The following is a 55,253-nucleotide window of genomic DNA, read 5'->3' on the forward strand; positions in this document are numbered from 1 at the left end:
TCATGACGTCGCGCGCAGCGTCCGTCAAGGATGGCCGTCGCTCGCTCGAACCTCACGTGGTCTGTTGCCAGGCCACGCCTTGACGGACGCGAGCACGGCGTCATCATGGCAGGCGCAGACCATCCGGGCGGAGCAAAAAACTGCCGCCACTTAATGGTTGCTACGAGACTGAAGTCATTCCGGGGCTCGCGAAGCGAGAACTACGGTGCGCAGTTGCGCACCTGAGAATCTCGAGATTCCGGGTTCGGCGCTGACGCGCCGCCTCGGAATGACAATAAAGACTCAGTCGAACAGGCTCGACACCGACTCTTCGGCGGCCGTGCGCGCGATCGCGTCGGAGATCAGGCTGGCGATCGGCAGCGTGCGGATGTTCGGCGCCTTGGTCACCGCCTCGGTCGGCAGGATCGAGTCGGTGATCACCAACTCCTTCAGCCTGGAGCCGGAGATGCGGGCGGCCGCGCCGCCGGAGAGCACGCCGTGGGTGATGTAGGCGTAGACGTCCTTGGCGCCCTTGGCGATCAGCGCGTCGGCCGCATTCACCAGCGTGCCGCCGGAATCGACGATGTCGTCGACCAAGATACAGGTGTGGCCGGCGACGTCGCCGATCACGTTCATGACCTCGGACTCGCCCGGACGCTCGCGGCGCTTGTCGACGATCGCGAGCGGGGTGTTGATGCGCTTGGCGAGGCCGCGCGCGCGGGCCACGCCGCCGACGTCGGGCGAGATCACCATCACCTTGGAGAGATCGAACTTCTCCTTGATGTCGCGCACCATCAGCGGCGCCGCGTAAAGGTTGTCTGTCGGGATGTCGAAGAAGCCCTGAATCTGGCCGGCATGCAGGTCGAGCGTCATGACGCGGTCGACGCCCGCCTGCGTAATCAGATTGGCCACGAGCTTGGCCGAGATCGGCGTGCGCGAACCCGATTTGCGGTCCTGCCGGGCGTAGCCGAAATAGGGCAGCACCGCGGTGATGCGGCGCGCCGAGGAGCGGCGCAGCGCGTCGGTGATGATCAGGAGCTCCATCAGATGGTCGTTCGCTGGGAACGAGGTCGACTGGATGACGAAGGCATCCGAGCCGCGGACGTTCTCCTGGATCTCGACGAAGATCTCCATGTCGGCGAAGCGCCGCACCACCGCCTTGGTCAGCGGCAGGTCGAGGCCCTGCGCAATGGCCTGCGCCAGAGCCGGATTGGAGTTGCCGGCGACGAGCTTGATGGAGCCGTTTTTGGCCGACATGGACGCTTCCTCCCGCGCTTTGCTGGATACGACCTTCAACATCCTACGAATACCCATTGGAAGCACGGTTACGACGGGCGAGGAAATATCAGGCCGGGGGCTCGAATGGCAACCCGGGACGCTACGTTTTCCCTTCGAAAATCCTGAGTCGGGCCAACGGTTTGGCCGTAACTTGGGCCCGTGGTTTAGCGGGGGTTATGGCTCGGCATAGCCGAGCGCCGTGGCCGCCATGTCCGGCGCGGGCGCGACCGGAATGATGGTCGCCACGGCCGGTCCCCGCAGGCCTGGAGCTGCGCTTGGGGCGTCCTGCGTCCCGTTGATCATGTTGGAAAGTCCGCTGAATCCGGCCTGGGCGATCTTTCGCAGCACCAGGTCGTCGGCAGCGCCCCAGGGGTCGCGACCGGCCTTGGCGGACGTGGGTTCCTCGCCGGAGAGGCGCAGCGCCCGCTGCTGGTTGGCGTCGTAGACGTCCCAGACCCATGCAATCATGGTCTTGCCGCGCACGATTTGAGCCGAGAGATAGCTGCGCACGCGATAGGCCGCCGTGCCCTCGCGGGATACGACGGACAGGCTGCGCAGCTTGGATTCGCTGTCGAGCACACCGACCATGCGGTCGAACACCTGCGGCGGCGGCCCGTCGATCGATTCGAAGGCGACCGTTGCGCCGGAGCCACCGTTCGGCGCCATCGCATAGGAATTGCTCGGCGCGTTCCCGCCGGCGCAGCCGGCAAGCATGGTCGCAACCGCCAGCAGCATGACCGCCAGCACGCGCGAGCCCGCGCGACGCAGAAAAGATGACGCTTCCCTCATTATGGAGGGCAGCGATATCGTTAAAATCGATTAAGGTCTAGGGCAGGCTACCCACAAACAGCGCCGTCATTCCCGGGATAACAGCGTGTTGCTCTTGTGTTCACGCTTCGAGCGCGATGGCGTGAATGTGGCGGCCGTAGTCCGGCTCCTTGCGATGCACCGAGCGGCGGTAGCTGAAGAAGCGCTCATCGGCATAGGTGTCGAGACCGAGATCGTCGACCATCAGGATGCCGGCGGCTTCCAGCCGCGTCCGGATGAAGCCGGCGAGATCGAACATCGCGTGGCCCTCGCGTGCCGACGGGATGAAGAACATCGCATTGTCCGCATCCGCCTCGATAAAACGCGCCACGAACTCGTTGCCGACTTCGTAGCTCTCCTGCCGGATCAAGGGGCCGATCGCCGCGATGATGCCGTCGCGCGTGGCGCCGAGTTTCTCCATCGCCGAGATCGTTGCTTCCAGCACGCCTGATAGCGCGCCCTTCCAGCCGGCATGCGCACCGCCGATCACGCGCGCATTGGGGTCGACGAATAGCACCGGCCCGCAATCGGCGGTGGAGATGCCGAGCGCAATCCCGGGTGTCTTGGTGACAAGCGCATCGCCCTTCGGCCGCGGCCCGTTTGGCCACGCGCGATCTACGACGAGCACATCGGGCGAATGGATCTGGTGCAGGCTGAGAAAACGTTCCGGTGCGACGCCGACATGCTCGGCCATGCGACGGCGGTTTTCGGCGACGTGGGCCTGATCGTCGTTGGAGCCGAGCCCGCCGTTCAGCGCGGAATAGATGCCGCTGGAGACGCCGCCCTCGCGGGTGAAGAAGGCATGACGCAGGCCGGGCACGGCTGACAGCAGCGACGAGGCGAGCGTCATGAGGCTTCTCCGGCGCGTTCGAGATCGCTGAGACCGGCAAGACCGGTCAAACCTGGCTCGGAGATGCCGAGCACCTTGAACATCGAGCCCATGCCGCCGCGCCCCGTATCGGTCAGGCGCTTGAGCGCCACCGAAATGTCGGTTGCGACGTCGGGCGTAGCCTTCTGCATCAGCGCCGCCGCGCGGGTCTCAATGCCGATGCGCTTGAGGAAGTCGCCCTGCGTCACCGGCCCGTGCACGCGGGCCCCGACATCCTCGGCCGCACGCGCCAGCGCCTGGAAGTCGACGTGGGCGGTGACGTCGGCTTGGCCCGGGGCCTTCAAGGGATCGGTGAAGCTGTGGCGCGCGATCGCCTGAAACGTATCGCCGGCATCGCTGCGCAAATGGCCGTAGTCGATGATCAGCGCCGCGCCGTCCTGGTCGCGCACGCGCGTGGCGAGCTTCATGATCTCGCTGTCGGGCCGCCATTCGAACACGGCGCCGACCGGCGCGGCGCGCACCAAGGGCGGCAGCAGCACGTTGAAGCGCGGCGTCGGCTCGGGCGCGGCGCCGAACTGAAGTTTTCCATTGGGATCGATCTCGATCACGCGCTCGTGCCAGCCGTTCTCGTAGCGGACCATCTGATGGATCGGCAGCACGTCGAAATATTCGTTGGCGAGGATGATGCTGGGGCCTTCCGGCACCTCGTCGATGCTGTCGTGCCAGGCGATGTTGCGCACGTTCGCCAGCGTCGCACTCTGCCGCTCGCGCAGCACCGGATTGACCTCGATCATGTGGATGTGGAGCGCCTGGTAGAGCGGCGGTAGCACGCGCAATGCGCGCAGCGCGTCCGCCATCATGGTGCCGCGGCCGGGGCCGAGCTCGATCAGCCGCAAAAATTGCGGCGAGCCCATCTGCTTCCACACCGAGGCGGCCCACAGTCCCAAGAGCTCGCCGAACATCTGGCTGACCTCGGGGGCGGTGGTGAAATCGCCCTCACGCCCGAGCGGATCGCGCGAGACGTAATAGCCGTAGCGCGGATGCATCAGGCACAATTCCATGTAGCGCCAGACCGGCATCGGGCCTGAGGATTTGATCAGCGCCTTGATCTCGTTGAGTAGCGGCGAGTCGGTCACGATCCATGTTCTCGGAATGAATTAACGAATGGCCTCGATGGGCTTCGGCGCGCCGCGCCTGACTGCCCATACAATAAGTATGGTGCCGACGATAAGCATCGGGATCGACAACAGCATGCCCATGGTTAACCCGCCCCAGAGGAAGCCGAGCTGGGCGTCCGGCTCGCGAAAATGTTCGCCGGCGATCCGGGTCAGACCATAGATCAGGATAAAGGCGCCGAGGATCATGCCGGGCCGCTTCAGGGCACCGAAGCGGATCATGATCGCGAGCACCGCGAACAACAGGATGCCTTCCACGCCGGCCTCGTAGAGCTGGCTCGGATGGCGCGGCAGCTGTGTGGGATCGTTGGGGAAGATCATCGCCCAAGGCAGGCTCGCATCCGTAGCGCGGCCCCACAATTCGCCATTGATGAAATTGGCGATGCGTCCGAGCAGCAGCCCGACCGGGGCGACCGCGGTGGTGATGTCCCCGAGCGACAGGATCGAGATGCCGTTGCGATAAGCAAACAACATGACCGCGACGACGCAGCCGAGGAAGCCGCCATGGAAGGACATGCCGCCCTCCCACAATTTGAAGATCGCGGCGGGATGGTCGATGAAGAAGGGCAGATTATAGAACAGCACGTAGCCGGTGCGGCCGCCCAGGATGATGCCGAGCGTGACCCAGAGGATGAAATCGTCGATCTGGAGTAGCGAGATCGGTGCGGGTCCGCCCCACAGACGCTGGTTTTTGAGGAGCGACCTCGCATAGAGCCAGCCGAACACGATGCCGCAGATATAGGCCAGCGCATACCAGCGGATCGCGAACGGACCGATCTCGAGGGCGATCGGCTTGAAGGCGGGAAAGTCGATGAGCAGAAAGGGCATCGCGCCTTCTATGGCTGAACGAGATTGCGGCGATCGAGCGCCAGCAGACGCCCAGTGATTCTTGTTATGCAGGGACGTTGAATACGATTGCAAGGAAACCGGGGCATGACAAGGATGCCCCCGCTCGGCCCTTGAACCGGCCCCATCGGATTGCCATTGTGTTTCGCAGAGTTCGCGCCAAGTTCATCGGAGGCAGCCATGACCCAGACCAGCAACCGGTTTTTCGACGAGATCGGCCGCCTGATGAATGACGCTGCCGGTGCCGCCCAGGGCGTCAAGCGCGAGTTCGACACGGTGGTGCGCACCCAGGCGGAAAAATTCCTGCGCGACATGGATCTGGTCAAGCGCGAGGAGTTCGAGGCGGTCAAGGAGATGGCCCGCCTCGCCCGCGAGGAGAACGAAGCGCTGAAGGCTAGGATCGCGGCGCTGGAGGCCAAGTTCGGCGGAACGCCGACGTAAGGCACGCGCTCTTACCCTCCCCTCCAGGGAGGATGGCACCCCATTCTCCTTGTCATTTCCGCATCTTCCGGGTAAAAGCCCGCCACGTCTGCAGCCCCCGCACCCCTGGAGGCTTGCTGCGGATGCTGCCATGGGCCGCGCTGCGGCCCATTAACTTTTGCAAAAACAAGGACTTAATGACATGGCGACGACCGTCAAGGAATTGAAGGCGACCGCACGTCCGAAGAGCGGCAAGGGGGCCGCCCGGGCTGAGCGTCGCGCCGGCAGAGTGCCCGGAGTGATCTACGGCAACAACCAGCCCCCGGTGACGATCTCGATCGAAGATCGCGAATTGCGTCAGCGCATCCTCGCGGGCCGGTTCCTGACCACGCTGGTCGACATCGACCTCGAGGGCAAGAAGCACCGCGTGATTCCGCGCGACTATCACCTCGACCCGGTCAAGGACTTCCCGGTCCATGTCGATTTCATGCGGCTGGGCGAAGGCGCCACCATCCGCATCAGCGTTCCGCTGCACGTGGTGAAGGCAGAAGGCTCGCCCGGCGTGAAGCGCGGCGGCACCGTCAACATCGTCGCCCATGCGATCGAGCTCGAATGCGGTGTCGAGAGCATCCCGCAATATATCGAGGCTGACGTCGGTTCGCTTGAAATCGGTCACTCGCTGCATCTGTCGGACGTCAAGCTGCCGGCCGGCGTGAAGGCGCTGACCCGCGAGGACGCGACCCTCGTCACCATCGTGCCGCCGTCGGGCTACGCCGAAGAGCAGAAGGCGGCAGCTGCGGCTGCGGCGGGTGGTGCGGCTCCGGCCGCGGGTGCTGCTGCTCCGGCGGCGGCTGCGCCGGCTGCGGGTGCTCCTGCTCCGGCAGCGGCTGCCAAGGCTCCGGCCGGCGGCGACAAGAAGAAGTAATCTCTCAAAGCTGGCGCGCGGTCTTTGATCGCGCGCCGAGCGAGGGGCGCGCCGCGTCATGCGACTCTTTGTTGGGCTCGGCAATCCCGGCGCGAAATACGCACGTAACCGGCACAATATCGGCTTCATGGCCGTGGACGAGATCGCGCGGCGTCATGGCTTTGCGCCATGGCGCCGCCGCTTTCAGGGCGAGACCTCGGAAGGCACGCTCGGACCAGAGCGCGTGATCCTGCTCAAGCCCACGACCTACATGAACGATTCCGGCCGCAGCGTGCAGGAGGCGGCAGGCTTCTTCAAGATCGCGCTGCGCGACGTCACCGTGTTCCATGACGAGCTCGAATTGCCGCCGGGCAAGGTGCGGGTGAAGATCGGGGGCGGCATTGCCGGGCACAACGGCCTGCGTTCGATCTCGGCGCATATCGGCAACGAGTATCGCAGGGTGCGGCTCGGCATCGGACATCCCGGCGTCAAGGAGCTGGTGCACGGCCACGTGCTGTCGGACTTCGCCAAGAGCGACAACGAATGGGTGGCGACGCTCTGCGAAGCAGTCGCCGAGCACGCCCCGCTGCTTGCCGAGGGCACCGACGCGACCTTCGCCAACAGGGTGCACCTTGCCATGCAGGCAAAGGGATTTTTGACCAAGGACGACAACGGCAAGGAATAACGCTCGTGGGATTCAAATGCGGGATCGTCGGATTGCCGAATGTCGGCAAGTCGACCTTGTTCAATGCGCTGACCGAGACGGCCGCGGCGCAGGCCGCGAACTATCCGTTCTGCACCATCGAGCCGAATGTCGGCGAGGTTGCCGTGCCCGATCCGCGGCTTGAGAAGCTCGCCGCCATCGCCAAATCGGGTCAGATCATTCCGACCCGGCTGACCTTCGTCGACATCGCGGGCCTCGTGCGAGGCGCGTCTAAGGGCGAGGGCCTCGGCAACCAGTTCCTCGCCAACATCCGCGAGGTCGACGCCATCGCGCATGTGGTGCGCTGCTTTGAGGATTCCGACATCACCCACGTCGAGGGCAAGATCGCCCCGCTCGCCGACATCGAGACCATCGAGACCGAGCTGATGCTCGCCGACCTCGACAGCCTGGAGAAGCGTGTCGACAACCTCTCCAAGAAAGCCAAGGGCAACGACAAGGACGCCAAGGAGCAGCTCGACCTCGTCAACCGCACCCTGGTGCTGCTGCGCGACGGCAAGCCCGCCCGCCTCGTCGAGCGCAAGGCCGAGGAGGAGCGCGCCTTCTCCATGCTGGGGCTGCTCTCATCAAAGCCGGTGCTCTACGTCTGCAACGTCGAGGAAGGCTCGGCCGCAACGGGCAATTCGTTCTCCAAGGCAGTCGAGGAGCAGGCCGCCAAGGAGGGCGCCGTCGCCGTCGTCATTTCCGCCAAGATCGAGTCGGAGATCGCGACCATCTCGCGGGACGAACGCGCCGACTTCCTGGAGACGTTGGGTCTCGAAGAAGCCGGTCTCGACCGCCTGATCCGCGCCGGCTACCGGCTTCTCGACCTCATCACCTATTTCACCGTGGGGCCGAAGGAAGCGCGCGCCTGGACCATCCATCGCGGCACCAAGGCGCCGGCGGCGGCCGGCGTGATCCACACCGATTTCGAAAAGGGTTTCATTCGCGCCGAGACCATCGCGTATGAGGATTACGTCGCCCTCGGCGGCGAAGCCGGCGCGCGCGATGCCGGCAAGCTTCGGCTCGAAGGCAAGGAATACGTCGTCGCCGACGGCGACGTGATGCATTTCAGGTTTAATACGTAGGGCTTCGACGGTCTCGTAGGGCGGGCAAAGGCGCGACGCGCCGTGCTCACCATCTATCCAAGATCGCGATGGAAGTGGTGGGCACGCTTCGCTTTGCCCACCCTACGGCATCTTGCGCACGCCTCACCGCATCCCGCCGCCCTGGTCCCTGATCGCGCCGAGATGCTCGTTGATGCGGAAGACGATCAGGATCAGCTCGGCGAGGATGCGCGAGAACACCACGCCGACGACGACGCTCGCGATCGAGGACAGCAGCACCAGGAAGCCGCCGAACGGACTGATCGCCATCGCAGCCAAACCGGAGAAGACGCCGGAGAGGCCGAACAGGCAGATCAGCGCGATTACCAGCCAGTAGAAGGTCTTGATGATCGTCGGTGTGATGAAGCGGTCCCACTGAAACAGGTCGCTGAATGAAAACATCGCTCTCCCCAGGGCAACGCGGCTTTTGCTAGATCCGGCCTTGCTAAATGATCCTGACTTTCGGCTGATCCGACTCACGACCAACCCCGCTGCATCGAATGTAGCACGAGCCATGCGGGCCCGCGGGTTGAGATTGCCGCAAAGTGCGGCCACAATCTGTCATTTCCGCGAACCAGTCCCAAGATGACCCTGACCTTCGAAGATTTCCCGCCCGGGCGGTTCGGAACGTTCGGCCCGCGCCATGTCACTCGCGACGAGATTTTGGCCTTTGCTGCCGAGTTCGATCCGCAGCCGATGCACCTCGATGAGGAGGCCGCGGCGAGAAGCATGCTGCGCGGCCTGTCCGGTTCGGGCTGGCATCTCTGTTCGCTGATGATGCGGATGATGGCCGATGGTTTTATTACGCGCGCGGCTTCGCTCGGCTCGCCCGGCGTCGACGAGGTGCGCTGGTTGTCTCCGCTCCGGCCTGGCGACGACCTCATGCTCGACGTCGACGTCGTGGAGGCGCGCACCTCGAAAACTCGCCCGGAGCTCGGCATCGTCAAGTTCAAATGCACCGTGCGCAACGCGGCGGGGCAGGCGCTCGCCGAGATGACCTCGCCGATCCTGATCAAGCGGCGCGAGGGGACGGCGTGATGCGATTCTTCGAGGACATCGAGATCGGCCAGCGCCGCGAGATCGGCACCTATACGTTCACGGCGGAGTCCATCAAGAGCTTCGCCGCCAAGTTCGACCCGCAGCGCTTCCACCTCGACGAGGAGGAAGGCAAGAACTCGCTGTTCGGCGGGCTCGCCGCCTCCGGCTGGCATGTCGGCTCGGCCTGCATGAGCCTGCTGGTCGCCGACGGCCAGCGCTTGGCGCGGGAAGCCGCCTCGCGCGGCGAAGAAGTTGCGGTGTGGGGTCCGTCGCCGGGCTTTCGCGACCTGCGCTGGATCAGGCCGGTGCTTGCCGGCGACACGGTCGCCTACGTCACCGTCGTCATCGACAAGCGCACCTCCGCCTCGCGTCCCGGCTGGGGCATTCTGACGGCCCGCACCACCGGCACCAACCAGCGCGGCCAGGAGGTCTATTCCATCACCGCCTCGGCCTTTGTGCCGATGCGCGCGAACCGTGGCTAGATCTGTTCCAGGATGAACGGTCCAATTGAGTGCGCGAGTGTTGCCCGCGCGCTATGGACGCGATTCGGAGTGGCTGTCATAAGCCTCCGCAACATGGTTACCGTGAAGCAGTTTGGCGGAACCAGTGAGTTGCTAACTAATTATGAACCTGTCGCTGTCTATTTGAAACGAATGGGCAGAGGACAGGGGACGAGGACCATGGCAGATCGCGGCGCACTCAAGTTTGTCGGATTCATCTTCGCGACCGCGACGCTGGCCGTGATGCTGGTCGCCGGCATGGTGGTGAAGGGCTATGCCGATGGCGCCTACACCCTGGAAGCCTCGACCGTGGAAGCCGCTCGGTAAGAGTTCGTTAATTGTCGGGGCCGCCTCCGGCCCCGCGTCAGCGGCTGTAGACGAACGCCAGCACCGCGACCGCAACCACCAGCAATCCGACGAAACGCAGCATGATCGTGCCGAGCTGATTCGGTGCGGGCCGCAGCGATATAGGGTCCGTGTTATCGGGCCGAATGCTTTCCATGACATGTCCCCCCGCTAGGCCGTAAGACGGCCATCGACGCTTGGCATTGGTCGCTGGGGAAGGATCGAGGGTTCAAACACCTACGCTGTCACGCCCGTGCTGCCACATCCTCCCTGTCGTGCCCCGCGAAGGCGGGGCATCCAGTACGCCGCGGCCCCTACGTATCCTGGCACTGTCTCGGAGTACTGGATCGCCTGCCTTCGCGGGCGATGACACCTATCGTGTGGGCGCGTGTGCGCACCTATCACATGCCCCATGAACCAAAACCGCCGCGCTCCCTTCCGGGAACGCGGCGGCCGGTGAGGCCTAAGGCTAACTGGTCAGCTGTTGCGCAGGCCGTCGGCGGCGCGCTTCCACTGCGCGACGTTGTCGGCGATCATGCGGGTCGACTTCATCGCGGCCTGGCTGAGCTGGGCGTAGCCGGAGATCTCGCGCTGGACGCGTTGGCCTTCGGCATGGAGCAGGTCGCGCAGGCTCTCGAGCTCGGAGATCAGGTTCTCGATCTCGGCCAGCGAGGTGCCGGCGACGCGCTGGATCAGCGAGTTGACGTTGTTGACGGTGGCTTCGGCGCTCGGGTCGAGCGGCGGCGCGTCGGTGGTCGTCGATGCCGGACGGCGCAGATAGGCGATGTCGTTGCGGACGAAATCGCGGATGCCGGCCTCGACCTCGGTCACGGCGGCGAGGTTGGTGTCGACCGTCTCGGTCTCGGTGGTTTCGGTCTTTTCCGGACGCATGGCGTTCATCGTTATTCCCCTGTTCGCGTTGAGCGCGGCGCGAGTGTCCCCCGCACGACGACGTCTATTTTGGCGACTAGGGCGTCCGATTTTGACCGCATATTGGCCGAGACGCGGCAAGGGCGGACCATTCGGGGGTTTTGCCGTGGCGTATGGTTACGAGAGTGTGAATAGGGAACCGCGACGGCAGACCATCCCCTCATGGTGAGGAGCGCGCCCTTCGCGCGCGTCTCGAATCATGCAGGCCCCGCTGTAGCAGCGAGGCCTCGATCCTTCGAGACGCGCTCCTTCGGAGCGCCCTCAGGATGAGGGGGAGAGTGGAGGCTCGCCCTACCAGCTCTTCTTGAAACCGGCCGTCAGGCTCTTGTTGATCGCGCCTTGCGAGGTCTCGCCGACCGAGCCGGAGACGGTGACGTTGTCGAACAGCTTTTGCTCGGCGCCGAACTTGCGCAGCCATTTGTCGTCGGTGGTCGACAGCGTCTGGCCGGCGGTAATGCTGGTGCCCGTGTCGGTGAGGGTGATCTTCGCGGTCTGATCGGTCTCGTAATTTCGCGTAACGTGGCCGCCGATGCCGGGGACGGCGGTTGTGCCCTGCTGGTTGACGCTGTAGCCGTTCTGGAGCGTCAGCGAGGTGTCGCCCGACAGCGGCATCGACTTGGTCAACGAGGCCCCGATCTTGCTGTGTTCGCTGCCGGGATCGACCCGGGCTTCCACCGCGGTCTTGTCCCAGATCGAGGCCGCGCCCGGCGCTGTCGCCGCCGCCCAGGCGCTGCCGGAGGATTGCGGCAGGCTGCCGCCATTGGTGGCCTTCTGCGCCAGCAGCTCGGACATCGTCCGCGGCTCGCTCGTCAGCGTCATGTCGGCGCCGATCCGCGTGTCCCAGAACGAGAACACCGATTGCTTCACCGTTACCGCCGAGGAGCCGTTTGCATTGGGGTTCGACGACCAGGCCAGGCCGTCCTTGGCCGCGGCCTGGGCGCGCTTCTTGGCGGCCATGGAGTCAATGCCAGTGCCGGCATCGACCGCGAGCTGGCTCCAGTCGAGCTTGTCGACGTCGATGCCTTTGAGCACGTCGGGGTCATCGATGTCGGGGGCCCGCGCCGCCTCGGTCTCGGCCTCATCGTCAGGCGCGATCGTCGCGGATGGAATGGTCTGTGCCGAGACCGTCAGCACCGAGCCCAGAATGAATGCGGCCGCCAGCAACGGCAGCCTAGTCCGGCCAAACCCTATCGAGAATTCCATCGCCCTGCCCGCGAACCCCAGCGCACGCTTTCCAATAACATATATCGGCCTTCGGCCGTGCGCCATTCCGCGCGACAGATGGTGATCCATCGTCGCGAAATTGTGGCGGCTCGCCTCGAATAACGAACCAACGGGCCGCGCGAAAGGCGCGCGCCCGACGACGAACTCACGACGGCATCCGGCGGGGCTGGAGGCCAGGGCGTCATGTGAGCGTCGTCATCGGTCCCGAGCAGCGGGACCCGTTGGCGTCCCCCTCAGCCGGCGCGGCTCATCTTCGGCAGATGAATGGCGCGGCCGAGTGCCTGCTCGACCAGGTCGAACGTGTCGATCAGCACCCGCATGCTGGTGAGCTTTCCCGCCCTGAACTGGGCGAACTGCGCGACGCGCAAGCTGATCGGCTTGTTGGAATCGAGCGCCGTCAGCGAATAGCGCAGCATCGAGGCGGCTGAATCAACGCCGAGCATGATGCTCTCGCGGTCGAAGCGGCGAACGTGGAAATTGTCGGCGAGCTGGCGGATGACGTCGAGCACGGCGTCCTTGCCCTGGCGCGCGCCAAGGAACGGAAACATGTCGATCGGGCCGTACAGGGCCCACTCGACGTCCTCGTCGATCAGGGTCTCGATATCCCTGAACTGCCGGTCGTTGATCGCGCGGTGCAACGCGCGCGAGAAACGCCAGAGGCTGTGCTCTGTCATTTGGGCTGTCCTGAAGCTGGCTTGCAAAAAACGGAAAACAACCCCATGCACAGTAAGGTGCCGGGGCTCAGCTCGTTCGTATACAAATAAACTACGGGATTTCGGCCAAAACGCAATTCACGTTTTCGCAATGCACCATTGAACGCGACTTGTGAGATTTGCAATAGAGTTCCGCAATTTCCCGGTGCTTGCCGGTGAGGTTCCTGGGATCGCGGACGCCCGCTTCAGCGGACAATAGCGGGGGAAGGGCCGCGTGACCCGTCTCACATCACCCCTCCACCATCGCGCCTAACGTCATCCCATATCATCAGGGAGACGTGTCATGGCCGCCATCGCCACCGCCAGAAAGTCCCGCCTGCACAACGCGATCGAAGGGCTCGCGCTGACCGCGACGCTCCAGAGCTTCCCGACCTTCGCCGCCGCCGCTTTCCTGCTCAAACTCGTCGGCGACCACGATCTCGTCGGCGACCCCGGCGTCGCCATCTTCGTCGCTGTCGCCTCGCTCGTCCACGCGCTGCTCGCAGTGACCTTCGGCCCGAGCTTCCCCGCCTTCTTCAAAACCGTCTACGAGCCGAAATTCTTCGAGGCCCATCTGTCGCTTGCCGGCAAGATCACGGCCTGGCGCACCCAGCCCGTGGCCTCGCTCCAGCTCGTGACCATTGTGCTGCTGCTGTCGGTAATGGCGGTGGTGACGTCGAGCGTCGGGTGAGGAGCGGGCTATCGCTCCCGTCATTCCGGAGCCCGCAAACCGGGCGAGGCCGGAATCCATTGCGATCAGCGGCGCGGATGCGCCGCCTACCTCTTCTTCCACCCGCCCCGTCGTCCCGGCATCCCGCCCGTCGATTTTGGCGCCGGCCCGAACTCCGGTCCCGACTGCCGCGAGTCAGTCGGCTGGATGATCCGGCTGGTGCTGCCGAACGGCTTTGACGGCAGGCTCGGGCTTTCGCGATAGGGCAGCGATTCCGGGCCGTGCATCTCGTCGAGATGCGGCTTGTGCACGCGGGAGCCTTTGCCGCTGCCGGCCTTGAGCGCCGTTGCGGCGCTCTTGTTCTTCATGGCACTGACCGGCAAGTTCGCAGCATCGCCGTACTTCTTCGTGCCCGCATAAGCGCCGGCCTTGCCCTGCACGGTGCGCTGCTTGGCGGTAGGGTCGTCGACCACGGCGAGCTCGGTGGCGCGCAGGCGCTTGACTTCGTCGCGCAGACGCGCGGCTTCCTCGAAGTTCAAATCGGCGGCGGCCTCGCGCATCCTTGTTTCGAGATCGGCGAGCACGGCTTCGAAGTTGTGGCCGATCGAGATGACGTCATCGGTCATGTCGTGGCCGCCGACCTCGACCAGCACGTGGTCGCGCTCGTAGACGGAGTTGAGGATGTCGCCGATCTGCTTCTTCACGCTCTCCGGCGTGATGCCGTTGGCAGTGTTGTACTCGACCTGTTTTTCGCGGCGGCGGTTGGTCTCGGCGATGGCGCGCTCCATCGAACCGGTCATCTGGTCGGCGTAGAGGATCACCTTGCCGTCGACATTGCGCGCGGCGCGGCCGATGGTCTGGATCAGCGAGGTCTCGCTGCGCAGAAAGCCTTCCTTGTCGGCGTCGAGAATCGCAACCAGCGCGCATTCGGGGATGTCGAGACCTTCGCGCAAGAGGTTGATGCCGACCAGCGCGTCGAACGCACCGAGGCGGAGATCCCGGATGATCTCGATGCGCTCGATGGTGTCGATGTCGGAATGCATGTAGCGGACTCGGATGCCCTGCTCGTGCAGATATTCGGTGAGGTCCTCCGCCATGCGTTTGGTCAGCACGGTGATCAGCGAGCGATAGCCGGCCTGCGCAGTGGCTCGGACCTCGCCGACGAGATCGTCCACTTGCGTGCGGGCGGGGCGGATGTCGACGGGAGGATCGATCAGGCCCGTGGGGCGGATCACCTGCTCGACGAACACGCCGCCGCTCTCGTTCAGCTCCCAGCCGCCCGGCGTCGCCGACACCGCGATGGTCTGCGGCCGCATCATGTCCCACTCCTCGAAGCGCAAGGGGCGGTTGTCCATGCAGGAGGGCAGGCGGAAGCCGTATTCGGCCAGCGTCGCCTTGCGGCGGAAGTCGCCGCGGAACATGGCGCCGATCTGCGGGATGGTGACGTGGCTCTCGTCGGCGAAGATCAGCGCGTTGTCGGGCACGTATTCGAACAGCGTCGGCGGCGGCTCGCCGGGGCGGCGCCCCGTGAGATAGCGCGAATAGTTCTCGATGCCCGCGCAGCTTCCGGTCGCCTCCATCATCTCGAGGTCGAAGGTGGTGCGCTGCTCCAGCCGCTGCGCTTCGAGCAGGCGGCCCTGATCGTGCAGCTGGTCGAGCCGCTGCTTCAATTCTGATTTGATCGACTTGATCGCCTGCACCAGCGTCGGCCGCGGCGTCACATAGTGCGAGTTGGCGTACATCTTGATGAACTCGAGCTCGTCCTGCTTGTGGCCGGTGAGCGGATCGAACTCCTCGATGGTCTCGATGGTGTCGCCGAACAGGTTCACGCGCCAGGCGCGGTCCTCGTAGTGCGCGGGGAAGATGTCGATGACGTCGCCGCGGACACGGAAGGTGCCGCGGGTGAAATCGGCCTGGGTGCGCTTGTACTGGAGCGCGACGAGGTCGGCGATGAGCTGGCGCTGGTCGATGCGCTCGCCCTTCTTCAGCGCGAATGTCATCGCGGTGTAGGTCTCGACCGAGCCGATACCGTAGATGCAGGACACCGAGGCGACGATGATGACGTCGTCGCGTTCGAGCAGCGCGCGCGTCGCCGAGTGGCGCATGCGGTCGATCTGCTCGTTGATCGAGGAATCCTTCTCGATATAGGTGTCGGTGCGCGGGACGTAGGCTTCCGGCTGGTAATAGTCGTAGTAGCTGACGAAGTACTCGACCGCGTTGTCAGGGAAGAAATTCTTGAACTCGCCATAGAGCTGGGCGGCGAGGGTCTTGTTCGGGGCCAGGATCAGGGCGGGGCGCTGCGTCGCCTCGATCACCTTGGCCATGGTGTAGGTCTTGCCCGAGCCGGTGACGCCCAGCAGCACCTGCGAACGGTCGTTGCGATTGATGCCCTCGACCAACTCGGCAATCGCGGTCGGCTGGTCGCCCTTGGGCTCATAGGCCGATTTGATCTCGAAGCGCACGCCGCCTTCGGACTTTTCCGGGCGCGGCGGCCGGTGCGGCGTCCAAACCCGCATCGAGCCGTCATCCTTGCGGAATTCCGGACGGCCCTCGCGGATCAGCGACTCCAGCGCATCCGCGGTGGCCTTGACACCCAGCGCCTCCATTTTGGAGCGCGGCGGCCGCGCCAGCGCCTCGGCATCGTCCTCTTCTGTTGGCAGCCCGAGTTGCCGCGCCAGTTCCGGATCGAGTGTCGGGATCGTGGCCGAGGTTCCGTAATTGGCCTGCGGCGCCTCGTCGAATCCTTCGGTGGGTGCGCGCGCTCCAGCTGGCTGCGGATTGGGACGCAGCGGCATCGGCTTTGTAATATCCTTGGCCGTATCCTGCGGAAACTCCTTCGGCGTCGAGGCGCGCGCGCGATGCGCGGCGGCCTCGCCCCCGGCGCGGCGATCGCGCGAATTGTCCGGCGGCGGCTGGAGCCCGGTGCCCGATCCTAGGCCCGCATCGCCGCGATTGATTGCAGGATTGAGCAACTCGGCCAGTGCCGGCCCGATCGGCTGCACATCGGGGCGATGCGCCTTCGAGTTCGGAGCCTTGGTCTTCGGGGATTTGCCGGATTTTTCGGAGGATGCAGGTTTCTTCGCCATGGGGCGAATATGGGACGAGTCCGCCTCTCAGGAAAGGGCGAATGCCCGCCGCTATGCAGCCTGCTGACAGCAGGTTGGCAGCAGGCCTGGCGTCACCCCGCCGGCAGCGGCCCCTCGTCATCCTCAGCCGCGATGTTCGGCTCGAGGACGTCCAGATGGATGCCGCCGCAATCGGTGCAGCGCATGGTCCAGTACTCGCATCCCGCGCGACCGCCGATCACACGGAGCACCATGAGATCGCCGTCGCATTCCGGGCAGTTGGACAGCACGGCGCGCGCATAGATCCGCGGCCGCACTGAGCCGATTTCGGTGACAGACATGACCGGTTCCCCCTTGCGGCGCCCCGCCGCTGGTCCGTCCGCGGACGCTATTCGTCGTCGCTGCCGGCCCGCCGGCGGAAGCGATCGATGTGTTGCTTGGCATCGGCAATCGCGGCGTCGCGGTCGGGCCAGGCGAAGCCGACTTCCATGGCGGGAAACAGCACGCCGTCGATTGCAAGCGGGCTGAAATCGGCGCGCCGGATGCGGGCGTGCCACAGTCCTTTTCCAGCTTCGAAGGATTCGATGTCAAAGCCGTCGTAGAGGGTCGTCATTCTTGTCGGTCCCACGTTTCTTGTCAGAGGGTCAGGGGACCACATTTGCGAATCTCGGGATGTGAAGCCGTTCACAAGCTGCGAGGCTTTTTTGCCGAGCGCGTCAGTTCCGCGCCGCAGCACGGCCGATTCGCCGCGCCGGACGCGTTGCCGGTTCCGACGCCGCGCGCATGATCCAGCGGCGAAACGCAGCGAAGTCGCGTTGCTCGGTCTGGAAGCTGCGATAGAGCAGGTACCAGCGCATGCCTTTGGGCACCGAGAGGTCGAATGGCGCCACCAGTCGTCCGGCCGCGAGATCGTCGTCGATATAGGGTCGAATGCCCATGGCGACGCCGAGTCCGTCCGCGGCGGCCTGCAGCGCCTGACCGTAGAACTGGAACTCGGGCCCGCGCGCGTTGATGCGCGCCAGGTTCGCGGCCTTGAGCCAGAGCGGCCAGTCCTGCGGCGAATGCGCGACGCGGATCAGGCTCGGTCCCCTGAGATCGGCCGGCCGCTTCAGGCCGCTCGCAAGGCGCGGCACGCAGACCGGCGTGAGGTCACCCGCGAACAGCGGCTCGGCGACGAGGCCGGGCCAGTCGCCGGTGCCGAGCTTGATGCCGCAGCTCCAGTCCTCGCCGAACGGCACCGAGGCACCGCCGGTGGTGAAGCGCACCTCGATGTCGGGCTCCTCGCTGCGAAACTCCGACAGGCGCGGGATCAGCCAGCGCATCGCAAAAGTGTGGCCGACGCCGATGGTGAGCACGCGCATGCTGGAGGGCGCCGTCACCTGCGCGGTGAGGCTCGCCAGCGCATCGAAGATCGGCGTCAGCCCGCTTTGATAGGCGCGGCCGGCCTGCGTCAGCACGAGCTTGTTGGCCTTGCGCTCGAACAGCGCGAGGCCGAGGCGCTCCTCCAGCAGATGCACCATGCGGCTGACGGCGGCCGCCGACACGTTCAGCTCGAGCCCGGCCGCGGCAAAGCTGCCGGTCCGCGCCGCCGCCTCGAATGCCTTGATGCCGTTAAGAAACAGCAGCCGCCGCAAATGCCCGACCCTCAGGAAAGCTGATGCCAGGCCAAGATAACTCAGTTTGCGCGTGGCGAGCAAGCGAGGCACAAGAACGAGTGTAATTCTAGGTTGATTCCGGCAGCGCAGCGCTCTTCGCTTCTCCCTGCAAGCGGGGCGAGGCAGCGCAAGCAGCTTGCGTGCCTTGCCTATGTTGAGGAGAATCCTTTCGTGACGCCCATCGTGATCGCTGCCCTTGGCATGCTGATGGTCGCCACCGCGTTCCTGTCCGGGCTGTTCGGCATGGCGGGCGGGCTGATCCTGATCGGCGTGTTGCTGGCATTGATGCCGCTGCCGGCGGCCATGGTGCTGCATGCGATCACGCAGATGGCCTCGAACGGCTGGCGTGCGTTTTTGTGGCGCGCGCATATCCGCTGGCGGCCGGTCGCGAACTATCTAGCCGGCTGCGCGGTCGCGCTCGCGGCCTGGTCCCTCACGCGCTACGTTCCGGACAAGGCGGTCGCGCTGCTGCTGCTCGGCATCACGCCGTTCATGGCGCGGCTGCTGCCGTCAAACATCAAGCCCAACCCCGACAGCGTCTGGCAGGGCTCGGTCTACGGCTCGATCTGCATGGGCTTGATGCTGATGACCGGCGTCTCCGGCCCGCTGCTCGACACCTTCTTCCTCGGCGGCGATTTCGGCCGGCGCGAGAAGGTGGCGACCAAGGCGATGTGCCAGCTGGTCAGCCATTTCACCAAGCTGGTCTATTTCGGCGGCATCATCGACCAGGCGGCGAGCCTCGATCCCGTCCTCGCCGGCGTCGCGATCGCAGCTTCGATGCTCGGCACCACACTGGCGCGCCGCATCCTCGAAGCCATGACCGACCAGCAATTCGTGGCCTGGTCGAACAAGCTGATCACCACCATCGCCTGCTACTACATCGCCTATGGCGGCTGGCTCCTGCTGCGTACGGAGGTCGCGGTCGCCTTCGATAAGGGAGGTTTGCAATGAGCGAGACCGCCGATCCGCTGGTGCTGGATTTCGTCGAATGGGTCGCACGCGAGCCGCGCGCCTATGCCGAGGTGATCGCGACCTGGAAGACCTCGTGCCCGCGCCTCACCATCTGGGAAGACGCCACTGAGCGCGGCTATGTCGCGCGGAAGACGGTGCCCGGAATCGGGCTGATCATCGCAGTGACGGAAGGCGGCGAGAAGCTGCTGCGGATGAACCGGCGGTGATGCGCACCTCCGTCTCGACATCGCCATTGCGAGCGTCAGCGAAGCAAATCCAGAATGGGAGACCCTCACCCTGAGGAGCGTGCATCTTGCGCGCGTCTCGAAAGAGCGAGGCCGAGATCGGGCCTTCATCCTTCGAGACGCGCGTTCCGCGCTCCTTAGGATGAGGATCTGGCAGGGAGTTGCTTTGCATGTCACTCAAACTCTACGAACTCGTCGGCATCGACGCAGCGCGCCCGTTCAGCCCGTATTGCTGGCGCACGCGGATGGCGCTCGCGCATAAGGGGCTGATGGCGGAATCGCTGCCCTGGCGCTTCACCGAGAAGAGCGCGCTTGCGCCGCATGGCTCCGAGAAAGTTCCGGTGCTGCTGCATCACGGCAAGCCCGTGGTCGATTCCTGGACCATCGCGAATTATCTCGAAGACAATTATCCGGATCGTGCATCGTTGTTCGGCGGCGAGGGCGGTCGCGCCATGGCGCCCATGATCAATGCCTTCGGCGATATCGCCATCGTCGGCGGCATCTTTCCGTTGATCGTCGCCGACATCCCGAAGAACCTCGCCGAGGTCGACGCCGCCTATTTCCGCCAGTCGCGCGAGGCGCGCTTCGGCGGCAAGTCACTGGAACAGGTCATGGCCAGCCGCGACACCGGCGTTGTCGCGTTCCGCAAGTCGCTGGAGGTGATGCGGCAGACATTGAAGAAGCAGCCCTATCTCGGCGGCGCCGCGCCCAACTACGCCGACTATATCGTGTTCGGCGGTTTTCAATGGGCGCGGGTGGTGAGCCCGTTCAAGCTGCTGGAAGCCAATGATCCGGTTTATGCGTGGCGGGAAAAATTGCTCGACGCGTTCGACGGCATGGCGCGCAAGTCGCCCGGATTCGCGGTGTAGGGTAGGCTCGCTCCCATCGTCGTCCTAGCGAAGCCAGGGCCCATCCCGCGTGATCTATCAATCGTGGGCAGTGCGAGTACCGAACGAGGAATCTTCGTCACATGCTCGCCAGGGTAATGGGTCCTCCTGGCTCACGACACGGAAAGCGTGGTCGGCTCTCGTGCCTAACGAGCAGCACTCGCCCCCGCCGCCTGCCGCAAACACGACCGGCACAAACAATCCTCGCCGTCGACTGGCATTGGCAGTCTTGCCGTCTCCTCCGCGCACCAGCAGCTGCCCGAGAGCTCGCAGCCGAACTCGGCGCCGCAGCGGGAGCAGGCGAGGCGGCGGGGTTCCGGCAACGCAGATTCTTGCTGATTTGTCATGATTTACGTCGAAGCTAGGCCGTCATTTTCATGTCGGGTTCATTGGCCGCCGCGGTATATTATGCCTTGCGCACGGACTCGGAAAGCGGCTCCAGGCGCGCGAAGGACAGACCGATGGCCCGTGATTCGCAAGCCGCCCTCGTTGCGCTCAACCGCTTCGGCTTCGGCGCCCGCGGCGGCGCGTCCGGCGATCTCATCAATGCCGCCTCCGACCCGCGCGGTTTCGTCAAGGCAGAGCTTGCGCGTCCCAATGGCGTGCTGCTGGAAGCGCCGGGTCTGCAATCGACGCCGCAGCTCGGGCAGGCGGTGTTCGCCTATCAGGACGAGGTCAAGCAGGCGCGCGACGCCGCCAAGGCCACGGCGGCCGCTGAAATGCCGACACAAGCGCCTGCCGATCAGAAGCCCGCCCTGCGCCGCAATCTCTCGCTGAACGCAGCCGCGAGCGAGGTCGCCGGCCAGATGGCGGATGCGAGACCAGCGGACAATGCGGCGAAGCCGGAGGCCATGCAGCCCAGCCCCGGCGCGCCGCCCGCCGCAAAGCCCGCGCCGCAGCCGCTCAATGTCATCCAGAAGACATTTCGCACCGAGGCGCTGGCGCGGTTGCAGCGGGCCACCCTCGTCGAGTGCGGCTTCACCGAGCGCCTCGTCGTGTTCTGGTCCAACCATTTCTGCATCTCCGCGAGCAAGGGCGAGCTGGCGCGCATCTGGGCCGGCGCGTTCGAGCGCGAGGCGATCAGGCCCCACGTACTCGGGCGCTTCGCCGACATGCTCAAGGCGGTCGAGCAGCATCCGGCGATGCTATTCTTTCTCGACAACCAGCAATCGCTCGGACCGGATTCGCGTGCGGGGCAAAACCGCAAGCGCGGGCTGAACGAGAATCTGGCGCGCGAAATCATGGAGCTGCATACGCTCGGCGTCGACGGCGGCTACACGCAGCACGATGTCACCTCGCTCGCGCGCATCATCACCGGCTGGACCTTTGCCGGCCGCCAGGGGCAGCTGGGGGCGCCCGGCTCCTTCGTGTTCAACGTCAATGCGCATCAGCCGGGGCCGCAGATCCTGCTCGGCAAGACCTACGGCCAGGCGGGCCTCGCGCAAGGCGAGGCCGCGCTCGCCGACCTCGCGCGCCATCCCTCGACCGCGAATTTCATCGCCGCCAAGTTCGTCCGCCACTTCGTTGCCGATGATCCGCCGCCATCTCTCGTTGCGCGGTTGCGCGACATCTTCCTCAGGACCGATGGCGACCTCAAGGCGCTTGCCATGGCGTTGGTCGATTCCGACGAGGCGTGGACAGCGCCGCTGACCAAGATGCGCTCGCCTTACGATTTCCTGGTCGCGAGCGGGCGGCTGCTCGCGCGCGTGCCGGAGGATCCGAGCCGTTATCTCAATGGCCTCAACCTGCTCGGGCAGCCGCTATGGTCGCCGGCCGGGCCCAACGGCTTTCCCGACACCAATGCAGCCTGGGCCGCACCCGAGGGCATGAAGCTCAGGCTCGATATCGCGGCGCAAATTGGCTCGCGGCTCGGCAATAACATCGATCCGCTCGACCTGCTGGAATTCGCCGCGGCCGATGCGGCCTCCATCGAGACGCGGCGAACCATCGAGCGCGCGGAGTCGCGGCAGCAGGCGCTGGCGCTGCTGCTGATGTCGCCGGAAATGCAGCGGAGATGATGATGATCGACTGCGTCGAGAACCGGCTCCTGACCTCGCGCCGCGGGCTCCTGCTCGGCGGCGCCTCCTTCGCCGCCTGGGCCTACCTGCCGAAATTCGCACGCGCCGCCGACGGGCGCGATCCGCGCCTGGTCGTGGTGATCCTGCGCGGCGCGCTCGACGGGCTTTCGACCGTTGCCCCGATCGGCGACCCCGATTACGCCGGCCTGCACGGCTCGATCGCGCTCACGGCTGACGGCGCGCACCCCGCGACCATGCTCGATAGCTTCTTCGCGCTGCATCCCGCCATGCCGGAGTTCGCACGCATGTACCGCGACAAGCACGCCGCCGTGATCCACGCGGTCGCAACACCGTATCGCGATCGCTCGCATTTCGACGGCCAGGACGTGCTCGAAAGCGGCTATGCCGGCCCGGGCCGGGTGCAGTCCGGTTGGCTCAATCGCGCGCTGGAAGTGCTACCGCGCGGCGAGCGGGTATCGAGCGGCCTCGCTGTCGGCCCGACCACGCCGCTGGTGCTGCGCGGCAATGCGCCGACCGTCGGCTGGGCGCCGGTCGCGCTGCCGCAGGCCGACGACGACACTGCAATGCGGCTCGTCGAGCTCTACCGCCATCGCGATCCCGTGCTGGCGACGGCCTTGGCGCAAGGCCTTCAGCTCGACAAGGCCGCAAGCGGCGACAACATGAAGCCGAAGGGCGGCAACGCAGCCGTGCAGATGCGCCAGGTGGCGCGCGGCGCGGCAAGATTGATGGCGGCCGACGATGGTCCGCGCATCGCGGCGCTCGCCTTCGACGGCTGGGACACGCATGCCAACGAAGGCGGGCCTGTGGGGCGTCTCGCCTTCCTGCTTGGCGGCCTCGACGGCGCGCTCGCCGAATTCGAAAGCGGGCTCGGCGAACGCTGGCGCGACGCCGTGGTCGTCGTCGCCACTGAGTTCGGCCGCACCGCGCGCATCAACGGTACTGATGGCACCGATCACGGCACGGGAACGATCGCGCTGCTCGCCGGCGGCGCGGTGATGGGCGGCCGCGTCATCGCCGATTGGCCCGGCCTCAAGCTTGCCAACCTCCACGAAGGGCGCGACCTCAAGCCGACCACCGATCTGCGCTCCGTGATCAAGGGCGTGCTGCAGGACCAGTTCGGCCTTTCGGATCGCGTGCTGGCGGAGACGGTGTTTCCAGATAGCGCCGCCGCAAAGCCGATGAAGGGGCTGGTGGCGTAATATCAGCCCGTCATTTCCGGGGCGCGCGTAGCGCGAACCCGGAATCGCAAAATGGATTCCGGGCCCGCGCTTGCCGCGCGCCGGGGAATGACGCGATAATGATGCGACATCAGGAGATCACCGCAATGTACATCGCCATGAACCGGTTCCGCGTCGCCAAGGGCTCCGAGGCCGCTTTCGAGCAGGTCTGGCTCACGCGCGACACTCATCTGGACAAGGTGCCGGGCTTCGTCGAATTCCATCTGTTGAAGGGCCCCGAGCTCGAAGACCATACGCTCTACGCCTCGCACACGGTGTGGGCGAATTACGCGGCGTTCGAGGCGTGGACCAAGTCGGAAGCATTTCGCGCCGCGCATCACCGGGCTGGCGACAACAAGCCGCTCTATCTCGGCCATCCTCAGTTCGAAGGTTTTGAGGTGATGCAGACGGTCGGCGGGGGCGCGAAGTGACGCTGCCATAAAAAAATGCGGCCCCTGTCAGACGCGGCGACTGACGGGGACCGCTTGGGGCGCTTGATCGGTGACGGGGGAGCCTGACCAGACGCAGGTGCAGCGTAGTTCCGCTGTGTTACGCGCGGGTGACAGGCAGGAACTATCCACAGGATCTGCCTGCGAAGATTAGAAGATCTTGCGATAGACGATGAAGCCGGAGCGCTCCGCGACCTTGTCGTACAGTCGCTGCGCGGTGACATTGGTCTCGTGCGTTTGCCAATAGACGCGCGGCGACCCCGCCAATTTCGCCCGCTCATACACACCATAGATCAGCGCCGAGGCAACCCCCTTGCCGCGCGCTGCCTCGCGCGTGAACAAATCCTGCAAATAGCAGGACGGCTCGATCGCGGTGGTGCTGCGATGGAAGAGATAATGCGTCAGTCCGAGCAATTGGCCGTCGCTCTCGGCGACCAGCGCATGCACCGGCTCATAGGCGTCGAAGAAACGCTGCCACGTCATGCGCGTGATCTCGGGCGCGAGCGCGGTCGGGCCCGAACGGCCGTAGAAGGCGTTGTAGCCGTCCCACAGCGGCAGCCATTGTTCGTAATCCTGCTTCGTGACGGAGCGAATGGTGAGGGACATCTGATATTCCTGGGCTCGGAGGATGCGAACGGCCGGTGAGGCATCCTTGATACGAGATTATCGCGCTGCCGATCAATCCTGCTGTCGCATCACTCTGCAACGCGCAAAGAGCGGATCAGCCTTCGGTTCGCCGGATCGCGCAGCGAGCGGTAGTAGTCGGCACGCGCGGGCGCGTCGGTGTGGCGCACGAGGTCGGTCACCGGCGTGTAGCTCAGCATGCGGCCGCCGTCGGGCAGCGCGGTGCAGACGAAACGCAGCACCTCGCCGTTGCGCAAGGCGATGTTGATCGGCCTGGCATCGCCGATCCGCACCATCTCCATGCGTTGCGCGATGAAGGTGCCGAGCTCGTCCTCGGGCAGCTCGAACGCCCCGGTATCGCGGCCGTGATACATCAGCGCGATGAAGGGCGGCTTGCCGTCGGCGATCTGGTCAGGCACCGCAAAATAATCGCGGAACGCGCGGTTGATGAATTCGGCTCGGGTCTCGGCATCGAGCAGCACGACGCCGATATCGATCTGGTCGAGCGCGGCCGACAGGCGCGCGGCGGTCGCGTGGCTCTGGCGCTCGCCCGCGAACGTGCCGAGCAGCCGCTCGCGCATCAGGACGGTGACGGCTGCGGTGCCGGCGGCCGCGATTGCCAGCAGGCCGAGCCGGACCAGGTCCGCGATGCCATATCCGGAGACGCCATGCTGGTTGAGGAAGAGCAGCGCCGCGCCGGTGACCGCGATGGCTGCGCTGGTCACGGCGGAGGCGAGACCCGACAGCGTGCCGGCCAGCGCCACGATGCAGACCAGCAGCGGCGCAGCGGAGGGAGCGGGGATGAAGTGATCGAACAGCGTCGACAGGAGCAGCGTCGCTGCCGTCAGCACCGGACCGGAGATCGCACGCCACCCGAGCCGCATGGGCCAGTCTCGCTCCTCCTGAACGAGGCAACGCAGCAACACTGGCTCATCGTTGCGCAGATGCGATGCGATTTCGCGCGGCGCGCTTAAGAGACCCTTGCCGCGAAGCGCAAATCTTTCGGATGATTTTAGACCAAGTGCGAGTGCCTGAGGCGCTGTTGCAGCGACGGTGCATTCAGCGTCGAGGTGCCCGAGCTCTTGCGCATGCCGGTGAAAATCAACAGCGACGCCGCGACCAGGATGGCCGCAGTCAGCGTGATTGCAACGACTACCACAGGTGACTTCATCGAGGTCCTGTCGCAATGCCGGTCGGCAAGGGCCGCACGGCGCCTTGAAGGCTGGTCCAGGATGAAACGGGAATCAGATCGGCAGGCCCATCGCCATGGTCGCCTTGGTCGACATGACCGTCAGCGTGACGATCAGGCACAGCGAGAGCGCGGCGACGGCGAGCGAGGCCGCGACCGCATTGGTCAGCCGGGAAGACGCGACGGTGGCGGATCGGCCCTGGAAGCCTGCCGTGCCGGACGCCCGAATCATGGGTCTAAATCCTTCAACACGCGAGCGAATCACCCGCAACGCGGGACAATTTCACCGTTTCAACGGGCAACATTGCGGCGGCCGTCGCGCCGAAAACGGCGAGATTGCGGCAAAGACGACCCTTGTGCCCGCTATTCGCCAGCGGGGACTAGCCTGTCAGGCGCCCACGGCGATGCTGGCGGGGTCGTCGACGTCGGCCGGGCGCCAGTCCATCGTGACGAAGCCGGGCGCAGATTCGACGCGCTTCAGCCAGTCCCGGATCGCCGGAAAGGTCGAAAGGTCGAAATCGCAGCGATCGGCGAGGTGGGTGTAGCCGTAGAGCGCGATGTCGGCGACCGTCAGCTGGCGCGCGGCGAAATAGGCGTTGGTCTTGAGATGGTTCTCCATGACCTGGAGCGCGCCATAGCCGCGCTCCATCCAGTCCTCGAGCGAATGGGTCTGGAGATCGCGGCCGCCCTTGACCAGCGACAGCCAGAAATAGGCCGCGCCGATGTTGGGCTCGAGCGCGTGCTGTTCGAAGAACATCCATTGCAGCGCCTCGGCGCGGTCGATGCGGTTCTCCGGCGCGAGCGGCGTGCCGACAGCGACGTACCAGAGGATGGCGTTGGACTCGGCGAGATAGCGGTCCCCGCCAACCTCGAGCAGCGGCACCTGGCCGGACGGGTTCTTCGCCAGAAAGTCCGGCGTGCGGCTCTCGCCGCGCAGAATGTCGACCTCGATGGCTTCGTAGGGCACGTTGAGCAGCGCCAGCGCAAGGCGGACCTTGTAGCTGTTGCCGGAGCGCTGCATCGAATAGAGCTTGTACATTCTGGGAGTTCGTTTCCGAGGATGGGAAGGCGCGGCGCTGGCTGCCCTGCAGCGCGGCTAAACAATGATGCCGATGCGAATCCGCCGCAAGAGCCAGCCAATAGAAAAACTCGAAATCCCTACCGCACTGCAACGGTGCGGAAGATCATTTCCGCGCGACCGCGCAAACGAGATCACGCTTGCGTTAGAGCACGGGCGCGTTGCGTCGGCTATTCGTGAACTCGGCGACGATCGCATGCGATTTGGATGCAGCGCGCCGTCATGCCCAGGCTTGTCCTGAGGCATCCACGTTCGTCGTGCGCGCGGCTAGGCGTGGATGGCCGGGACCCGGCTACGCCAAGGCTTCGCCGTTTGGGCCGGCGAAACTTCAGCAAAGACGGCAAGCCCGGCCATGAGAGGAAGCGACAAATTGCTCCGAGGACAAGCCTTGCCGGATATGAGGGATTCGGCGGGCAAAGTTGCGGAACATTGCGGTAATCGCTGCTCGAAACGCTGGAAATCCGTAAACTTCTGCGAGATCGGGCCGAAGTGTCTTGCGGTGCAGCGGCTCCCGTTTTAGGGTGGCTCATTCCCACAATCGGAGTCGTGAGGCGAAGGGCTTCACGACGCTTGTCAGGAGATGACGATGTCCTTCCTTGCCGCTGCGCTCGACCGTGTGAAGCCGTCCGCGACCATCGCGGTCACGGATAAAGCACGCGCGCTGAAAGCGGCGGGCCGCAATGTCATCGGCCTCGGCGCCGGCGAGCCCGATTTCGACACGCCCGCCAACATTAAGCTGGCGGCGATCCGCGCTATCGAAGCCGGCAAGACCAAGTACACCGCGGTCGACGGCATTCCCGAGTTGAAGGAAGCCATCATCGCCAAGTTTCAGCGCGAGAACGGCGTCACCTACAAGCCGAACCAGGTCATCGTCGGCACCGGCGGCAAGCAGGTGCTCTACAACGCGCTGATGGCGACCATCAATCCGGGCGACGAGGTGATCATTCCCGCGCCCTATTGGGTCAGCTATCCTGAGATGGTGGCGCTCGCCGGTGGCGAGCCAGTGCCGGTGGTCTGCACCGCTGCGACAGGCTTCAAGCTTCAAGCCGAAGCGCTGGAGCGCGCGATCACGCCCAAGACCAAATGGGTGATCCTGTGCTCGCCGTCGAACCCGACGGGAGCTGCCTACACCAAGTCCGAGCTGAAGGCGCTCACCGACGTGCTGCTCAGGCATCCCCACGTCTGGGTGATGACCGACGACATGTACGAGCATCTCGTCTATGACGACTTCCAGTTCACCACGGTCGCGCAGGTCGAGCCGAAACTCTACGACCGCACGCTCACCGTGAACGGCGTGTCGAAGGCCTATTGCATGACCGGCTGGCGCATCGGCTATGCCGGCGGTCCGGCGCAGCTGATCAAGGCGATGTCGACGATCCAGTCGCAGTCGACCTCCAATCCTTCGTCTATTGCGCAATGGGCTGCGGTCGAAGCGCTGAACGGTCCGCAGGACTTCATCCCCGCCAACAACAAGGTATTCAAGGAGCGCCGCGACCTCGTCGTCTCCATGCTCAATCAGGCCAAAGGCATCGAGTGCCCGCGGCCGGAAGGGGCGTTCTACGTCTATCCGTCCTGCGCCGGCACGATCGGCAAGACCGCGCCGTCGGGCAAGGTGATCGACAATGACGAGACGTTCGTCACCGAGCTGCTGGAAACCGAAGGCGTCGCCGTGGTGCAGGGGTCGGCTTTCGGCCTGGGACCGGCGTTTCGCATCTCCTATGCGACCAAGACTTCGGACCTCGAAGACGCCTGCAAGCGCATCCAGCGCTTCTGCGGCAATCTGCGGTAAGCGCGCAGCAAGGACGTGACATCAAAGGGCCCGCGGTTAGTGGGCCCTTTTTTCTGTCGCCTGCGCGCGATCTGGCCCCACCACAACTATTGTGGCATAGACCATCATGCGGCGTGTGCCGCGCCTTCCTGCTCGCACCATCATCGCCGGAGACGTTTCATGCGCCGTTCGTTCCTCCTCTCCGGGCTCGCCGCCGCAAGCCTTGTTGTCTCCGTCGCTGCCGCCGGCGCGCAGCAGCGGATGGCGCGGGTCGGCGTGCTCGAGTGCCGCGGCGGCGCCAGCGTCGGCTTCATCGTGGGATCGGTGACCCATCTCGGCTGCGTGCTGCGCGCCGATGGGCTGCCCGACGACCGCTACGTCGCGACCATCCGCAAAGTCGGTCTCGACATCGGCATCACCCAGGAGACGGCGCTCGCCTGGGGCGTGTTCGCGCCGGTCGACCGGCTCGGCCCCGGCGATCTCTCCGGCAATTACGCCGGCGCGCAGGGCAGCGCCTCAGTTGGCGTCGGCCTAGGGGGCAACGTGCTGGTCGGCGGCTCCAACAATTCGATCGCGCTTCAGCCGCTCAGCCTGCAGGGCCAGGTCGGCCTCAACATCGCCGCTGGTTTGGAGAGTCTGGAACTCCGTCCGGGCCGCTGATTGCCGTCAATTCTAACTGCACCGGCGGCGGCTCGCCTCTCCCCGTCGCGGCGAGGTGGAACGCTCGGACCGATAATCGTACCAATCGTCAAGAGTTGAAGTCTTAATCCAGCCGACGACGCACCGCAGCGACGTTTGATGCTTGCCAAATCTCGGGGACGGGCAGAGCATCTGCGCTGCCGACCCAATCATGGGCCGAGCTCCACAAAAAAGGAGACGGCGAATGGGACAGGACGTCAGAAGTCCCCGAGGTCCACGGTGCATTGCGCTGGTGGGCCCATTCCAAAGCGGTAAAACCACGCTTCTCGAAGCAATCCTGGCGCGAACGGGCGCAATCCCACGCGCCGGCAGCGTCGATGCCGGAACTTCTGTCGGTGACGCCACGCCCGAGGCCCGTCATCACAAGATGACCGTCGGCCTGACTGCCGCCACCACGACCTTCATGGGCGACAGTTACACCTTCCTCGACTGTCCCGGTTCCGTTGAATTCGCCTATGACATGCGCGCCGTGCTGCCTGCGGTCGACGCCGCGGTCGTGGTCTGCGAGGCCGACGAGAAGAAGCTGCCGCAGCTTCAGATCATCCTGCGCGAGCTGGAAGAGCTGAAGATCCCGCGTTTCCTGTTCCTCAACAAGATCGACCGCGCCACCGAGCGCGTGCGCGAGAGCCTCGCAACGCTACAGCCCGCCTCGCGCGTGCCGCTGGTACTGCGCCAGATCCCGATCTGGAATGGCGAGCTGATCGAGGGCTTCGTCGATCTCGCGCTCGAGCGCGCCTTCATCTATCGCGAACACAAGGCCTCCGAGGTGATCGCGCTCGAAGGCGGCAATCTCGACCGCGAGAAAGAGGCCCGCTTCTCGATGCTGGAGAAGCTCGCTGATCACGACGATGCGCTGATGGAGCAGCTTCTCGAGGACATCCAGCCGCCGCGCGATGCCGTGTTCGACGATCTCGCCCGCGAATTGCGCGAAGGGCTGATCTGTCCGGTGCTGCTGGGCGCCGCCGCGCGCGAAAACGGCGTGCTGCGCCTGATGAAGGCGCTGCGCCATGAGGCGCCGGGTGTCGCGGAGACCGCAAAACGTCTCGGCGTTCCCGAGACCAGGGATGCGCTCGGCTACGTCTTCAAGACGTTGCATTCGCAGCATGGCGGAAAATTGTCGCTGACGCGGCTGCTCGCCGGCCATCTCGACGACGGCGCCACGCTGCAATCCTCTTCCGGCGGCGCGGGACGCATCTCCGGCATCCTCGCCGTCAATGGCGCCTACGACACCAAACGTGCCTCGGCCGAAGCCGGCGACACCGTCGCGCTTGCCAAGCTCGATCCCGTGAAGACCGGCGACACTGTCTCGAGCGGCAAGACCCCGCCGGCGGCGCTCGTCACCGTGGAGCCGACGCCGCCGGTGCTCGCGATCTCGATCGCGGCGACCGATCGCAAGGACGACGTGAAGCTCGGCCAGGCGATGGCCCGCCTGCACGAGGAGGATCCCTCGCTGGTTGTTGTCCAGAACGCCCGGACCCACGACACCGTGCTGTGGGGCCAGGGCGAAATGCATCTGCGAGTCGCCGGCGAGCGGCTGCGCGACCGCTTCGGCGTCAAGGTCACCTCGCACCCGCCCGCGATCGGCTATCAGGAGACCATCCGCAAGCCGATCGTCCAGCGTGGCCGCCACAAGAAGCAGTCCGGCGGTCACGGCCAGTTTGGCGACGTCGTGCTCGAAATCCGGCCGCTGCCGCGCGGCGATGGCTTCAAGTTCGCCGAAAAGGTGGTGGGCGGCGCGGTGCCGCGCAACTACATCCCCGCGGTGGAGGAAGGCGTCGTCGACGGCTTGGCGCGCGGCCCGCTCGGCTTCCCCGTCACCGACGTGCAGGTGACGCTGACCGACGGCTCCTATCACAGCGTCGATTCGTCGGACCTCGCCTTCCGCACGGCGGCACGGATCGGGCTCAACGAGGGCCTGCCGCAATGCCAGCCGGTCTTGCTCGAGCCGATCCACATGGTCGAGATCGTCTGCCCGACCGATGCCACCGCCAAGATCAACGCGATCCTGTCGGCGCGGCGTGGCCAGATCCTCGGCTTCGACACCCGCGACGGCTGGAGCGGCTGGGACTGCGTTCGCGCCATGATGCCGGAAGCCGAGATCGGTGAGCTGATCGTCGAGCTGCGCTCGGCCACCGCCGGCGCCGGCAGCTTCACCCGCCAGTTCGACCACATGGCCGAAGTGACTGGCCGCGCCGCCGATCAGATCATTGCCGCTCATCAGCACGCGGCGTGATCTATTCGGGAAGCACAGTCCTCTCACTCCCTCTCCCCGCCCTTGCGTGGAGAGGGTGAGACGCTGGCTTGCCACCCTTTATTGCAAAGAGAGAGACAGCGAGCGCATAAAGCCCTTGCGGTCGGCCTCGTGTGATGTATTTTACATCATTGTGTATGTTCCAGATGTTATTTATAGGTTCTGATACGTGAGGCCACGGTGATCACGTCGTTCCAGATGCGGGCAGCGCGGGCGCTGCTCGGCATTGACCAGAAAACCCTGGCCGAGCTCGCCGGCGTTTCGCTGCCGACCATCCAGCGGATGGAAGCCAGCACCGGCAATGTTCGCGGCGTGGTCGAGACCCTGATCAAGGTGGTCGAGGCGTTCGATCGGGCGGGCGTCGAGCTGATCGGCGAGCAGGCCCGCAGCGACAGCGGCGGGCGCGGCGTTCGCCTCAAGCAGCCGGGGCCGCCGCGGCGGGTGGGGGCATGATCGGGCGTTGATCATGCTCGGGATCAGGATGGGCTAGCGCATCGTCGCACCTCGGCAACACGGGACGCACGATGCTTCGGAGCATCGTGGGGCATGAGCATCACAAGCGATCACGCGGGCAGACTGCATCAGCTTCGCCGGCCGACTTTTGCCGAATTGTATTTGCCAAAGCTCGTCACCGTCTGGCGTGAGGGATACGGCGCCGCGGACTTTCGCGCCGACGTCTTCGCCGGCCTCACGGTCGCGATCGTGGCGTTGCCGCTGTCGATGGCGATCGCGATCGCATCGGGCGTGACACCGGACCGCGGCCTCTACACCGCCGTTATCGGCGGCTTCATCGTGTCGATGCTCGGCGGCAGCCGTTTCCAGATCGGCGGACCCGCGGGCGCTTTCATCGTCCTGGTTGCGGTGACGGCCGAGCGGCACGGCGTCGAGGGCGTGATCCTCGCCACGCTGATGGCGGGGCTGTTCCTGGTGGCGGCGGGCCTGTTGCGGATCGGCACCTACATCAAGTTCATTCCCTATCCCGTGACCGTCGGCTTCACTGCCGGCATCGCCGTCATCATCTTTGCGAGCCAGCTCCGCGATCTCGGCGGCATCACGCTTGCGGGGAAAGAGCCCAGCGAATTCGTCCCGAAACTCGTTGCACTCGCCGGCGGCCTCACCACCGTCAATCCAGCCGCCGTCGCGGTCGCGATCGTCAGCATCGTCATCATTGGCGTGTTGCGTCGCTGGCGGCCGTCCTGGCCCGGCATCCTGATCGCGGTCGTGTTTGCGGCGATCGCAACTGCCGTATTGTCGCTGCCGGTCGAGACCATCGGCTCGCGCTTCGGCGGCATTCCGCGGGAATTGCCGTCGCCGGCGCTGCCCGCCTTCTCGCTTGAGAAGGCAAGGGCGGTGCTGCCGGATGCGATTGCGTTCGCGCTGTTGGCGGCGATCGAATCGCTGCTATCGGCAGTGGTGGCCGACGGCATGACCGGACGCCGCCACCGTTCCAATTGCGAGCTGGTGGCGCAAGGCGCCGCCAATATCGGCTCGGCGCTGTTCGGCGGAATCTGTGTCACCGGCCTGATCGCGCGCACCGCGACCAATATCCGCGCTGGCGCTCGCGGGCCGCTCGCGGGGATGCTGCACGCGCTCTTCCTGCTGTTGTTCATGCTGATCGCGGCGCCGCTCGCAAGCTACATTCCGCTGGCTGCGCTCGCCTCCGTGCTCGTCGTCGTGGCCTGGACCATGGCGGAGAAGCACGAATTCGCGACGCTGCTGCGCTCGTCATGGGGCGATGCCGTCGTGCTGCTCGCGACCTTCCTGCTCACGATCTTCCGCGATCTCACCGAAGGCATCCTGGTCGGCTTCGCGCTCGGCGCGGTGCTGTTCATCCATCGCATGGCGGAGATGACGGGCATCGAGGAGCGCACGCCGCTCGTGGCCGCCGATCGCCCCGACGACGGCAACGGTTCGCGCGTTCCCTACGATCCCGCGCTTGCGGTGGACCGCGACGTGCTGGTCTATCGCATCACCGGCGCGTTCTTCTTCGGCGCCGCCTCTGCGATCGGAAGCGTGCTCGACGGCATCGCCGACCGGCGCAAAGCCTTCGTGGTCGATTTCGCCGCGGTGCCGTTCCTGGACTCCACCGCGGCCAACGTGCTCGGGCGCGTCGCTGCGAGGGCTCATCGCCAGGGCATCAGGCTGTTCATCACGGGGGCCTCGCCAGCGGTTCGCCGCGCTCTGCTCACCCATGGCGTGACGCCGCCGCGTGCGCGCTATCGCCAGAGCCTCGCGCGCGCGATTGCTGACATCAAGAGCTCTGCAGCCGATGAGGCTGCCGCGAGCTGACGGCGCCGTGGCGATGCGGCGCTCGTGCGCTTGACAGAGCCTTCGGGACGCGAAATGGATCGCCTTCCATATCGCTTGAGGGAAGGACGACCGTGACCAGGGCTCCCGCCGCTTGTCTGATCGGATGGCCGGCGGCGCATTCGCGCTCGCCGCTGATTCATCATTACTGGCTGCGCACGCTCGGGATCGAGGGCGGCTACGTCATCGAGGCCGTCCCGCCCGAGGATTTGCGCGACTTCGTGCTGCGGCTGTCGCTGCGCGGCTTCGTCGGCGCCAACGTCACCATCCCGCACAAGGAGGACGTGCTGGCGCTGTCGAAACCCGATGCGCGCGCAACGGAGGTGGGTGCCGCCAATACGCTGTGGTTCGAAGACGGCGAGCTGCACTCGACCAATACCGACGTCGAAGGCTTCATCGGCAACCTCGATGCCAGCGCGCCCGGCTGGAATGCGGCTGAGGAGGCGCTGGTCCTCGGGGCCGGCGGCTCCTCGCGCGCGGTCGTGTTCGGACTGCGCGAGCAAGGCATCAAGCGCATCCATCTTGCCAATCGTACCATCGCGCGGGCGGAGGCGCTGGCAAGTCTGTTTGGGCCAAAGGTGCATCCTGTGACATGGGACAGCATCAACGACGTGCTGCCGCGTGCAAAACTTCTCGTGAACACGACCTCGCTCGGCATGCACGGCCAGCCTCCGCTCCATCTCGATGTGGCGCGCCTGCCGCAGGCGGCGGTGGTCGCCGATCTCGTTTATGTCCCGCTGGTGACGCCGCTGCTTGCGGCAGCCAAAGCGCACGGCCTGAAGACCGCCGACGGGCTCGGCATGTTGCTGCACCAGGCGGTGCGCGGCTTCGAGCTGTGGTTCGGCCGGCGTCCTCAAGTCACCGCCGAGCTGCGCGCGCTGGTCGAGGCCGATCTCACAAAGACTTGAGAGAATGGCGCGGCTGTTCCGGAGTTCTATCTCCGTGGGGACAACCGGAGACCGTCATGTCTGTTCAACGCGCAACTTTCACACGTCCACTTCTCGCCATCGCGATGGTGGCCCTCTCGACCTACTGCGCCGTCGCCCAGAAAGCGCCGGTGCCGACGCGTGTCCGCGGCACGATCGAGAGCGTCAATGGCGACACCATGCAGGTCAAGTCGCGCAGCGGCGAAGACTTCAAGCTTCACATCGCCGCTGATGTGAACGTCTCAGGCATCACCAAGATCTCACTCGCCGACATCAAGCCGGGTTCGTTCATCGGCGCCACCACCGTGCCGGGGCCGGACGGCAGCCAGAACGCGGTCGAGGTCCACGTGTTTCCGGAGAGCATGCGCGGCACCGGCGAGGGCTCGCGGCCCTGGGACCTTAAGCCCAACTCCAGCATGACCAATGCGACGGTCGCCGAGAGCGTGGTCGGCAATGACGGCCACACGCTGCTGGTCAAGTACAAGGACGGCGAGAAGAAGGTGTTCGTTCCCGACAACACGCCGGTAGTGACCTTGGTGCCCGGCGACAAATCCGATCTGAAGACCGGTGCCAAGGTCATCGCCTTCATGAAGCAATTGCCGGACGGCTCCTTCGAGACCAACCGCGTCAGCGTCGGCCGCGACGGCCTGACGCCGCCAATGTGAGGGGGAGCGGTCGCCAGATCTCCGCCGGGACGACGGTTGTGAGTGCTGCTGCATCTCGCCGGGCAGGGGGCAAAGGCGGGCTCGCGCCGTGCCCACGTCGTCTCTCAACTTGGAACGAAGGAGGGCACGCTTCCGCCTTGCGCGTCGAGCTACGGTGGACAAGCGCCCTGCCACCCTACGACGCTACGGTGCTGCTGCAATGATATGATCGTCGATCTCGTCGATCCGGTTGACGCCGCACAGGCCCATGGTCGTGAGCAGCTCGTTCTGGATGATATCGATCGCTTTGGCGACGCCGGCCTGGCCGCCAGCCCCCAGGCCATAGGCATAGGCGCGGCCGATCATGCAGGATTTGGCGCCGAGCGCGAGCGCGCGCATCACGTCCTGGCCGGAGCGGATGCCGCCGTCGAACATGATCTCCATCTTCTCGCCGACCGCGTCCGCAATCTCGGGCAGCACCTCGATCGATGACGGCGCGCCGTCGAGCTGCCGGCCGCCATGGTTGGAGACGACCAGGGCCTGCGCGCCGGTCTTGGCGGCTTCCTCGGCATCCTCGACGTCCAAAATGCCCTTGAGGATGAGCTTGCCCGGCCAGATGCTGCGGACCCACTCGACGTCCTTCCAGTTCAGCGAGGTGTCGAACTGCGACGCGGTCCATTCGGCGAGGCGGTTGAGATCCTCAGTGTTCTTCACGTGGCCGGCGATGTTGCCGAAGGTGCGGCGCTTGCCTTGCAGGACACCGGAAACCCAGGCCGGCTTGCTGGCGAAATCCAGCAATTTCGAGAGCGACCATTCCGGCGGCACCGTCATGCCGTTCTTGATGTCGGCGTGGCGCTGGCCGATCACCTGAAGGTCGACGGTCAGGACCAGCGCGCTGCACTTCGCTGCGACGGCGCGCTGGATCAATTCCTTGATGAAGCCGCGGTCCTTCATCACGTAGAGCTGGAACCAGAACGGCTTCTCGACATTGGCGGCGATGTCCTCGATCGAGCAGATCGACATCGTCGATTGCGTGAACGGGATACCGGCGGCCTGCGCGGCGCGGCAGGCATGGATCTCGCCGTCTCCATGCTGCATGCCGAGCAGGCCGACAGGCGCGAGGATCAGCGGCATGGTCGAGGGCTCGCCGAGGATTGTGGTCGAGGTGTCGCGTTTGGAGACGTCGACCAGGATGCGCTGGCGGAACTTGATCGCCTGCATGTCCTCGCGGTTAGCGCGCAGCGTCTCCTCGGCATAGGAGCCGCGGTCGCAATAGTCGAAGAACGCCTTCGGCACGCGGCGCTTATGCAGCGCACGGAGATCGTCGATACAGGTGATGTGCTTCATGATCGTTTCCCCGGCCCGTCTTGCATCGGATGATTTCGGGGTCATCTAGCATGGTTGGATGCACAGCCAAATCGTTTGCCAGACCGTTTTGCAGGAGGGCGCCATGACGAGGCCGCACGCCGGACCTTCGCCGGAAGAGATCAAGGAGAAGCGCGCCCTCGAGGAAGCGCTGGAAGAAGGTCTGGAAGAGACCTTTCCAGCGTCAGATCCCGTCAATGTCACCCAGCCGCCGCCGAGCCGCGGGGACGGGCATGTGAAGCGCACCGGCTAGGGACAGGTTCCGTTCCCGTTCCGGCTTCCCAGTGCGGAAATATAATGTTAACAATGTGTTATCGGGGCAGCGGCGTGCCCGGTTCCGTAATGATTTATCATATTTTTTGAAGCCAACTTAGCCGCGATGGCTTTATAAGTACTCGGCAAATCAGGGATGCGGGGCCCTTTCGGGCAGCCCGTGGTTGTAGAGGGGTCCCTGGTTGTTGCCTGGGGGACGATATGAGCCGCAAATATTTCGGGACGGACGGGATTCGGGGCCGCGCCAACGGACTGATCACGCCGGAGCTCGCGCTCAAGGTCGGCCAAGCCGCAGGGCTTGCGTTTCAGCGCGGTGACCATCGCCATCGAGTCGTGATCGGCAAGGACACCCGCCTGTCCGGCTACATGATCGAATACGCGATGGTCGCGGGCTTCACTTCGGTCGGCATGGACGTGCTGCTGGTCGGCCCGATGCCGACACCGGCGGTCGCGATGCTGACCAAATCCATGCGCGCCGATCTCGGCGTCATGATCTCGGCTTCGCACAATCTGTTCGAGGACAACGGCATCAAGCTGTTCGGCCCGCAGGGCTTCAAGCTCTCCGACGACGTCGAGAGGCAGATCGAGCAGCTGCTCGACGAATCCCTCGACAAGCGTCTCGCACAGAGCGCGAGCCTGGGTCGCGCCCGCCGCATCGACGGCGTGCATGACCGCTACATCGAATTCGCCAAGCGCACGCTGCCGCGCGATCTGTCGCTCGACGGGCTGCGCGTCGTGATCGATTGCGCCAATGGCGCCGCCTACAAGGTGGTGCCGGAGGCGCTATGGGAATTGGGTGCGGATGTGGTGCCGATCGGCGTCGAGCCCGACGGCTTCAACATCAACAAGGAATGCGGCTCCACCTCGCCGGAAGCCTTGTCGAAGAAAGTGCGCGAGATGCGCGCCGACATCGGCATTGCGCTCGACGGTGACGCCGATCGCGTCATTCTGGTCGACGAGCGCGGCCATCTGGTCGACGGCGACCAGCTGCTCGCGGTGATCGCGCAAAGCTGGAAGGAGGACGGCCGGCTGTCGCGGCCGGGCATCGTCGCCACCGTGATGTCCAATCTCGGCCTCGAGCGCTTCCTCAACGGGCAGGGGCTCGATCTCGTCCGCACGCCGGTCGGCGACCGCTACGTGCTCGAGCAGATGCTCAGCGGCGGCTACAATCTCGGCGGCGAGCAGTCCGGCCACATCATCCTGTCCGACTACGCGACCACCGGCGACGGCTTCGTTGCGGCCCTGCAGGTGCTGGCGGTGGTGCAGAAGCTGCGCCGCCCCGTCTCCGAAGTCTGCCACCGCTTCGATCCGCTGCCGCAGATCCTGAAGAACGTGCGCCACAAGGGCGGCAAGCCGCTCGACGATTCCGACGTCAAGTCGGCGATCTCCGACGGCGAGAAGCGCCTCAACGGCCACGGCCGCCTCCTGATCCGCTCCTCCGGCACGGAGCCTGTGATCCGCGTCATGGGCGAAGGCGAGGACCGCATCCTGGTCGAGGACGTCGTCGATACCATCGTCTCCGCGCTGGGCCAGGCGGCGGCATGAGGGCTCTTCGTTCTCCCCTTGCGGGAGAAGGTGGCGCGAAGCGCCGGATGAGGGGTTCTATCGCCGCCCCCAACTGCCAGAGAGACTCGCGGAGGCAGACCCCTCACCCGTCTCGCCGCTGACGCGGCGATCCACCCTCTCCCACAAGGGGTCCCACAACGGGAGAGGGTAAGTCCCGCGCATTCCAGCCATGGGCGATTGGCGGTGGATCGGCTGCAGCTTGCATCGTAATGAGCGGATGCTTCGCTGCGCCTGCCGGGATTGCTGCATTGAACAAGCCTGTCGTCGTCTCAGAGGAAACACTGACCGAGCCCGTTGTCGTCAACGACGTGGCACCCGCCAAAGCGCCAGGGCCGGTCTACGTGGTGCTCGCCGGCATCAGCGTCTCGCACTTCCTCAACGACACCATGCAGTCGCTGATCGCCTCGGTCTATCCGATCCTGAAGGACACCTATGCGCTCGATTTCGCGCAGATCGGCATGATCACGCTGGCCTTCCAGTTCACGGCCTCGCTGCTCCAGCCGGTGGTCGGGCACTACACTGACAAGAAGGCGCAGCCCTATTCGCTGGCGATCGGCATGGCCTCGACCTTCTTCGGCCTCTTGCTGCTCAGCGCCGCGCATCAATACCTCGTCATTCTCATCGCTGCTGCGCTGGTGGGTCTCGGCTCGGCGGTGTTTCACCCGGAGTCCGCGCGCATCGCGCGGCTCGCCTCCGGCGGCCGCTACGGCTTTGCGCAATCGGTGTTCCAGCTCGGCGGCAGTTTCGGCACCTCGATGGGGCCGGTGCTCGCCGCGCTCATCGTCGTGCCGTTCGGGCAGGGCAGCATCGCCTGGTTCTCTTCGATCGCCTTCCTCGCGATCCTCATCCTGTGGCGCATCGGCCGCTGGTACGCGCCGCAGATCACGGCGAAGAAGGCAGCCCCCGTTCACAGCCAGCCGGGCGGTCCGAGCTCGCGCCGTGTCGCGGTCGCGCTGCTCGTCCTGGTCGCGCTCTTGTTCTCCAAGCAGCTCTACGTGTCGAGCCTGTCGAGCTACTACATTTTCTACTTGATCGACCGCTTCGGCGTGTCGACGCAGGCTGCGCAGATCTATCTTTTCATCTTCCTCGCGGCGAACGCCGTGGGTGCGTTTCTCGGTGGTCCCTTGGGCGACCGCTTCGGCCGCAAGATCGTGATCTGGATCTCGATCCTCGGCGCGCTGCCGTTCACGCTGGCGCTGCCCTATGCCGGCCTCTATGCGAGCGCGGTGCTCAGCGTCGTCATCGGCCTGATCATCTCCTCGACGACGTCGTCGATTATCGTGTTCGCGCAGGAGCTGGTGCCGCATCGCTTCGGCATGATCTCCGGCGTGTTCTTCGGTGTCGCCTTCGGCATCGGTGGGCTGGGCGCGGCCGTGCTCGGCAAGCTCGCCGACCACACCTCGATCGCTTTCGTCTATCAGGTCTGCGCTTTTCTGCCGGCGATCGGCCTGCTTGCGGTGTTCCTGCCCAGGCTGCCTCGGCACGCGCGTTAACACATCCTCTTTTCCCCGCGTTGCGGTTCACACATCGTTAGGGAATGCGGCGAAGACAGTCGCATTTGGCGCTGCATTTTTGCAACGCTGGCGCGGCGCGCGCGTGTACGGTCAGAAAAAATCAACCTTAAAAATTAGGGTTAAGTGGCGCTTAAACATTTGGTGCCATCGTCCTCCCGTGAGTTTCCAGAACGTGAGGCGGCTGCATTTTGCCTCACCGGCCATAAGGACGAAGCCAATGCGTAGCGTTAAGTCTCTCCTCACCGCGGGTGCGGCAACCCTGATCTCGTCGATGGCATTCGCCGCCGATATGCCGATCGCGGCGCCCCCTCCGATGTACGCGCCGCCGGCCCCGCCCGCCGATTTCGGCGGCTGGTATCTGCGCGGTGATATTGGCATGACCAACCAGAGTGCCAAGCGCATCGACAGCGCCCTGCCGGCTGGGTATCAGAAGTCGACTGAGGGACTCGGCTTCGACTCTTCGCCACTGTTCGATCTCGGCGTCGGCTATCGCTTCAACAATTGGTTCCGTGCGGACGTGATCGGCCAGTACCGGGGCAAGGCTAACCTGCACGGTGCGGACAACGTCATTGGACCCGGCTTCGTCGGCACAAACAATTACAGCGGGAGCAAGTCCGAGTGGGTCGTCATGGCGAATGCCTATGTCGATCTCGGCACCTGGTGGTGCATCACCCCGTTCATCGGCGCCGGCGTCGGCGGCTCCTACAACAAGATCAGTGGCTTCCGTGACGACGGCGTTTCTTATAGCGCCGCGCTGACCCCGACTCCGAGCAACAGCGTCGCCTACTTCGCAGACAGCGGAAAGTGGAACTTCGCCTGGGCCGCTCATGCCGGTCTCGCCTACAAGGTCAATCCCGGGTTCACCGTCGAACTGGCCTACAGCTACATGAACCTCGGCGACGCGGCGCCTGGCAACTACCGCTTGTTCGACAACAGTGCCTCCGGTCCGACCTCTATCAAGATCAGGGAGCTCACCTCGCACGACGTTAAGCTCGGCGTGCGCTGGGATCTCAACAGTCCGCCGGTCTACGCGCCGCCGCCGCTCATCACCAAGGGCTGATCGGCAGCCTCATCGCTTAAAGTCTCTTAACGGCGCGGGATCATCCCGCGCCGTTTTGCTTTGCGTTTTTTTTCATTGCTGACGGAGGCGGGCGCCCCGGCCGCAACCATTGGTTAAGGTTAACAAGCCATGATCACCGGTGAAAGTTCGAGTTCGATGGAGCGTTGCAATGCGTGGGCTTTTGTGGGCAGCGGTGATGTTGGGGACGGTGTCTGCCGCGCAGGCGGCCGACATGCCGGACCTGCCGATCCTGCGCGGCGGCTTCACCGATGGCCTGTCGAAGTCATCTTATCATTGGGATGGCTTTTATGTCGGCGGCCAGTTCGGTTTCGCCACGACCGACATCGATTTCAGCCACGCGCCGAAATCGATGACCGACTTCATGCTGCGCAACAGCATCCTTCAAGCGCCGGTCGGCGGATGGTCGCTGCTGCCGAAGAACCACGTGCAGTCGACCGGGTTCGGCGCATATGTGGGTCGCAACTGGCAGATTTATGATGCCCTGATGGGCATCGAAGCCAATTACAGCTACATGAACAATATATCGAGTTCGGCCAGCGACTCCATGACGCGCATTCTCGACGGTGAGACAGCTCCGGCGGGCCATACCTATACCTATGTCACCTCGCTCGGTGGTGGCGCTTCGCTGAAGCTGAAGGATTATGCCACATTCCGCGGCCGAATCGGATGGGATGGTGGTGACTTCATGCCCTATGCCTTTGCCGGTCTGGCAATCGGGCGCGCCGAAGTTTCGCGATTCGCGACTGTGTCCTACATCAAGCATGACGACTACGATACGTCCGTCACAGTGGGCGGTGTCACCGCCACGACGCATCATCAGGACACGATTGATACGGGCGCCTGGTTGAGCGCTGAGCAGCGCGTGAACGCATTCATGTACGGATGGACCGCCGGTATAGGCGTCGAATACGCGATCTACAGCAACTTCCTCCTTCGCGCCGAATGGGAGCACGTCGGCTTCTCGAACGTGAAGGACATTTCCGTCGGCCTGAACAACTTCCGCGTGGGTGCCGGCTACAAGTTCTGATCCTCGCGCCTTCGGTTGACAACTTTCTCGCCTCCTGATGCTCTGTGGCTCCAGAGCAGGGCGGCAGCGATGAAGATCTATGGCGATAGCAATTCCGGAAATTGTCTGAAGGTGAAGTGGGTCTGCGATCATCTCGCATTGCCCTATCAGTGGATCGAGATCGACACGCGCAAGGGCGAGACGCGCACGCCGCAATTCCTGAAGATGAACGGCGCCGGCCAGGTGCCCACCGTCGCGTTCGACGACGGCCGCACGCTGGCGCAATCCAATGCCATCATCCGCTATCTCGCACGCGACAGCGCCCTCGTTCCGCGCGACGCCTTCATCGCGGCCAAGATGGACGAATGGCTGTTCTGGGAGCAGTACAGCCACGAGCCCTATATCGCTGTGTGCCGCTTCCTCCTGGTCTATCTCGGCAAGCAGGCGTCCGAGCTCGATCCTGAGAAGGTCAAGCGCGGTTATGCGGCGCTCGACCGCATGGAGCAGCATCTAGCGGCCAGCCGCTTCCTCGCCGGTGAGGCGGTTTCGCTCGCGGATGTCTCGCTGCTCGCCTATACCCGCGTTGCGCATGAGGGCGGCTTCGATCTCGGCCGCTTTGCGGCCGTCCGCCGCTGGATCGACCAGACTGAGGCCTTTCTCGGCCTTGCGCCGGCGCGCTGAGTCTGGAGTATCGCGCATGAACGCCGAAGCCGTCTCCATTCGCCGCGCGCGCCGCGACGACGTCGCCGTGATCGTTGCAATGCTCGCCGATGATCATCTCGGACGCGCGCGCGAGCGCGTGGAGGATCCGCTGCCCGCCGCCTATTACGCAGCATTCGCGCGGGTCGAGCGCGATCCCAATCTGACGCTTGTGGTCGCCGAGAGCGAGGGCAGGGTGGTCGGCTGCCTGCAACTCGCGATCCTGCCCGGCATCAGCTCGCAAGGCGGCGTGCGCGGTTTGCTCGAAGACGTCCGCGTTGCTTCCGATTGTCGCAGCCGCGGTATCGGCGAGCGGTTGGTGCAATGGGCGGTTGCGGAAGCAAAAGCACGCGGCTGCAATCTCGTCGAACTGCTGACGCATCAGACGCGCGTCGATGCGCAGCGCTTCTACAAGCGGCTCGGCTTCACGGCGAGTCATGTCGGTATGACTGTCCGCTTTTGACGCAGCGTGACGCAGGCGTTGCGCGATCAGCGGAATCGGATCGCGCATTCGTTCGTGTTAAGAGCCGGTAAACTACGCGTTCGTCGTTCACATTGATGAAGGAACGAACGGTGCTACGGCAGCGTCAGACACCGAGCTCGGTCGGTTCGGGGATTTCGATGACAAGCTATTCGATGATCAAGGTCGGCAACGACTATGTCGTGCAGGCCAATGACAAATGCATTTTGAAGGTCGGCAGCCGCCGCAGAGCCGCGCAATTGATCAGCGAAGCCACGGACTTGCTGAATGCGCTCGCTGCCGTCGAATCCCCTGATCTTGCGCCGGAGGCGCCTTCACTCCGCCGTGAGACGCCGGAACTTCCTTGACTGGTCTGCCCGATTCCCGTATCAGCCGCGGCGGGACACCTCCCCCCAACGGGAGGCTTACTATCTGGAAGGGTAGATTATGACTGTAGCGAAGCCCGCTTCGCGGCCGAACGTGCCGCATTTCTCCTCCGGCCCCTGCGCCAAGCGCCCCGGATGGAACGCCCAAAATCTCAAGGACGCAGCCCTCGGCCGCTCGCATCGCGCGAAGGTGGGCAAGGCCAAGCTCAAGCTCGCGATCGATCTGACGCGCGAAGTGCTCGAGGTCCCCGCCGATTACCGCATCGGCATCGTGCCGGCCTCGGATACCGGCGCGGTCGAGATGGCGCTGTGGTCGCTGCTTGGTGCGCGGCCCGTCACCACGCTTGCCTGGGAATCCTTCGGCGAGGGCTGGGTCAGCGATATCGTCAAGGAATTGAAGCTCAAGGACGTCACCAAGCTGAACGCAGCCTATGGTGAGATCCCCGATCTCTCCAAGGTGGATCCCAAGAGCGACGTCGTCTTCACCTGGAATGGGACCACGTCAGGCGTGCGCGTGCCGAACGCGGACTGGATCAGCGCCACTCGCGAAGGACTCACGATCTGCGACGCGACCTCGGCCGCATTCGCGCAGCCGCTCGATTTCGCAAAACTCGACGTCGTCACCTTCTCCTGGCAGAAGGCGCTCGGCGGCGAAGCCGCCCACGGCATGCTGATCCTGTCGCCGCGTGCGGTGGAGCGGCTCGAGACCTACAAGCCGGCCTGGCCGCTGCCGAAGATCTTTCGCATGACCAAGGGCGGCAAGATCAACGAAGGCATTTTCGTCGGCGAGACCATCAACACGCCCTCGATGCTCTGCGTCGAGGATTATCTCGACGCGCTGAACTGGGCCAAGTCGATCGGCGGCCTCAAGGCGCTGATCGCGCGTGCCGACGCCAACACCAAGGTGCTCGCCGACTGGAAGGCGAAGACGCCCTGGATCGACTTCCTGGCGAAGGATCCTTCGATCCGCTCCAACACTTCGGTGTGCCTCAAGTTCACCGATCCCGCGATCACCTCGCTCTCCGAGGACGCGCAGGCCGAGTTCTCTAAGAAGCTGGTCGCGCTGGTCGAGAAGGAAGGCGCAGGCTACGACTTCGCCTATTACCGCGATGCGCCGGCCGGCCTGCGCATCTGGTGTGGCGCCACCGTCGAAGCCAAGGACGTCGAGCTGCTGACGCAGTGGATCGACTGGGCCTTTGCCGAGACCAAGGCCGCTCTGCCCAAGGCGGCGTGAGCAGGTTTCACTCGTCGCGTTATCTCAACTCGTCATGGCCGGGCTTGACCCGGCCATCCATCGATCAAGAGAGATGGCTCCGCCGGTCAAGCCCGCGGATGACGTTCCGTAAATGCAGCCCGCACCCACGGATCACACCCATGACTAAACCCAAAGTTCTCATTTCCGACGCGCTCTCTCCCGCCGCCGTGCAGATCTTCAAGGACCGCGGCGTCGACGTCGACTTCCAGCCCAACCTCGGCAAGGACAAGGACAAGCTCGCCGAGATCATTGGCAATTACGACGGCCTTGCGATCCGCTCCGCGACCAAGGCGACCGCCAAGATCATCGAGAAGGCGACGAGGCTGAAAGTGATCGGCCGCGCCGGCATCGGCGTCGATAATGTCGAGATTCCCGCCGCCACGGCCAAGGGCATCATCGTGATGAACACGCCGTTCGGTAATTCGATCACGACCGCCGAGCACGCCATCACCCTGATGCTGGCGCTCGCCCGCGAGATCCCGCAGGCCGACGCCTCGACCCAGGCCGGCAAGTGGGAGAAGAACCGCTTCATGGGCGTCGAGATCACCGGCAAGGTGTTAGGCGTCGTCGGCTGCGGCAATATCGGCTCGATCGTGGCCGATCGCGCGCTCGGCCTGCGCATGAAGGTGATCGCCTTCGATCCGTTCCTGTCGCCGGAGCGCGCCAAGGACATCGGCGTCGAGAAGGTCGAGCTCGACGATCTCCTCAAGCGCGCCGACTTCATCACCCTGCACACCCCGCTCACCGAGAAGACCAGGAACATCATCGACGCGGCCGCGATCGCCAAGATGAAGAAGGGCGTGCGCCTGATCAACTGCGCCCGCGGCGGCCTCGTCGACGAGCAGGCGGTGGTCGATGCGCTCAATTCCAAGCACATCGCCGGCGCCGCCTTCGACGTCTTCGTCGAGGAGCCCGCAACCAAGAACGTGCTGTTCGGCCATCCTAACGTAATCTGCACGCCGCATCTCGGCGCCTCCACCACGGAAGCGCAGGAGAACGTTGCGCTCCAGGTCGCCGAGCAAATGTCGGACTATCTGCTCACCGGTGCGATCTCGAACGCGGTCAACTTCCCCTCGATCACCGCGGAAGAAGCGCCGAAGCTGAAGCCGTTCATCGCGCTCGCCGAGAAGCTCGGCTCGTTCGCGGGCCAGCTCACCGAGAGCGGCATCCTCAAGGTCGAGATCACCTATGAAGGCCACGTCGCCGAGATGAAGATCAAGGCGATCACCTCCGCGGTGCTTTCGGGTCTGCTGCGACCGATGCTGGGCGAGGTCAACGTGGTGTCCGCGCCGGTCGTCGCCAAGGAGCGCGGCATGGTGGTGGACGAGATCGTGCGCGCAGCGCAGAGCGACTATGAGAGCCTGATCACCGTCACCGTCACCACCGAGCGGCAGGAGCGGTCGGTCTCGGGCACCGTCTATGCCGATGGCAAGCCGCGCCTCGTCGACATCAAGGGCATCCGCGTCGATGCCGAGTTCGGCAAGTCGATGATCTACGTCACCAACGAGGACAAGCCGGGCTTCATCGGCAAGTTCGCGAGCCTGCTCGGCGACGCCAAGATCAACATCGCCACGTTCCATCTCGGCCGCGTCGCGCCCGGCAGCGATGCCATTGCCCTGGTCGAGGTCGACGGCGCCGTGCCGGCCGATTTGCTCGCCAAGGTGCAGGCGCTGCCGCAGGTCAAGCAGGCCAAGGCGCTGACGTTCTGATCCTTCACCTCTCCCGTAGGGAGAGGTCGGATCGCATCGAAAGATGCGATCCGGGTGAGGGGTTAGGCTCTCACCGAATGCTGCGGCCCTCACCCGGATTGCTCAGGCGCGCAATTGCGCGCCATGGCAATCCGACCTCTCCCCGCTGGGGAGAGGTGACTCACACCAGCCATTTGAGTCTGATGAGTCTGATCCTTCGTCGCGCCGCCGACATATTCCGACCCGCGGAACAACGCCGCCTCCGTCACCGGAGGCGGCGTTTTTATTTCTCCCGCCTCGGCCAAACTTTGTGTACCAATAGCGGTAAGGACGCTCCGTTCAAAATCGTTCGACAAGGGAGAAACACATGCGTGAAGCCGTCATCGTTTCCTATGCGCGCACCGGCCTGGCCAAGTCCGGCCGCGGCGGGTTCAACATCACGCCGCCGATGTCGCTCGCCGCCCACGCCATCCAGCACGCGGTGAAGCGCGCCGGCGTCGAAAAGGACTATGTCGAGGACTGCTATCTCGGCAATTGCGCTCATGGCGCGCCGAACATCGGCCGTCAGGCCGCGCTGCTCGCCGGCCTGCCGAAGTCCACCGCCGGCGTGTCGGTGAACCGCTTCTGCTCCTCGGGGCTTCAGACCATCGCGATGGCTGCCAACTCGATCCGCTCCGACGGTGCCGACTGCATCGTTGCCGGCGGCGTTGAGAGCATCTCGATTCCGGGCGGCGGCTCGCCGAAGGAATCGATCGATCCGGAATTGCTCAAGGTCGCCCCTGACATCTTCATGGCGATGATCGATACCGCCGACATCGTCGCGGAACGCTACAAGCTCAGCCGCGAATATCAGGACGAGTTCTCGCTGGAATCGCAGCGCCGCATGGCCGCGGCGCAGCAGGCCGGCAAGTTCAAGGACGAGATCGTCCCGATGAAGACCAAGATGAAGGTCGTCGACAAGCAGACCAAGGCGGAGTCGATCGTCGATTACGTCGTCGATCGCGACGAGTGCAACCGGCCCGACACCACGATGGAGGGCCTTGCCAAGCTCGAGCCGGTGAAGGGCCCCGGCAAATACGTCACCGCCGGCAATGCCAGCCAGCTCTCCGATGGCGCCGCCGCCGTGGTGCTGATGGAAGCCAAGGACGCCGAGAAGCGCGGCCTCAAGCCGCTCGGACGCTTCGTCGCCTGGGCGACCGCGGGCTGCGAGCCCGACGAGATGGGCATCGGCCCCGTGTTCGCGATTCCGAAGCTCTTGAAGCGCACCGGGCTCAAGATCGACGACATCGATCTATGGGAGCTCAACGAGGCCTTCGCCAGCCAGTGCCTGTATTGCCGCGACAAGCTCGGCATCGATCCCGCCAAGTACAACGTCAACGGCGGCTCGATCGCGATCGGGCATCCCTTCGGCATGACCGGCGCGCGGCTCACCGGCCATCTGCTCCAGGAAGGGGCACGCCGCAAGGCCAAGTGGGGCGTGGTGACGATGTGCATCGGCGGCGGCCAGGGCGGCGCCGGCCTGTTCGAGATCTATCACTGAGACTTCGAGATCTATCACTGAGACCAACGCAAGCATTGTGTAGGGCACGGCGCGACAAGCGCCGTGCCCTTTCGTTTGAGCGACAGCATGGCAGACCTGGTTCCTGCAACCGAAGGCTTTATTCCGGCTGGTTTGGAAATCTTCACGGTGTCGGGCGTTTACGCGCGAAGGGGCAAGCGGAGGAGAAACGCTCATGCGAACGACAATGGCAGTCATCCTTATCGCGGCCCCGCTGATGGCGGGGCCGGCAATCGCGCAGCAGGCAACACCTAACCAGAACGTGCAGAGCGAGGCGGACAAAGGCCTCAAGACGCAGAATTCCGGCGCCTCGGGCTACGTTGGAGAGCAGGACAAGCCGGGCTCGGCCGCGACCGCGCCGGGAGATCACACGCGCACGGACAGCAGCAGCGGTGTCGCTACCGCGCCCAGCGCGCAGAACTCGGGGACGGGTATCGCTGGGGCTCCCGGCAACAAGAACGGTCCTCCCGCTCGCACCGGAACGGTTGGCTCAAATTCGCAAAACCCGACCGTCCAGCAGGATACCTCGAACATCAAGGGCTTGCCGGGCAACAAGAGCGGCCCGCCGGCCAAGCGCTGAGAGCGGCGTGAAGGAGGGCCGGTCCGTTGGAACCGACCCTCCGCAGAATGCCCACTCACGCCTTCGCCAGCGCCGGCGCGAACACCACTTCGATCAGCGTGCCGGAATTGCCCGCGCTCTTGATGTTGAACTGGGCGCGGTTGGCTTCGACCAGCGCCTTGGTCAGCGATAGGCTGAGCGCGGAGCTGTCCGCGGCATCGCCAGGCGGCGGAGTGCGGAACGGCTCCATCGCGGCGGCGACTTCGCGTTCGCTGAGGCCATGGCCGGTGTCGCGGATGCGCAGCGCGATCTCGCCGCGATCGGTCAGCGCGGTCGAGACGATGACCTGGCCGCCGGCGCTCGCAAGCCGGATCGAGTTCGAGATCAGGTTCACGGTGATCTGCCGCATTGCGCGCGCATCCACCGTGACCTGCGGCAGCGCATGCGCCAGCGAGGTGCGGATGATGATGCGCTCGCGATTAGCCTGCGGCTGCATCACCACGACGCAGGCCTCGACGAGGTCGTTGAGATTGAGGTTGGCGAAATTGAGGTCGAGCTTGCCGGTCTCGATCCGCGACAGCTCCAAGAGATCGTCGATGATCGCGATGACGCGCTCGCCGGAGGCGCGGATGTCCTTCATGTATTCGCCGTAGCGCTCGTTGCCGAGCGCGCCGAAACGCTCGGAGATCATCACCTCGGCGAAGCCGATGATGGCGTTGAGCGGGGTGCGGATCTCGTGGCTGATCCGCGCCAGCATGTCGGCCTTGGCCGTCGCTGCGCCGTCGGCGAGACGGCGGGCCCGCGTCAGCTCGCTCTCGCCCTTCTTGCTCTGCGAGAGATCGCGGAACACGGCGAAGAAGTTCGGGCCGTCCGGCCGTGTGCGGCCCATGATCATCGCGAGCGGAATGACGCCGCCCTTCTTCTCGCGGCCCAGCACCTCGCGGCCGTGGTCGAGCAGGCTCGCAATGTCCTGGCTCTTCAGGCTTTCGAGATAGTCGGCGACGATCTGCTGGCTCTCAGGGGCGAACAGCGTCGCCAGATTCTGCTCGAGCAGGGCTTCACCGTCATAGCCGAACAGCGCCTCGGCGCTGCGGTTGCAGGCGTGGATGTTGCCTTCCGCATCGAACATCACGATGCCCTCGGCCGTGGTGTCCAGGATCGCGGCGAGATCCTCGGCGTCGGCATCGCCGGCCGCGGGCTCGAGCTCGGGCGCAAAGGGCAAGGATTCGGAGACAATCGTCTCGGCGATATCGGGCGCGGCGACCATTGGCGCAGCCTGCGGCAGCGCGCAGATCAGCGCATGCGCGCTCTCGCCGTCCCAGTCGATCGTGTGCAGATGCGCTTCCGTGGTCGCAAGCGGCGCTTGGCCGTTCGCGATGGCCGCGCTGATCGTCACCGGCGTGCCTGCTTGCGACGTGCTGCTGGCCGCAGACACGCCCGGCTCGACATAGAGCGCGTCCAGCCCGCCGGCATCCTCAAGCGCGCTCAGGTCTTGATAGCCCATGCGCGCGAGGAAGGCAGGGTTGGCGTAGAGCAGGCGGTCGAGGCGATAGATCAGGATGCCGGTCGGCAACAGGTCGAGCAGCGCGCGGTCGCGCGCGGGCTCGCCGCGTGCCGGCGGCGCCGGCTCGGTCAGCCATTCGGCCGCAGCCTGCGGCGCCTCGGGCCCAGGCGCGGGTGGTTCGGGCGCGATCTCGGCGGCCGGCGGCTCGGACGTGTCGGCGGCGATCGTCTCGCGGTCGCGCTCGAGCCGCTCGGATAATTGCCGGGCGAGCTCGTTGAACGCGCTGTTCTCGACCGGCGTCAGCGTCGGCGAGCGTGCATCGCCATGCGGGCGGAACGGCACGACATTCGGAGGCGGCGTTTCCACTGGCGTTTCCGGATCGGTTGGATGTGAATTCGCGTCGGGTGTGGGGTCGGGCAGTTCGGCTTCAGCCTCGGGCGCAGGCGGCGCGATCGGCGGAGGCGGCGTCGCTGCCTCGGCCTCCGGCTCCGGCTCGACGCTTTCGGCGGACAGGCCGTGCTGCGCCGGCGCTTCGGCCAGCCGCTCGAAGCGGCGGAGCGCCTCGAGCCGGTTGAGGCCGTCAAGATCGCGGCAGACGCCAAAGCCTTTGAAGCCGGCGAAATTCCGCTCCCGATCGTAGATCGGCAGGCCCGCGAGCTCGACCGGCAGATGCTCGCCGCCATCGGCGGGCCAGTTCACGGTGATGCCGGCCCAGGTGTCGTGGCTCTCGAGCGCCTCTGCGATGCGCCCGTCGGGATCGAGCGCAAATTCCGCGGCGATCTCGCGCCAGGGGCGGCCGAAGCCGGCGGCGGTGTGCGGACCGATGAGACGGATGAATTCGTCGGAGCGAAGCACAAAGCGTCCCTCGGCATCCATCTGCCAGAGGAAGCGCAGCGGATGCTGACGCGGTGCGGGCGTCTTCTCGTGGCCCGGCGGCGGCTCGACCATGCCGATAGTGATCGGCGTCGGCCGCGGCGACACAATGGCCTGGGCGCAGTTTTCAACCGGAGTTTTGGCCGCGGCCTCCGCGGTCTGCTCGGGCGCCGGTTCTTGCACGGCCTCCACGGCCGCTTCGCTCACGGCCGGTTCGGGCGCGGGCGTCGTCGTCGCGGCTATGTCGGATGTTTCGATCGGCTCAGCGAAGGCGTCGAACAATGCGATCCCGGCCTCCGCATCCAGCGATGACGGCTCGTTCGTCATTGCGGCGTCCTGCGCCGCTTCGACCGGGGTTTCGGCAGCAGCGTCCAATACGCTTTCGGGCGCAGACGCTGCGGACGCCTGTTGCGCGGCGCTGGGCTCGATCAGCGCGACAAGGCCGACATCGGCGCCCGTGCCGACCCGTTGCAGCACCATCTGGCCGATGCCGATCGGCGTCGCGGCGCGGCCGCAGGTCAGCGCTTCGCTGCGGGCCCGGTCGAGGCCCGCTTCGCCGAGATCGCGAAAGCCGAGGAGAGAACGGGCGGCCTCGCTGGCGCCGACGAACAGGCCGTCAGGCGCGAACGCGGCCATCGGCACCTTGGCGCCGTCGACGAGACGAAGCAGCCGCTCGAGCAGCGGCATGCTGCGCAGCGACGGGTCCATCGCGGCGACGAGCACGCCATGGCTGCCATCGGCGAAGTCGAGGCGGGCGCAGGCGCAGGTCATCAGCATGCCGAGCCGGGCGCCGAAGCCGCGCAGCCGTTCGAGCCGCACAGTGCCGGTCGGCGGCAGGCTGCGGGCGAGCCGGGCAACCTGGCGGCGGTGGCTGTCCGCCGGGCCGAACGTCCGCTCCGCGAGGGCTGTGGCATGGGCCGCGCCGAACAGTTTTGCGCCGACCGGATTGGCCCAGAGCACGCGCGTGCCGTCGATCGACCAGAGCCAGGCGGGCAGCGGAGAGGTCGCGTGCACGGCCAGCCGGGGATCGCCCACGCCTCGCAACTGGAAATCCGAACTCTTCATCCGACCGGCTTTAAGTCCCGCTTGTCAGCATCGCGTTAAGGCTGCCGCGAATGACAGCCTTAAGAAAGGGTTAGTATCGCCCGCGCCCGCGCGCAGGTCCACGGCTCCGGCCCTTCGCGCACGGCCCAAAGCCGCGATAACCTTAATCCAGCCGACCCCGCAAGCCGCAGCGCCGTGGCATCCAAGGGATTCGCGGGACGACCCTCATCATCCCGGTTGACGGAAGAGACTCGCTCGTTGCCACGACGAAGGTCCGTTCCCTCCCCCCTTGTGGGGGAGGGCTAGAGAGGGGGGAGCCCAGGAAAAGGTGCCACCTGTTGATGCTGCACCCAAGCCGATGCCCTCCGGAAAGCCCCCGAGTGGGACTCCCCTGCCCCTGCCCAAGGGAGGGAACGATAGAGTGGATCTCTCTGGCTAGCCAACAACGCACCCGGCTACCTCAACCACCGGCTTCCCAATCGGGAACCTCAGCCGCAGCGGGATTAAATTATCGCAACGCACCCTCCTGGCACATTGCGATGCACAATGTTGACACGATGCGCTGCCATAGTCTTGGGCGCTGGGCGAGCCATCTCATTTGTTTCGCGTTTCCAGTCTTCGTACCCGCTGAATGCGAGGGCCCAAATTGGGGCCGGCGGGCGCGCCAGAAGGCTCACTCCATTTTTTCATTTAGCGTGAGGGACAACATGACAGGTGCGACTGATCCGTTTTCTGCCTCGATCATTCCGTTCGAGGTTCCCGAGCAGATGCGTGCGTTCGCCGAAAAGGGCGTGTCGCAGGCCCGCGAGAACTACGCCAAGTTCAAGGACGCCGCCGAAACCCACAACGGCACCGTGGAAGCCGTGTTCACCTCCGCCAGCAAGGGCGCGAGCGAATACACCGCCAAGCTGGTCGAGTTCATGAAGGCCAATACCAGCGCCCAGCTGGACTTTGCCCAGCAGCTGTTCGGCCTCAAGTCGCCGGCCGAAGTGCTGGAGCTGTGGACCGGCCATACCCGCAAGCAGTTCGAGACCTTGCAATCCCAGGCCAAGGAGCTGGTCGAGCTCAGCCAGCGCGTCGCCGCCGAGACCGCCGAGCCGATCAAGGCCAGCGCCGAGAAGTTCTACAAGCCCGCCGCCTGAAGCGGACCAGACTTGAAGTGATTGAGAAACCCGGGCCGAAAGTCCCGGGTTTTCTTTGGAACGACGCTGCGGGCGATGCGGCTTGGGTTAATCGACCTGCGCCAAGAATTCGGACGACCTCTCCCCGCTGGGGAGAGGTGAACAAGGCCCAGCCGATCGATCTCATTTTCTCGCCCTGGAGAGGGGCAAATATCGGGTTTTGCGGCCTTGCCAAAAACGCCGGTTGCACCTAGTTTCCGCCCCGTCCAGCCCCCTCGGCACCGGCCCTTACCTGAGGGCGTCCCAAGGCGCGGCTCGCCAGGATGCAGTTGTAGCTCAGTTGGTTAGAGCGCCTGTCTGTGGAACAGGAGGTCGGTGGTTCGAGCCCACCCAACTGTACCAAGCAAAATAAGATCTTACGCTGCTTTTGGTCTTTTCTTCCCATATCTGTAGCTACCACCTAGCTAACGTAATGAGCGCTTACTCGGGTAGTTCGATATCCGGCCAGCGCTGCATGAGATTCGAACGGTACCGCTGGAAATTGTCAATTCTGCCGAGAGTGAGGAACATGCGCAGCATGCGTCTGAGAACGAGAACGAGCAGGAAAAGGCCTGACACCAAGAGCCAGATTGCTGCGGGCTTTTCCTGTCCCGGTGAGCCTAGCGGGCCAACCGCTCTTCCAGTGGCAAATCCTAAGAAATCCGCCATGAGGCCTATGAAAGTGTAGAGGCTAATGAAGCCCCAGTGGTTGATTGCATAAATGTATTTATCTCGCTTGCCCGATTTAAAGTCCCTCACGAGCGCGTAACTAGCTAGTGCCTTGCCTTGTTGCGCTCAATGAAGCCTGACTTAAGTTTGCCAAAAGCGGTGCCGATCGTTGGCATCGCGAATGTAGAAAGTATGTTTGTGACGAACCCTAAAATCGTCCCAGCAACTAAGAGCCAAATGTCTTTCGCTTCCATGTGCGCTTCCCCACTCTCAAGTCGCGATGATGGGGATACTAGCCTCCGAATTGTGCGAGCAACGCAAGCTTGCTGAGATGATCCCCAGATTCGGGGTGCCCAAATTCGGGAATTTTCTACGTCGTGCCGGCGCTAGGCCCCGCTCGCGTCGTTCACGATTCCGGCCGAAAGCCACCTACGATTACAATGTGCCGGGGAAAACTGATTCGGGGCAGTATGGTGCAGACGAAAGCCAAAAGGCCGCGTCGCCTCAAGCGCGAGGCACTTGTTTTTGCGCACCTTGAGCGGGTTTCAAAGAACCTCTTAATCGATCACCCCGACATTGTGCGGGAACTGATCGGCCGGAACGCAGGGGTTTACGCCCTCTATCGCAAAAACAAGCTCTATTACGTCGGTCTCGCCAGCGCCCTGCGCAACCGACTGACCGCACACGGAAAGAACCGACACGGAAATTCCTGGGACCACTTCTCGGTTTACCTGACAATTCGCGATCAGCACCTCAGAGAGATTGAAGCGCTGTTGCTGCGAATTACGCGCCCTCCCGGCGCAAAACAATCAGGCAAGCTAGCGCAATCACGCGATCTAAAGCGCCAGATAAAGCGATCGATACGTTCGAAACAAGCTAAGCAAATGTCGTCGCTCTTTGATTGGGGGCCTATCCGAGATGACGATGAGATACCCGCGAAAGTACGCGGAGAGACTGAGTTAGTACGGCTCCTTCCAACGGGAGCCACACTACGCGCGGACCACAAGGGGAAGATATTCAAGGCCCGCGCAGGCCGAGATGGCACCGTCCGCTACAGAGGCAAAACCTACAGCTCTCTGAGCTTAGCCGGCAGAGCCGTCGTACGGCGAGCCATTAACGGCTGGTGGTTCTGGAAAATCGAACGCGGCAAAGGCAA

The 55,253-nt window shown here is 64.8% G+C and carries 57 protein-coding genes, 1 tRNA gene and 1 pseudogene (1 of these 59 running past the window's edge); 36 read left to right on the plus strand and 23 right to left on the minus strand.

Annotated features, from left to right (window positions below):
* Positions 1-282: 282 nt before the first annotated feature.
* The 5 genes from IVA87_RS19230 to lgt all read right to left on the minus strand — a co-directional run bounded on the left by IVA87_RS19230 (position 283) and on the right by lgt (position 4,896).
* The gene (locus IVA87_RS19230; protein WP_247308325.1) at positions 283-1,236 is read right to left on the minus strand and encodes a ribose-phosphate pyrophosphokinase; all 954 of its coding nucleotides are present in this window, start codon (positions 1,234-1,236) and stop codon (positions 283-285) included.
* A 195-nt stretch (positions 1,237-1,431) separates the two neighbouring features.
* The gene (locus IVA87_RS19235; RefSeq protein ID WP_247308322.1) at positions 1,432-2,046 is read right to left on the minus strand and encodes a hypothetical protein; all 615 of its coding nucleotides are present in this window, start codon (positions 2,044-2,046) and stop codon (positions 1,432-1,434) included.
* 100 nt (positions 2,047-2,146) lie between these two features.
* The gene (gene pgeF / locus IVA87_RS19240) at positions 2,147-2,914 is read right to left on the minus strand and encodes a peptidoglycan editing factor PgeF (RefSeq protein WP_247308319.1); all 768 of its coding nucleotides are present in this window, start codon (positions 2,912-2,914) and stop codon (positions 2,147-2,149) included.
* On the minus strand, positions 2,911-4,029 hold the full coding sequence (locus tag IVA87_RS19245) for an SAM-dependent methyltransferase (protein ID WP_247308316.1): 1,119 nt from the start codon (positions 4,027-4,029) through the stop codon (positions 2,911-2,913). Before IVA87_RS19245 ends, pgeF begins: the two co-directional genes overlap by 4 nt.
* A 21-nt stretch (positions 4,030-4,050) precedes the next feature.
* Positions 4,051-4,896 (minus strand): prolipoprotein diacylglyceryl transferase, encoded by an 846-nt coding sequence (gene lgt, locus IVA87_RS19250; RefSeq protein WP_247334605.1) that lies wholly within the window; start codon positions 4,894-4,896, stop codon positions 4,051-4,053.
* Between the two features lie 198 nt (positions 4,897-5,094).
* Between lgt and IVA87_RS19255 the strand changes: the two genes are divergently transcribed.
* From IVA87_RS19255 to ychF, 4 genes are all read left to right on the plus strand, one after another.
* Positions 5,095-5,355, plus strand: coding sequence for an accessory factor UbiK family protein (locus IVA87_RS19255; RefSeq protein WP_247308310.1), 261 nt, complete (start codon positions 5,095-5,097; stop codon positions 5,353-5,355).
* 181 nt (positions 5,356-5,536) lie between these two features.
* A complete protein-coding gene (locus IVA87_RS19260; protein ID WP_247308307.1) occupies positions 5,537-6,259 on the plus strand; it encodes a 50S ribosomal protein L25/general stress protein Ctc in 723 nt (240 codons plus the stop codon).
* A gap of 58 nt (positions 6,260-6,317) precedes the next feature.
* Positions 6,318-6,923, plus strand: a complete 606-nt coding sequence (gene pth / locus IVA87_RS19265; RefSeq protein ID WP_247308304.1) for an aminoacyl-tRNA hydrolase — start codon at positions 6,318-6,320, stop codon at positions 6,921-6,923.
* Positions 6,924-6,928: 5 nt separating this feature from the next.
* Positions 6,929-8,026: a redox-regulated ATPase YchF gene (gene ychF / locus IVA87_RS19270; RefSeq protein WP_247308301.1), complete on the plus strand. Its 1,098-nt coding sequence runs from the start codon at positions 6,929-6,931 to the stop codon at positions 8,024-8,026.
* A 123-nt stretch (positions 8,027-8,149) separates the two neighbouring features.
* Here the strand turns inward: ychF and IVA87_RS19275 are convergent, their stop codons facing one another.
* Positions 8,150-8,446, minus strand: a complete 297-nt coding sequence (locus IVA87_RS19275) for a DUF4282 domain-containing protein (protein ID WP_247308298.1) — start codon at positions 8,444-8,446, stop codon at positions 8,150-8,152.
* 183 nt (positions 8,447-8,629) lie between these two features.
* Here IVA87_RS19275 and IVA87_RS19280 point away from each other — a divergent pair, with 183 nt between their 5' ends.
* The 3 genes from IVA87_RS19280 (at position 8,630) to IVA87_RS19290 (ending at position 9,909) form a co-directional block, all read left to right on the plus strand.
* Positions 8,630-9,082, plus strand: coding sequence for a MaoC family dehydratase (locus IVA87_RS19280; protein ID WP_247308294.1), 453 nt, complete (start codon positions 8,630-8,632; stop codon positions 9,080-9,082).
* On the plus strand, positions 9,082-9,564 hold the full coding sequence (locus IVA87_RS19285; protein ID WP_247308292.1) for a MaoC family dehydratase: 483 nt from the start codon (positions 9,082-9,084) through the stop codon (positions 9,562-9,564). The genes IVA87_RS19280 and IVA87_RS19285 overlap by 1 nt, the downstream gene beginning before the upstream one ends.
* Positions 9,565-9,762: 198 nt before the next feature.
* On the plus strand, positions 9,763-9,909 hold the full coding sequence (locus IVA87_RS19290) for a hypothetical protein (RefSeq protein ID WP_027545961.1): 147 nt from the start codon (positions 9,763-9,765) through the stop codon (positions 9,907-9,909).
* Positions 9,910-9,946: 37 nt separating this feature from the next.
* Here IVA87_RS19290 and IVA87_RS19295 read toward each other — a convergent pair whose 3' ends face one another.
* From IVA87_RS19295 to IVA87_RS19310, 4 genes are all read right to left on the minus strand, one after another.
* Positions 9,947-10,084 carry a hypothetical protein gene (locus IVA87_RS19295; protein WP_247277533.1) on the minus strand — a complete coding sequence of 46 codons (138 nt, stop codon included), beginning with the start codon at positions 10,082-10,084 and terminating at the stop codon, positions 9,947-9,949.
* Between the two features lie 320 nt (positions 10,085-10,404).
* Positions 10,405-10,827, minus strand: a complete 423-nt coding sequence (locus tag IVA87_RS19300; protein ID WP_247277532.1) for a hypothetical protein — start codon at positions 10,825-10,827, stop codon at positions 10,405-10,407.
* A 321-nt stretch (positions 10,828-11,148) separates the two neighbouring features.
* Positions 11,149-12,060: a hypothetical protein gene (locus IVA87_RS19305; protein WP_247308287.1), complete on the minus strand. Its 912-nt coding sequence runs from the start codon at positions 12,058-12,060 to the stop codon at positions 11,149-11,151.
* Between the two features lie 254 nt (positions 12,061-12,314).
* Entirely contained in the window at positions 12,315-12,755 is a 441-nt protein-coding gene (locus tag IVA87_RS19310; protein WP_247308284.1) for a nuclear transport factor 2 family protein, read from the minus strand.
* A gap of 322 nt (positions 12,756-13,077) precedes the next feature.
* Here IVA87_RS19310 and IVA87_RS19315 point away from each other — a divergent pair, with 322 nt between their 5' ends.
* Positions 13,078-13,464: a hypothetical protein gene (locus tag IVA87_RS19315; RefSeq protein ID WP_247308281.1), complete on the plus strand. Its 387-nt coding sequence runs from the start codon at positions 13,078-13,080 to the stop codon at positions 13,462-13,464.
* Positions 13,465-13,550: 86 nt separating this feature from the next.
* On the opposite strand, the gene uvrB is transcribed toward IVA87_RS19315, so the two are convergent.
* From uvrB to IVA87_RS19335, 4 genes are all read right to left on the minus strand, one after another.
* Positions 13,551-16,529, minus strand: a complete 2,979-nt coding sequence (uvrB, locus tag IVA87_RS19320) for an excinuclease ABC subunit UvrB (protein ID WP_247334606.1) — start codon at positions 16,527-16,529, stop codon at positions 13,551-13,553.
* 92 nt (positions 16,530-16,621) lie between these two features.
* Entirely contained in the window at positions 16,622-16,849 is a 228-nt protein-coding gene (locus tag IVA87_RS19325; RefSeq protein ID WP_247334607.1) for a hypothetical protein, read from the minus strand.
* A 47-nt stretch (positions 16,850-16,896) separates the two neighbouring features.
* On the minus strand, positions 16,897-17,121 hold the full coding sequence (locus IVA87_RS19330; RefSeq protein ID WP_247308260.1) for a hypothetical protein: 225 nt from the start codon (positions 17,119-17,121) through the stop codon (positions 16,897-16,899).
* A 103-nt stretch (positions 17,122-17,224) separates the two neighbouring features.
* Positions 17,225-18,142, minus strand: coding sequence for a LysR substrate-binding domain-containing protein (locus IVA87_RS19335; RefSeq protein ID WP_247308258.1), 918 nt, complete (start codon positions 18,140-18,142; stop codon positions 17,225-17,227).
* Between the two features lie 192 nt (positions 18,143-18,334).
* On the opposite strand from IVA87_RS19335, the gene IVA87_RS19340 reads away from it, so the two are divergent.
* From IVA87_RS19340 to IVA87_RS19350, 3 genes are all read left to right on the plus strand, one after another.
* A complete protein-coding gene (locus IVA87_RS19340; RefSeq protein ID WP_247308255.1) occupies positions 18,335-19,114 on the plus strand; it encodes a sulfite exporter TauE/SafE family protein in 780 nt (259 codons plus the stop codon).
* Entirely contained in the window at positions 19,111-19,341 is a 231-nt protein-coding gene (locus IVA87_RS19345) for a hypothetical protein (protein WP_247308251.1), read from the plus strand. The genes IVA87_RS19340 and IVA87_RS19345 overlap by 4 nt, the downstream gene beginning before the upstream one ends.
* A 188-nt stretch (positions 19,342-19,529) precedes the next feature.
* Positions 19,530-20,228 (plus strand): glutathione S-transferase family protein, encoded by a 699-nt coding sequence (locus tag IVA87_RS19350; RefSeq protein ID WP_247334608.1) that lies wholly within the window; start codon positions 19,530-19,532, stop codon positions 20,226-20,228.
* Positions 20,229-20,392: 164 nt separating this feature from the next.
* On the opposite strand, the gene IVA87_RS19355 is transcribed toward IVA87_RS19350, so the two are convergent.
* Positions 20,393-20,593, minus strand: a complete 201-nt coding sequence (locus IVA87_RS19355) for a cysteine-rich CWC family protein (RefSeq protein ID WP_247308244.1) — start codon at positions 20,591-20,593, stop codon at positions 20,393-20,395.
* 114 nt (positions 20,594-20,707) lie between these two features.
* Here IVA87_RS19355 and IVA87_RS19360 point away from each other — a divergent pair, with 114 nt between their 5' ends.
* From IVA87_RS19360 to IVA87_RS19370, 3 genes are all read left to right on the plus strand, one after another.
* Complete coding sequence (locus tag IVA87_RS19360) at positions 20,708-22,264, plus strand: DUF1800 family protein (protein WP_247308241.1); 1,557 nt, start codon at positions 20,708-20,710, stop codon at positions 22,262-22,264.
* Positions 22,265-22,266: 2 nt separating this feature from the next.
* Positions 22,267-23,484 carry a DUF1501 domain-containing protein gene (locus tag IVA87_RS19365; RefSeq protein ID WP_247308331.1) on the plus strand — a complete coding sequence of 406 codons (1,218 nt, stop codon included), beginning with the start codon at positions 22,267-22,269 and terminating at the stop codon, positions 23,482-23,484.
* 125 nt (positions 23,485-23,609) lie between these two features.
* Positions 23,610-23,933 carry an antibiotic biosynthesis monooxygenase gene (locus tag IVA87_RS19370; protein ID WP_247308328.1) on the plus strand — a complete coding sequence of 108 codons (324 nt, stop codon included), beginning with the start codon at positions 23,610-23,612 and terminating at the stop codon, positions 23,931-23,933.
* A 168-nt stretch (positions 23,934-24,101) separates the two neighbouring features.
* On the opposite strand, the gene IVA87_RS19375 is transcribed toward IVA87_RS19370, so the two are convergent.
* From IVA87_RS19375 to IVA87_RS19395, 5 genes are all read right to left on the minus strand, one after another.
* The gene (locus tag IVA87_RS19375; protein WP_247308239.1) at positions 24,102-24,557 is read right to left on the minus strand and encodes a GNAT family N-acetyltransferase; all 456 of its coding nucleotides are present in this window, start codon (positions 24,555-24,557) and stop codon (positions 24,102-24,104) included.
* A gap of 89 nt (positions 24,558-24,646) precedes the next feature.
* Positions 24,647-25,459 (minus strand): PAS-domain containing protein, encoded by an 813-nt coding sequence (locus IVA87_RS19380; protein WP_247308237.1) that lies wholly within the window; start codon positions 25,457-25,459, stop codon positions 24,647-24,649.
* Positions 25,460-25,587: 128 nt separating this feature from the next.
* Complete coding sequence (locus IVA87_RS19385) at positions 25,588-25,746, minus strand: hypothetical protein (RefSeq protein ID WP_247277516.1); 159 nt, start codon at positions 25,744-25,746, stop codon at positions 25,588-25,590.
* Positions 25,747-25,819: 73 nt separating this feature from the next.
* Entirely contained in the window at positions 25,820-25,996 is a 177-nt protein-coding gene (locus IVA87_RS19390; protein WP_247308233.1) for a hypothetical protein, read from the minus strand.
* Positions 25,997-26,152: 156 nt separating this feature from the next.
* A complete protein-coding gene (locus IVA87_RS19395; RefSeq protein WP_247277514.1) occupies positions 26,153-26,803 on the minus strand; it encodes a glutathione S-transferase family protein in 651 nt (216 codons plus the stop codon).
* Between the two features lie 625 nt (positions 26,804-27,428).
* On the opposite strand from IVA87_RS19395, the gene IVA87_RS19400 reads away from it, so the two are divergent.
* From IVA87_RS19400 to IVA87_RS19430, 7 genes are all read left to right on the plus strand, one after another.
* Complete coding sequence (locus IVA87_RS19400) at positions 27,429-28,631, plus strand: pyridoxal phosphate-dependent aminotransferase (protein ID WP_247308230.1); 1,203 nt, start codon at positions 27,429-27,431, stop codon at positions 28,629-28,631.
* Positions 28,632-28,790: 159 nt separating this feature from the next.
* Positions 28,791-29,270 (plus strand): DUF992 domain-containing protein, encoded by a 480-nt coding sequence (locus tag IVA87_RS19405; protein ID WP_247308227.1) that lies wholly within the window; start codon positions 28,791-28,793, stop codon positions 29,268-29,270.
* Between the two features lie 223 nt (positions 29,271-29,493).
* Positions 29,494-31,542, plus strand: a complete 2,049-nt coding sequence (locus IVA87_RS19410) for an elongation factor G (RefSeq protein ID WP_247308224.1) — start codon at positions 29,494-29,496, stop codon at positions 31,540-31,542.
* Positions 31,543-31,740: 198 nt separating this feature from the next.
* Positions 31,741-32,013: a helix-turn-helix transcriptional regulator gene (locus tag IVA87_RS19415; protein ID WP_247277510.1), complete on the plus strand. Its 273-nt coding sequence runs from the start codon at positions 31,741-31,743 to the stop codon at positions 32,011-32,013.
* A 93-nt stretch (positions 32,014-32,106) separates the two neighbouring features.
* Positions 32,107-33,849, plus strand: coding sequence for a SulP family inorganic anion transporter (locus tag IVA87_RS19420; protein WP_247308220.1), 1,743 nt, complete (start codon positions 32,107-32,109; stop codon positions 33,847-33,849).
* Between the two features lie 92 nt (positions 33,850-33,941).
* A complete protein-coding gene (locus IVA87_RS19425) occupies positions 33,942-34,775 on the plus strand; it encodes a shikimate dehydrogenase (RefSeq protein WP_247308218.1) in 834 nt (277 codons plus the stop codon).
* 56 nt (positions 34,776-34,831) lie between these two features.
* The gene (locus IVA87_RS19430) at positions 34,832-35,458 is read left to right on the plus strand and encodes a hypothetical protein (protein WP_247334609.1); all 627 of its coding nucleotides are present in this window, start codon (positions 34,832-34,834) and stop codon (positions 35,456-35,458) included.
* A gap of 183 nt (positions 35,459-35,641) precedes the next feature.
* Here the strand turns inward: IVA87_RS19430 and IVA87_RS19435 are convergent, their stop codons facing one another.
* Positions 35,642-36,784, minus strand: a complete 1,143-nt coding sequence (locus IVA87_RS19435; RefSeq protein ID WP_247308213.1) for an alpha-hydroxy acid oxidase — start codon at positions 36,782-36,784, stop codon at positions 35,642-35,644.
* A gap of 103 nt (positions 36,785-36,887) precedes the next feature.
* Here IVA87_RS19435 and IVA87_RS19440 point away from each other — a divergent pair, with 103 nt between their 5' ends.
* The 12 genes and pseudogenes from IVA87_RS19440 to IVA87_RS19495 form a co-directional block, all read left to right on the plus strand.
* Complete coding sequence (locus tag IVA87_RS19440) at positions 36,888-37,055, plus strand: hypothetical protein (protein WP_247308210.1); 168 nt, start codon at positions 36,888-36,890, stop codon at positions 37,053-37,055.
* 221 nt (positions 37,056-37,276) lie between these two features.
* Positions 37,277-38,620, plus strand: a complete 1,344-nt coding sequence (gene glmM / locus IVA87_RS19445; protein ID WP_247308207.1) for a phosphoglucosamine mutase — start codon at positions 37,277-37,279, stop codon at positions 38,618-38,620.
* Between the two features lie 269 nt (positions 38,621-38,889).
* Positions 38,890-40,134 (plus strand): MFS transporter, encoded by a 1,245-nt coding sequence (locus IVA87_RS19450; RefSeq protein WP_247308202.1) that lies wholly within the window; start codon positions 38,890-38,892, stop codon positions 40,132-40,134.
* 238 nt (positions 40,135-40,372) lie between these two features.
* On the plus strand, positions 40,373-41,215 hold the full coding sequence (locus IVA87_RS19455) for an outer membrane beta-barrel protein (RefSeq protein ID WP_247308200.1): 843 nt from the start codon (positions 40,373-40,375) through the stop codon (positions 41,213-41,215).
* Between the two features lie 169 nt (positions 41,216-41,384).
* A complete protein-coding gene (locus IVA87_RS19460) occupies positions 41,385-42,263 on the plus strand; it encodes an outer membrane beta-barrel protein (RefSeq protein ID WP_247334610.1) in 879 nt (292 codons plus the stop codon).
* 69 nt (positions 42,264-42,332) lie between these two features.
* Positions 42,333-42,923: a glutathione S-transferase family protein gene (locus tag IVA87_RS19465; RefSeq protein ID WP_247308176.1), complete on the plus strand. Its 591-nt coding sequence runs from the start codon at positions 42,333-42,335 to the stop codon at positions 42,921-42,923.
* 16 nt (positions 42,924-42,939) lie between these two features.
* A complete protein-coding gene (locus IVA87_RS19470) occupies positions 42,940-43,404 on the plus strand; it encodes a GNAT family N-acetyltransferase (protein WP_247308174.1) in 465 nt (154 codons plus the stop codon).
* A gap of 173 nt (positions 43,405-43,577) precedes the next feature.
* Positions 43,578-43,769: a hypothetical protein gene (locus IVA87_RS19475; protein WP_247308172.1), complete on the plus strand. Its 192-nt coding sequence runs from the start codon at positions 43,578-43,580 to the stop codon at positions 43,767-43,769.
* A 79-nt stretch (positions 43,770-43,848) separates the two neighbouring features.
* Positions 43,849-45,021, plus strand: a complete 1,173-nt coding sequence (locus IVA87_RS19480; protein WP_247308170.1) for a phosphoserine transaminase — start codon at positions 43,849-43,851, stop codon at positions 45,019-45,021.
* A gap of 140 nt (positions 45,022-45,161) precedes the next feature.
* Positions 45,162-46,751, plus strand: a complete 1,590-nt coding sequence (gene serA / locus IVA87_RS19485) for a phosphoglycerate dehydrogenase (protein WP_247308167.1) — start codon at positions 45,162-45,164, stop codon at positions 46,749-46,751.
* 346 nt (positions 46,752-47,097) lie between these two features.
* Positions 47,098-48,270, plus strand: a complete 1,173-nt coding sequence (locus IVA87_RS19490) for an acetyl-CoA C-acyltransferase (RefSeq protein WP_247307570.1) — start codon at positions 47,098-47,100, stop codon at positions 48,268-48,270.
* Between the two features lie 418 nt (positions 48,271-48,688).
* Positions 48,689-48,868 (plus strand): annotated as a pseudogene (locus IVA87_RS19495) (hypothetical protein); the annotation flags it as partial.
* Between the two features lie 55 nt (positions 48,869-48,923).
* Here the strand turns inward: IVA87_RS19495 and IVA87_RS19500 are convergent.
* Positions 48,924-52,289 carry a PAS domain S-box protein gene (locus tag IVA87_RS19500; protein ID WP_247334611.1) on the minus strand — a complete coding sequence of 1,122 codons (3,366 nt, stop codon included), beginning with the start codon at positions 52,287-52,289 and terminating at the stop codon, positions 48,924-48,926.
* 686 nt (positions 52,290-52,975) lie between these two features.
* Between IVA87_RS19500 and IVA87_RS19505 the strand changes: the two genes are divergently transcribed.
* Together IVA87_RS19505 and IVA87_RS19510 are read left to right on the plus strand one after the other, a co-directional pair.
* On the plus strand, positions 52,976-53,410 hold the full coding sequence (locus IVA87_RS19505; protein WP_247307564.1) for a phasin: 435 nt from the start codon (positions 52,976-52,978) through the stop codon (positions 53,408-53,410).
* Between the two features lie 304 nt (positions 53,411-53,714).
* Positions 53,715-53,791 (plus strand) — tRNA-His (locus tag IVA87_RS19510).
* Between the two features lie 410 nt (positions 53,792-54,201).
* Here the strand turns inward: IVA87_RS19510 and IVA87_RS19515 are convergent.
* Entirely contained in the window at positions 54,202-54,351 is a 150-nt protein-coding gene (locus tag IVA87_RS19515; RefSeq protein WP_247307510.1) for a hypothetical protein, read from the minus strand.
* 216 nt (positions 54,352-54,567) lie between these two features.
* Between IVA87_RS19515 and IVA87_RS19520 the strand changes: the two genes are divergently transcribed.
* Positions 54,568-55,253: the 5' portion of a hypothetical protein gene (locus IVA87_RS19520; RefSeq protein ID WP_247334612.1), read on the plus strand. The gene runs 52 nt beyond the window's last position; 686 of the gene's 738 nt are visible here — the first part of the coding sequence; the start codon lies at positions 54,568-54,570; its stop codon lies beyond the right edge, outside the window.

Origin of the sequence: Bradyrhizobium sp. 147 (genome assembly GCF_023073935.1) — a bacterium.
Lineage (GTDB): Bacteria > Pseudomonadota > Alphaproteobacteria > Rhizobiales > Xanthobacteraceae > Bradyrhizobium.

Excerpts from the sequence above, each read along its gene's own strand:
- IVA87_RS19400 (WP_247308230.1), top strand. The coding sequence starts at position 27,429 with ATGTCCTTCCTTGCCGCTGCGCTCGACCGTGTGAAGCCGTCCGCGACC.
- serA (WP_247308167.1), top strand. The coding sequence starts at position 45,162 with ATGACTAAACCCAAAGTTCTCATTTCCGACGCGCTCTCTCCCGCCGCC.
- IVA87_RS19470 (WP_247308174.1), top strand. The coding sequence starts at position 42,940 with ATGAACGCCGAAGCCGTCTCCATTCGCCGCGCGCGCCGCGACGACGTC.
- IVA87_RS19330 (WP_247308260.1), bottom strand. The coding sequence starts at position 17,121 with ATGACGACCCTCTACGACGGCTTTGACATCGAATCCTTCGAAGCTGGA.
- IVA87_RS19410 (WP_247308224.1), top strand. The coding sequence starts at position 29,494 with ATGGGACAGGACGTCAGAAGTCCCCGAGGTCCACGGTGCATTGCGCTG.
- IVA87_RS19440 (WP_247308210.1), top strand. The coding sequence starts at position 36,888 with ATGACGAGGCCGCACGCCGGACCTTCGCCGGAAGAGATCAAGGAGAAG.
- IVA87_RS19235 (WP_247308322.1), bottom strand. The coding sequence starts at position 2,046 with ATGAGGGAAGCGTCATCTTTTCTGCGTCGCGCGGGCTCGCGCGTGCTG.
- IVA87_RS19390 (WP_247308233.1), bottom strand. The coding sequence starts at position 25,996 with ATGATTCGGGCGTCCGGCACGGCAGGCTTCCAGGGCCGATCCGCCACC.
- IVA87_RS19315 (WP_247308281.1), top strand. The coding sequence starts at position 13,078 with ATGGCCGCCATCGCCACCGCCAGAAAGTCCCGCCTGCACAACGCGATC.
- IVA87_RS19230 (WP_247308325.1), bottom strand. The coding sequence starts at position 1,236 with ATGTCGGCCAAAAACGGCTCCATCAAGCTCGTCGCCGGCAACTCCAAT.
- IVA87_RS19365 (WP_247308331.1), top strand. The coding sequence starts at position 22,267 with ATGATCGACTGCGTCGAGAACCGGCTCCTGACCTCGCGCCGCGGGCTC.
- IVA87_RS19405 (WP_247308227.1), top strand. The coding sequence starts at position 28,791 with ATGCGCCGTTCGTTCCTCCTCTCCGGGCTCGCCGCCGCAAGCCTTGTT.
- glmM (WP_247308207.1), top strand. The coding sequence starts at position 37,277 with ATGAGCCGCAAATATTTCGGGACGGACGGGATTCGGGGCCGCGCCAAC.
- IVA87_RS19325 (WP_247334607.1), bottom strand. The coding sequence starts at position 16,849 with ATGTCTGTCACCGAAATCGGCTCAGTGCGGCCGCGGATCTATGCGCGC.
- IVA87_RS19515 (WP_247307510.1), bottom strand. The coding sequence starts at position 54,351 with ATGGAAGCGAAAGACATTTGGCTCTTAGTTGCTGGGACGATTTTAGGG.
- IVA87_RS19490 (WP_247307570.1), top strand. The coding sequence starts at position 47,098 with ATGCGTGAAGCCGTCATCGTTTCCTATGCGCGCACCGGCCTGGCCAAG.
- IVA87_RS19280 (WP_247308294.1), top strand. The coding sequence starts at position 8,630 with ATGACCCTGACCTTCGAAGATTTCCCGCCCGGGCGGTTCGGAACGTTC.
- IVA87_RS19460 (WP_247334610.1), top strand. The coding sequence starts at position 41,385 with ATGCGTGGGCTTTTGTGGGCAGCGGTGATGTTGGGGACGGTGTCTGCC.
- uvrB (WP_247334606.1), bottom strand. The coding sequence starts at position 16,529 with ATGGCGAAGAAACCTGCATCCTCCGAAAAATCCGGCAAATCCCCGAAG.
- IVA87_RS19420 (WP_247308220.1), top strand. The coding sequence starts at position 32,107 with ATGAGCATCACAAGCGATCACGCGGGCAGACTGCATCAGCTTCGCCGG.
- IVA87_RS19260 (WP_247308307.1), top strand. The coding sequence starts at position 5,537 with ATGGCGACGACCGTCAAGGAATTGAAGGCGACCGCACGTCCGAAGAGC.
- IVA87_RS19360 (WP_247308241.1), top strand. The coding sequence starts at position 20,708 with ATGGCCCGTGATTCGCAAGCCGCCCTCGTTGCGCTCAACCGCTTCGGC.
- IVA87_RS19475 (WP_247308172.1), top strand. The coding sequence starts at position 43,578 with ATGATCAAGGTCGGCAACGACTATGTCGTGCAGGCCAATGACAAATGC.
- IVA87_RS19300 (WP_247277532.1), bottom strand. The coding sequence starts at position 10,827 with ATGAACGCCATGCGTCCGGAAAAGACCGAAACCACCGAGACCGAGACG.
- IVA87_RS19375 (WP_247308239.1), bottom strand. The coding sequence starts at position 24,557 with ATGTCCCTCACCATTCGCTCCGTCACGAAGCAGGATTACGAACAATGG.
- IVA87_RS19385 (WP_247277516.1), bottom strand. The coding sequence starts at position 25,746 with ATGAAGTCACCTGTGGTAGTCGTTGCAATCACGCTGACTGCGGCCATC.
- IVA87_RS19380 (WP_247308237.1), bottom strand. The coding sequence starts at position 25,459 with ATGCGGCTCGGGTGGCGTGCGATCTCCGGTCCGGTGCTGACGGCAGCG.
- IVA87_RS19285 (WP_247308292.1), top strand. The coding sequence starts at position 9,082 with ATGCGATTCTTCGAGGACATCGAGATCGGCCAGCGCCGCGAGATCGGC.
- IVA87_RS19480 (WP_247308170.1), top strand. The coding sequence starts at position 43,849 with ATGACTGTAGCGAAGCCCGCTTCGCGGCCGAACGTGCCGCATTTCTCC.
- IVA87_RS19500 (WP_247334611.1), bottom strand. The coding sequence starts at position 52,289 with ATGAAGAGTTCGGATTTCCAGTTGCGAGGCGTGGGCGATCCCCGGCTG.
- IVA87_RS19395 (WP_247277514.1), bottom strand. The coding sequence starts at position 26,803 with ATGTACAAGCTCTATTCGATGCAGCGCTCCGGCAACAGCTACAAGGTC.
- IVA87_RS19355 (WP_247308244.1), bottom strand. The coding sequence starts at position 20,593 with ATGACAAATCAGCAAGAATCTGCGTTGCCGGAACCCCGCCGCCTCGCC.
- IVA87_RS19455 (WP_247308200.1), top strand. The coding sequence starts at position 40,373 with ATGCGTAGCGTTAAGTCTCTCCTCACCGCGGGTGCGGCAACCCTGATC.
- IVA87_RS19310 (WP_247308284.1), bottom strand. The coding sequence starts at position 12,755 with ATGACAGAGCACAGCCTCTGGCGTTTCTCGCGCGCGTTGCACCGCGCG.
- IVA87_RS19370 (WP_247308328.1), top strand. The coding sequence starts at position 23,610 with ATGTACATCGCCATGAACCGGTTCCGCGTCGCCAAGGGCTCCGAGGCC.
- IVA87_RS19505 (WP_247307564.1), top strand. The coding sequence starts at position 52,976 with ATGACAGGTGCGACTGATCCGTTTTCTGCCTCGATCATTCCGTTCGAG.
- IVA87_RS19290 (WP_027545961.1), top strand. The coding sequence starts at position 9,763 with ATGGCAGATCGCGGCGCACTCAAGTTTGTCGGATTCATCTTCGCGACC.
- IVA87_RS19275 (WP_247308298.1), bottom strand. The coding sequence starts at position 8,446 with ATGTTTTCATTCAGCGACCTGTTTCAGTGGGACCGCTTCATCACACCG.
- IVA87_RS19350 (WP_247334608.1), top strand. The coding sequence starts at position 19,530 with ATGTCACTCAAACTCTACGAACTCGTCGGCATCGACGCAGCGCGCCCG.
- IVA87_RS19295 (WP_247277533.1), bottom strand. The coding sequence starts at position 10,084 with ATGGAAAGCATTCGGCCCGATAACACGGACCCTATATCGCTGCGGCCC.
- lgt (WP_247334605.1), bottom strand. The coding sequence starts at position 4,896 with ATGCCCTTTCTGCTCATCGACTTTCCCGCCTTCAAGCCGATCGCCCTC.
- IVA87_RS19435 (WP_247308213.1), bottom strand. The coding sequence starts at position 36,784 with ATGAAGCACATCACCTGTATCGACGATCTCCGTGCGCTGCATAAGCGC.
- IVA87_RS19255 (WP_247308310.1), top strand. The coding sequence starts at position 5,095 with ATGACCCAGACCAGCAACCGGTTTTTCGACGAGATCGGCCGCCTGATG.
- IVA87_RS19465 (WP_247308176.1), top strand. The coding sequence starts at position 42,333 with ATGAAGATCTATGGCGATAGCAATTCCGGAAATTGTCTGAAGGTGAAG.
- pgeF (WP_247308319.1), bottom strand. The coding sequence starts at position 2,914 with ATGACGCTCGCCTCGTCGCTGCTGTCAGCCGTGCCCGGCCTGCGTCAT.
- IVA87_RS19305 (WP_247308287.1), bottom strand. The coding sequence starts at position 12,060 with ATGGAATTCTCGATAGGGTTTGGCCGGACTAGGCTGCCGTTGCTGGCG.
- IVA87_RS19430 (WP_247334609.1), top strand. The coding sequence starts at position 34,832 with ATGTCTGTTCAACGCGCAACTTTCACACGTCCACTTCTCGCCATCGCG.
- IVA87_RS19345 (WP_247308251.1), top strand. The coding sequence starts at position 19,111 with ATGAGCGAGACCGCCGATCCGCTGGTGCTGGATTTCGTCGAATGGGTC.
- pth (WP_247308304.1), top strand. The coding sequence starts at position 6,318 with ATGCGACTCTTTGTTGGGCTCGGCAATCCCGGCGCGAAATACGCACGT.